This window comes from Streptomyces sp. NPDC005435 (assembly GCF_040703155.1).
Classification (GTDB): domain Bacteria; phylum Actinomycetota; class Actinomycetes; order Streptomycetales; family Streptomycetaceae; genus Streptomyces.
Genome location: NZ_JBEXEQ010000008.1, coordinates 114,953 through 170,715 on the forward strand (window position 1 = coordinate 114,953; position 55,763 = coordinate 170,715).

53 protein-coding genes (1 of these 53 cut by a window edge) are annotated in these 55,763 nt (G+C 72.6%); 14 read left to right on the top strand and 39 right to left on the bottom strand.

The features are described 5' to 3' along the window. Window positions 1-193, top strand: partial view of a hypothetical protein gene (locus AB0898_RS12225; protein WP_366802803.1) — the 3' portion only. Its footprint begins 563 nt before the window's first position; the window shows 193 of its 756 coding nt (coding positions 564-756); its start codon lies off the left edge, out of view; it ends in the stop codon at window positions 191-193. A gap of 132 nt (window positions 194-325) precedes the next feature. Beyond that, complete coding sequence (locus AB0898_RS12230) at window positions 326-1,894, top strand: alpha/beta fold hydrolase (RefSeq protein ID WP_366802804.1); 1,569 nt, start codon at window positions 326-328, stop codon at window positions 1,892-1,894. A gap of 48 nt (window positions 1,895-1,942) precedes the next feature. Here the strand turns inward: AB0898_RS12230 and AB0898_RS12235 are convergent, their stop codons facing one another. The 17 genes from AB0898_RS12235 to AB0898_RS12315 all read right to left on the bottom strand — a co-directional run bounded on the left by AB0898_RS12235 (window position 1,943) and on the right by AB0898_RS12315 (window position 20,839). Next, window positions 1,943-2,821: an amino acid ABC transporter permease gene (locus AB0898_RS12235; RefSeq protein WP_366802805.1), complete on the bottom strand. Its 879-nt coding sequence runs from the start codon at window positions 2,819-2,821 to the stop codon at window positions 1,943-1,945. Next, window positions 2,818-3,462 (bottom strand): amino acid ABC transporter permease, encoded by a 645-nt coding sequence (locus AB0898_RS12240; protein ID WP_366802806.1) that lies wholly within the window; start codon window positions 3,460-3,462, stop codon window positions 2,818-2,820. The genes AB0898_RS12235 and AB0898_RS12240 overlap by 4 nt, the downstream gene beginning before the upstream one ends. 11 nt (window positions 3,463-3,473) lie before the next feature. Further along, window positions 3,474-4,415, bottom strand: a complete 942-nt coding sequence (locus tag AB0898_RS12245; protein ID WP_366802807.1) for a glutamate ABC transporter substrate-binding protein — start codon at window positions 4,413-4,415, stop codon at window positions 3,474-3,476. Between the two features lie 17 nt (window positions 4,416-4,432). Beyond that, window positions 4,433-5,176, bottom strand: a complete 744-nt coding sequence (locus AB0898_RS12250; protein ID WP_366802808.1) for an amino acid ABC transporter ATP-binding protein — start codon at window positions 5,174-5,176, stop codon at window positions 4,433-4,435. A gap of 166 nt (window positions 5,177-5,342) precedes the next feature. Further along, on the bottom strand, window positions 5,343-5,762 hold the full coding sequence (locus AB0898_RS12255) for a DUF6278 family protein (protein ID WP_366802809.1): 420 nt from the start codon (window positions 5,760-5,762) through the stop codon (window positions 5,343-5,345). A gap of 15 nt (window positions 5,763-5,777) precedes the next feature. Next, entirely contained in the window at window positions 5,778-6,557 is a 780-nt protein-coding gene (locus tag AB0898_RS12260) for an exodeoxyribonuclease III (RefSeq protein WP_366802810.1), read from the bottom strand. Between the two features lie 119 nt (window positions 6,558-6,676). Further along, window positions 6,677-7,312 carry an MBL fold metallo-hydrolase gene (locus AB0898_RS12265; RefSeq protein WP_366802811.1) on the bottom strand — a complete coding sequence of 212 codons (636 nt, stop codon included), beginning with the start codon at window positions 7,310-7,312 and terminating at the stop codon, window positions 6,677-6,679. Window positions 7,313-7,344: 32 nt separating this feature from the next. Next, window positions 7,345-8,646, bottom strand: a complete 1,302-nt coding sequence (locus AB0898_RS12270; RefSeq protein ID WP_366802812.1) for an alpha/beta fold hydrolase — start codon at window positions 8,644-8,646, stop codon at window positions 7,345-7,347. A 96-nt stretch (window positions 8,647-8,742) separates the two neighbouring features. After that, window positions 8,743-9,336 carry a GNAT family N-acetyltransferase gene (locus AB0898_RS12275; RefSeq protein WP_366802813.1) on the bottom strand — a complete coding sequence of 198 codons (594 nt, stop codon included), beginning with the start codon at window positions 9,334-9,336 and terminating at the stop codon, window positions 8,743-8,745. A 45-nt stretch (window positions 9,337-9,381) separates the two neighbouring features. Next, window positions 9,382-11,169 carry an SWIM zinc finger family protein gene (locus AB0898_RS12280; protein WP_366802814.1) on the bottom strand — a complete coding sequence of 596 codons (1,788 nt, stop codon included), beginning with the start codon at window positions 11,167-11,169 and terminating at the stop codon, window positions 9,382-9,384. A gap of 1,040 nt (window positions 11,170-12,209) precedes the next feature. Beyond that, window positions 12,210-15,065: a DEAD/DEAH box helicase gene (locus AB0898_RS12285; RefSeq protein ID WP_366802815.1), complete on the bottom strand. Its 2,856-nt coding sequence runs from the start codon at window positions 15,063-15,065 to the stop codon at window positions 12,210-12,212. A 118-nt stretch (window positions 15,066-15,183) separates the two neighbouring features. Further along, on the bottom strand, window positions 15,184-15,765 hold the full coding sequence (locus AB0898_RS12290) for a sugar kinase (RefSeq protein ID WP_366802816.1): 582 nt from the start codon (window positions 15,763-15,765) through the stop codon (window positions 15,184-15,186). Further along, window positions 15,762-16,907 (bottom strand): ROK family glucokinase, encoded by a 1,146-nt coding sequence (locus AB0898_RS12295; RefSeq protein WP_199584556.1) that lies wholly within the window; start codon window positions 16,905-16,907, stop codon window positions 15,762-15,764. The genes AB0898_RS12290 and AB0898_RS12295 overlap by 4 nt, the downstream gene beginning before the upstream one ends. 99 nt (window positions 16,908-17,006) lie before the next feature. Then, a complete protein-coding gene (locus AB0898_RS12300) occupies window positions 17,007-17,798 on the bottom strand; it encodes an ATP-binding cassette domain-containing protein (protein WP_366802817.1) in 792 nt (263 codons plus the stop codon). Then, window positions 17,795-18,862 carry an ABC transporter permease gene (locus AB0898_RS12305; RefSeq protein ID WP_366802818.1) on the bottom strand — a complete coding sequence of 356 codons (1,068 nt, stop codon included), beginning with the start codon at window positions 18,860-18,862 and terminating at the stop codon, window positions 17,795-17,797. Before AB0898_RS12305 ends, AB0898_RS12300 begins: the two co-directional genes overlap by 4 nt. Continuing rightward, window positions 18,859-19,875: a sugar ABC transporter substrate-binding protein gene (locus AB0898_RS12310; RefSeq protein WP_366802819.1), complete on the bottom strand. Its 1,017-nt coding sequence runs from the start codon at window positions 19,873-19,875 to the stop codon at window positions 18,859-18,861. Before AB0898_RS12310 ends, AB0898_RS12305 begins: the two co-directional genes overlap by 4 nt. Before the next feature lie 214 nt (window positions 19,876-20,089). Beyond that, window positions 20,090-20,839: a GntR family transcriptional regulator gene (locus AB0898_RS12315; RefSeq protein WP_366802956.1), complete on the bottom strand. Its 750-nt coding sequence runs from the start codon at window positions 20,837-20,839 to the stop codon at window positions 20,090-20,092. 117 nt (window positions 20,840-20,956) lie between these two features. Here AB0898_RS12315 and AB0898_RS12320 point away from each other — a divergent pair, with 117 nt between their 5' ends. Then, window positions 20,957-21,997, top strand: coding sequence for a Gfo/Idh/MocA family oxidoreductase (locus AB0898_RS12320; protein ID WP_366802820.1), 1,041 nt, complete (start codon window positions 20,957-20,959; stop codon window positions 21,995-21,997). A 77-nt stretch (window positions 21,998-22,074) separates the two neighbouring features. Here the strand turns inward: AB0898_RS12320 and AB0898_RS12325 are convergent, their stop codons facing one another. The 3 genes from AB0898_RS12325 to AB0898_RS12335 form a co-directional block, all read right to left on the bottom strand. After that, on the bottom strand, window positions 22,075-22,560 hold the full coding sequence (locus AB0898_RS12325; protein WP_366802821.1) for a hypothetical protein: 486 nt from the start codon (window positions 22,558-22,560) through the stop codon (window positions 22,075-22,077). A 114-nt stretch (window positions 22,561-22,674) separates the two neighbouring features. Next, window positions 22,675-23,070 (bottom strand): ribonuclease domain-containing protein, encoded by a 396-nt coding sequence (locus AB0898_RS12330; protein ID WP_366802822.1) that lies wholly within the window; start codon window positions 23,068-23,070, stop codon window positions 22,675-22,677. A 141-nt stretch (window positions 23,071-23,211) separates the two neighbouring features. Beyond that, window positions 23,212-23,838: a dihydrofolate reductase family protein gene (locus AB0898_RS12335; protein ID WP_366802823.1), complete on the bottom strand. Its 627-nt coding sequence runs from the start codon at window positions 23,836-23,838 to the stop codon at window positions 23,212-23,214. A gap of 192 nt (window positions 23,839-24,030) precedes the next feature. On the opposite strand from AB0898_RS12335, the gene AB0898_RS12340 reads away from it, so the two are divergent. After that, a complete protein-coding gene (locus AB0898_RS12340; protein ID WP_366802824.1) occupies window positions 24,031-24,516 on the top strand; it encodes a nuclear transport factor 2 family protein in 486 nt (161 codons plus the stop codon). A gap of 176 nt (window positions 24,517-24,692) precedes the next feature. Here the strand turns inward: AB0898_RS12340 and AB0898_RS12345 are convergent, their stop codons facing one another. Then, entirely contained in the window at window positions 24,693-26,168 is a 1,476-nt protein-coding gene (locus tag AB0898_RS12345) for a DHA2 family efflux MFS transporter permease subunit (RefSeq protein ID WP_366802825.1), read from the bottom strand. Between the two features lie 137 nt (window positions 26,169-26,305). On the opposite strand from AB0898_RS12345, the gene AB0898_RS12350 reads away from it, so the two are divergent. Next, on the top strand, window positions 26,306-26,953 hold the full coding sequence (locus tag AB0898_RS12350) for a TetR/AcrR family transcriptional regulator (RefSeq protein ID WP_366802826.1): 648 nt from the start codon (window positions 26,306-26,308) through the stop codon (window positions 26,951-26,953). 27 nt (window positions 26,954-26,980) lie between these two features. On the opposite strand, the gene alc is transcribed toward AB0898_RS12350, so the two are convergent. From alc to AB0898_RS12365, 3 genes are all read right to left on the bottom strand, one after another. Beyond that, window positions 26,981-28,093: an allantoicase gene (gene alc / locus AB0898_RS12355; protein WP_366802827.1), complete on the bottom strand. Its 1,113-nt coding sequence runs from the start codon at window positions 28,091-28,093 to the stop codon at window positions 26,981-26,983. Window positions 28,094-28,119: 26 nt separating this feature from the next. Beyond that, window positions 28,120-29,451, bottom strand: a complete 1,332-nt coding sequence (gene allB / locus AB0898_RS12360; protein ID WP_366802828.1) for an allantoinase AllB — start codon at window positions 29,449-29,451, stop codon at window positions 28,120-28,122. 71 nt (window positions 29,452-29,522) lie between these two features. Then, window positions 29,523-30,545 (bottom strand): DMT family transporter, encoded by a 1,023-nt coding sequence (locus tag AB0898_RS12365; RefSeq protein WP_366802829.1) that lies wholly within the window; start codon window positions 30,543-30,545, stop codon window positions 29,523-29,525. A gap of 179 nt (window positions 30,546-30,724) precedes the next feature. On the opposite strand from AB0898_RS12365, the gene AB0898_RS12370 reads away from it, so the two are divergent. After that, entirely contained in the window at window positions 30,725-31,336 is a 612-nt protein-coding gene (locus tag AB0898_RS12370) for a nucleotidyltransferase family protein (RefSeq protein ID WP_366802830.1), read from the top strand. Here the strand turns inward: AB0898_RS12370 and AB0898_RS12375 are convergent, their stop codons facing one another. Beyond that, on the bottom strand, window positions 31,337-31,714 hold the full coding sequence (locus AB0898_RS12375) for a hypothetical protein (RefSeq protein WP_366802831.1): 378 nt from the start codon (window positions 31,712-31,714) through the stop codon (window positions 31,337-31,339). Window positions 31,715-31,830: 116 nt separating this feature from the next. Here AB0898_RS12375 and aceB point away from each other — a divergent pair, with 116 nt between their 5' ends. Continuing rightward, window positions 31,831-33,456, top strand: coding sequence for a malate synthase A (aceB, locus tag AB0898_RS12380; protein WP_366802832.1), 1,626 nt, complete (start codon window positions 31,831-31,833; stop codon window positions 33,454-33,456). 15 nt (window positions 33,457-33,471) lie between these two features. On the opposite strand, the gene AB0898_RS12385 is transcribed toward aceB, so the two are convergent. The 3 genes from AB0898_RS12385 to AB0898_RS12395 form a co-directional block, all read right to left on the bottom strand. Beyond that, window positions 33,472-33,771, bottom strand: coding sequence for a SelT/SelW/SelH family protein (locus AB0898_RS12385; RefSeq protein WP_366802833.1), 300 nt, complete (start codon window positions 33,769-33,771; stop codon window positions 33,472-33,474). 64 nt (window positions 33,772-33,835) lie between these two features. Further along, complete coding sequence (locus AB0898_RS12390; RefSeq protein ID WP_366802834.1) at window positions 33,836-34,750, bottom strand: HipA family kinase; 915 nt, start codon at window positions 34,748-34,750, stop codon at window positions 33,836-33,838. Between the two features lie 15 nt (window positions 34,751-34,765). After that, complete coding sequence (locus AB0898_RS12395) at window positions 34,766-36,334, bottom strand: IucA/IucC family protein (protein ID WP_366802835.1); 1,569 nt, start codon at window positions 36,332-36,334, stop codon at window positions 34,766-34,768. A gap of 204 nt (window positions 36,335-36,538) precedes the next feature. On the opposite strand from AB0898_RS12395, the gene AB0898_RS12400 reads away from it, so the two are divergent. The 3 genes from AB0898_RS12400 to AB0898_RS12410 are packed head-to-tail and all read left to right on the top strand — an operon-like array spanning window position 36,539 to window position 40,137. After that, on the top strand, window positions 36,539-38,047 hold the full coding sequence (locus tag AB0898_RS12400) for an IucA/IucC family protein (RefSeq protein ID WP_366802836.1): 1,509 nt from the start codon (window positions 36,539-36,541) through the stop codon (window positions 38,045-38,047). A gap of 18 nt (window positions 38,048-38,065) precedes the next feature. Beyond that, window positions 38,066-39,337, top strand: a complete 1,272-nt coding sequence (locus AB0898_RS12405) for a VWA domain-containing protein (protein ID WP_366802837.1) — start codon at window positions 38,066-38,068, stop codon at window positions 39,335-39,337. Beyond that, entirely contained in the window at window positions 39,337-40,137 is an 801-nt protein-coding gene (locus AB0898_RS12410) for a hypothetical protein (RefSeq protein ID WP_366802838.1), read from the top strand. Before AB0898_RS12405 ends, AB0898_RS12410 begins: the two co-directional genes overlap by 1 nt. A 72-nt stretch (window positions 40,138-40,209) precedes the next feature. On the opposite strand, the gene AB0898_RS12415 is transcribed toward AB0898_RS12410, so the two are convergent. Beyond that, on the bottom strand, window positions 40,210-40,854 hold the full coding sequence (locus AB0898_RS12415) for a helix-turn-helix domain-containing protein (protein ID WP_366802839.1): 645 nt from the start codon (window positions 40,852-40,854) through the stop codon (window positions 40,210-40,212). 86 nt (window positions 40,855-40,940) lie between these two features. Here AB0898_RS12415 and AB0898_RS12420 point away from each other — a divergent pair, with 86 nt between their 5' ends. Further along, the gene (locus AB0898_RS12420; protein WP_366802840.1) at window positions 40,941-42,149 is read left to right on the top strand and encodes a pyridoxal phosphate-dependent aminotransferase; all 1,209 of its coding nucleotides are present in this window, start codon (window positions 40,941-40,943) and stop codon (window positions 42,147-42,149) included. 5 nt (window positions 42,150-42,154) lie between these two features. Here the strand turns inward: AB0898_RS12420 and AB0898_RS12425 are convergent, their stop codons facing one another. After that, window positions 42,155-43,033, bottom strand: a complete 879-nt coding sequence (locus tag AB0898_RS12425; protein WP_366802841.1) for a metallophosphoesterase — start codon at window positions 43,031-43,033, stop codon at window positions 42,155-42,157. 229 nt (window positions 43,034-43,262) lie between these two features. Here AB0898_RS12425 and AB0898_RS12430 point away from each other — a divergent pair, with 229 nt between their 5' ends. Together AB0898_RS12430 and AB0898_RS12435 are read left to right on the top strand one after the other, a co-directional pair. After that, window positions 43,263-43,889 carry a hypothetical protein gene (locus AB0898_RS12430; protein WP_366802842.1) on the top strand — a complete coding sequence of 209 codons (627 nt, stop codon included), beginning with the start codon at window positions 43,263-43,265 and terminating at the stop codon, window positions 43,887-43,889. 53 nt (window positions 43,890-43,942) lie between these two features. After that, the gene (locus tag AB0898_RS12435; RefSeq protein ID WP_366802843.1) at window positions 43,943-44,365 is read left to right on the top strand and encodes an acyl-CoA thioesterase; all 423 of its coding nucleotides are present in this window, start codon (window positions 43,943-43,945) and stop codon (window positions 44,363-44,365) included. 68 nt (window positions 44,366-44,433) lie between these two features. Here the strand turns inward: AB0898_RS12435 and AB0898_RS12440 are convergent, their stop codons facing one another. The 7 genes from AB0898_RS12440 to AB0898_RS12470 all read right to left on the bottom strand — a co-directional run bounded on the left by AB0898_RS12440 (window position 44,434) and on the right by AB0898_RS12470 (window position 51,031). Further along, entirely contained in the window at window positions 44,434-45,813 is a 1,380-nt protein-coding gene (locus AB0898_RS12440) for an 8-oxoguanine deaminase (RefSeq protein WP_366802844.1), read from the bottom strand. 66 nt (window positions 45,814-45,879) lie between these two features. Then, window positions 45,880-46,803 (bottom strand): factor-independent urate hydroxylase, encoded by a 924-nt coding sequence (gene pucL, locus AB0898_RS12445; protein WP_366802845.1) that lies wholly within the window; start codon window positions 46,801-46,803, stop codon window positions 45,880-45,882. 4 nt (window positions 46,804-46,807) lie between these two features. Next, window positions 46,808-47,152, bottom strand: coding sequence for a hydroxyisourate hydrolase (gene uraH, locus AB0898_RS12450; protein ID WP_366802846.1), 345 nt, complete (start codon window positions 47,150-47,152; stop codon window positions 46,808-46,810). A 3-nt stretch (window positions 47,153-47,155) separates the two neighbouring features. Next, window positions 47,156-47,668 carry a 2-oxo-4-hydroxy-4-carboxy-5-ureidoimidazoline decarboxylase gene (uraD, locus tag AB0898_RS12455; protein ID WP_366802847.1) on the bottom strand — a complete coding sequence of 171 codons (513 nt, stop codon included), beginning with the start codon at window positions 47,666-47,668 and terminating at the stop codon, window positions 47,156-47,158. 168 nt (window positions 47,669-47,836) lie between these two features. Then, window positions 47,837-48,205: a helix-turn-helix domain-containing protein gene (locus tag AB0898_RS12460; protein WP_366802848.1), complete on the bottom strand. Its 369-nt coding sequence runs from the start codon at window positions 48,203-48,205 to the stop codon at window positions 47,837-47,839. After that, the gene (locus AB0898_RS12465) at window positions 48,202-48,459 is read right to left on the bottom strand and encodes a hypothetical protein (protein ID WP_366802849.1); all 258 of its coding nucleotides are present in this window, start codon (window positions 48,457-48,459) and stop codon (window positions 48,202-48,204) included. Before AB0898_RS12465 ends, AB0898_RS12460 begins: the two co-directional genes overlap by 4 nt. A gap of 157 nt (window positions 48,460-48,616) precedes the next feature. After that, complete coding sequence (locus tag AB0898_RS12470; RefSeq protein ID WP_366802850.1) at window positions 48,617-51,031, bottom strand: GH92 family glycosyl hydrolase; 2,415 nt, start codon at window positions 51,029-51,031, stop codon at window positions 48,617-48,619. 211 nt (window positions 51,032-51,242) lie between these two features. Here AB0898_RS12470 and AB0898_RS12475 point away from each other — a divergent pair, with 211 nt between their 5' ends. Further along, window positions 51,243-51,473, top strand: a complete 231-nt coding sequence (locus AB0898_RS12475; RefSeq protein ID WP_366802851.1) for a hypothetical protein — start codon at window positions 51,243-51,245, stop codon at window positions 51,471-51,473. Between the two features lie 850 nt (window positions 51,474-52,323). On the opposite strand, the gene AB0898_RS12480 is transcribed toward AB0898_RS12475, so the two are convergent. Both AB0898_RS12480 and AB0898_RS12485 read right to left on the bottom strand, forming a co-directional pair. Beyond that, window positions 52,324-53,946, bottom strand: a complete 1,623-nt coding sequence (locus AB0898_RS12480) for an AMP-binding protein (RefSeq protein ID WP_366802852.1) — start codon at window positions 53,944-53,946, stop codon at window positions 52,324-52,326. After that, window positions 53,943-55,616: an AMP-binding protein gene (locus AB0898_RS12485; protein ID WP_366802853.1), complete on the bottom strand. Its 1,674-nt coding sequence runs from the start codon at window positions 55,614-55,616 to the stop codon at window positions 53,943-53,945. Before AB0898_RS12485 ends, AB0898_RS12480 begins: the two co-directional genes overlap by 4 nt. Between the last annotated feature and the right edge of the window lie 147 nt (window positions 55,617-55,763).

A 55,763-nucleotide genomic window follows, 5' to 3' on the forward strand; every position in this document is an offset into this window, starting at 1 on the left:
CTATCTGGCCCGCAATCACCCGCGGTTGGCGCGCAAGCACGGCAACGGCCCGTTCGTGCTGCTGCTGAAGGTGGTCAACTCCCAGGCGTACGGCCCGGATCTGGTGGAGCTGGTCGCCGATGTGACACGGGCCGCGCAGGCGCCGTTCCCGGTGACGGAGGAAGAGGCGCGGCCGGCACCGCAGGCGTCGTAGCGCTCACCGCCGGTATTCAACAGTCACGCCCGACAACCTTTACCCGTACGTAACTTACCGACGGGTTACTTGAGTTGACAACCGCCCACTACCCTCGGGTCACTTTGCACTGGCACGCGTCAGGAGTGACCCATGCAATCCCCCCACCGCACCCTGCGCACCTGCGCCGTCGGCACCGTATCGGCGGCACTGGCCGCCGGGGCCCTCGTCGGACTGGCCCCGGCGGCCCAGGCGGCCGCTCCCTCCGTACGTTTCGTCGACATTCCCGGCGACGGCGGCACCGTCCTCAAGGCGAACGTCGTCACACCCCCCGGCGCCACCGCCACCGGCCGCCACCCGCTCCTCGTGCTCCCCACCAGCTGGGGCCTGCCCCAGGTGCAGTACCTCGCCCAGGCCCGCAAGCTCGCCGAGTCCGGCTATGTGGTCCTCACCTACAACGTGCGCGGCTTCTGGCAGTCCGGCGGCGAGATCGAGGTGGCCGGGCCGCCCGACCTCGCGGACGCCTCCAAGGTGATCGACTGGGCGCTGGCCAACACCCCCGCCGACCCCGGCCGCGTCGGCATGGCGGGCGTCTCCTACGGCGCCGGCATCAGCCTGCTCGCCGCCGCCCACGACCCCCGCGTCAAGGCCGTCGCGGCGCTCAGCGGCTGGGCCGACCTCATCGGCTCGATCTACTCCGGCCGCACCCAGCACGTCCAGGCGGGCGCGCTGCTGGACGGCGCGGGCCTGGTCACCGGCCGCGAGGGCCCCGAGCTGCGCGGGATCTTCGACAGCTTCTACGCCTCCGACCTCGCCAAGGAGGACGAGCTGACCGCGTGGGGCGACCGGCGCTCGGCCGCCTCCTACCTGGACCGGCTCAACAAGAGCAAGCCCGCCGTCCTCCTCGCGGGCGCCTGGAACGACTCGGTCTTCCCGGTCAACCAGTACGCCGGCTTCTACGAGAAGCTGACCGGCCCCAAGCGCCTGGAGCTGCGCCCCGGCGACCACGCCACCCCGGAGCTGACCGGCCTGTTCGGGCTGCCCAACGACGTGTGGACGGACACCGCGCGCTGGTTCGACCACTATCTGCGCGGTGTGGACAACGGCATCGACCGCGAGCAGCCCGTCCAGCTGGAGTCCCGCGACGCGGCCGGCTACGAGGGCTACCCGGACTGGAAGTCGGTCGCCGCCACCGAACGCAAGCTCGCCCTCACCGGCACCACGACCATCCACGCGAACGTCGACTCCGGCGCGGACGGCGGTGTCGTGCTGCTCTCCGGCGCCCTGGACCAGTTCGCCAAGCTGCCCCCGATGGCCTCCATCCCGCTGCTGCCGCGCCGCTGGGCGGCCGTGTGGCAGTCGGAGCGCTACGCGGCCCCACAGCGCGTACGCGGCACCGCCAGGCTGCACACCACGCTGACCCCGACCGCCGAGAGCGGCACCCTGGTGGCCTACCTGTACGACGTGGGCCCGCTCGGCATCGGCAAGCTGGTCACGCACGCCCCGCTGACCTGGCACGGGCAGACACCGGGCAAGCCGTTCGGCGTGGACCTGGAGCTGTTCTCGACGGCGTACGACGTGCCGTCCGGGCACCGGCTCGCGCTGGTCGTGGACACGGTCGACCCGCTCTACATCGAGCACAACCCGTCCGGCGCGCAGCTGACCTTCTCCTCGCCGGCGGCCGACCCGTCGTACGTGTCGGTGCCCCTGCGCGAGCAGTGATCTCCGGCTGCCGCCGGACGAGCATGGCCCGTTGTCCTGCCGCCCCCTTCACGGCTTCGGCGCCGTGGGTGGCTCCCCACCGGGCAGCAGTGTCCCAGGACCGGCCTCGGCGACCGCCACGGCCTCGGTCTTGGGACTGCGCTGCTCCCGGCGGGCCACCCAGCCGGCGAACCACGAGAGCAACATGCACATCCCGATGTAGATAGGCGAGATCACCATCACCACGGGGATGAACGGCAAATCGTAGTCGAGGTTCGAGGCGATGAGCTTCCCGGCGTGGAGGAACTCCTCGTAGGTGATGAGGAAGCCGAGCGAGGTGTCCTTCAGCGCGACCACCAACTGGCTGATGATCGCTGGCAACATGGCCCGCACCGCCTGCGGTACGAGGACGTAGGTCATGACCTGGGTTTTCCGCATGCCGAGCGCGAACGCGGCCTCGCGCTGGCCGCGTTCGACGGCGTTGACGCCGGAGCGGAAGACCTCGGCGAGCACCGAGCCGTTGTAGAGGGTCAGTCCGGCGACGAGCGCGGGCAGCGCCTGCACCTTGAGCGCCACGAAGATGAAGAAGATCATGACCAGGACGGGCATCGCGCGGAAGAACTCCACGACGAGCGTCGCCAGCCAGCGCACCGGGCGGTGATCGGAGAGCCGTCCGACGGCCAGCACCCCGCCGAGCGCGAGGGAGAGCACGGCCGCCATGGCGAACGCCTTGAGGGTGTTGCCGAGGCCGCGCAGCAGCAGTTCCTGGATGCCCTTGTACTCGAAGGGCATCCACTTGGTGTAGGTGAACTGGTCGGTGGCGAACAGGAGATACAGCACCCAGGCGACCAGGCCGAGCAGCACGGCCGTGGAGAGGACGGCGTAGAGGGCGTGGCGGCGCCGGGTGCCGGGGCCGGGGACGTCGTACAGGGCGGTGGTGCCGGTCATCGGGCGACCCCCCACTTGCGCTCCAGGAAGTGGAACAGGGCGCTGATCGCGAGGGTGATGATGAGATAGCCCACCGCGATCCAGACGAAGATCCAGACGATGTTGTAGCCCAGCTCGCTCAGTGTCTTGTAGGTGCCGAGGAGTTCGGTGACGCTGAAGGCGCCCGCGATGGCCGAGTTCTTGGCGAGCGCGATCAGGGTCGAGCCGACGGGCGGGATCACCGAGCGGAAGGCCTGCGGCAGCACGACCACGCTCAGGGTCTGCGAGAACGTCATGCCGAGGCTGCGGGCGGCCTCCCCCTGCCCCCGGGGCACGGTGTTGATGCCGGAGCGCAGCGCCTCGCAGATGAACGCCGAGGTGTAGCAGCCGAGCGCGATGACCGCGAACGCCTGGAAGGGCAGCACGAGTCCGAAGCGGGGCAGTCCGAGCAGCACCGCGAAGAACAGCAGGGTGAGCGGGGTGTTGCGCAGCACGGTAACCCACGCGGTGCCGAAGACCCGCAGCGAGGCCACCGGCGCGACCCGGAAGGACGCCATCAGGAAGCCCAGCGCGAGCGCCAGCAAGGAGGCGTAGACGGTCAGTTCGACCGTGCCGAGGAAACCCTCGCCGTAGACGGCGAAGTTGTCTGTCAGTACGTTCATGCCGTCCTCGGTCAGCTCGCCGGATAGCGGTCGATCGGCGGAGGTTTCGGTGCGGGCACGCCGGACAGGCCGAGTGTCGCGTCGTACGCCCTCTTCCAGTCGCCGTTCTTCTCCCGGGCGGCGAGGGCGTCGTCGAGGGCGAAGCGCAGGGCGTTGTCGCCGTGCGGGACGCCGATGCCGTAGGGCTCCTTGGAGAACGGCCTTCCCACGACCTTGAGTTCATCGGGGGCCTTGGCCGCGTACCCGATGAGGATCGCGTCGTCGGTGGTGACCGCGTCGACCTGATAGGTGAGCAGGTTGTCGACGCACACCGAGTAGGTGTCGTAGGCGACGAGGATCGCCTTCGGGTAGTCGTCCTTGATGCGCTGGTACGGCGTCGAACCGGCCGCCGAGCACACGCGTTTGCCGTCGAGGTCCTGCGGCCCGTGGATGTCGTCGGTGTCCTTGCGGACCAGCAGGGACTGGCCCGCCATGTAGTACGGGCCCGCGAAGCCCACCAGCTTCTTGCGGTTGGCGTTGATGGTGTAGGTGCCGACGTAGAAATCGATCTGGCCGTTCTGCAGGGCCGTCTCGCGGTTGGCGGAGGCGATGGTGCGGAAGCGGACGCTGTCGCCGGGGAAGCCCAGGGAGGCGGAGAGCATCTTGGCGATCTCGATGTCGAAGCCCGAGTAGACGCCGGTGGCCGGGTCCTTCTCGCCGAGGTAGGGCTGGTCCTCCTTGGCGCCGACGACGAAGTGGCCGCGCTTCTTGGCCCGCCGCCAGGTCGGGGAGCCGGGCAGGGTGAAGTTGTGGTCGACCGCGTAGTGCGGGAGCCGCTCGGGGGCGGGGCCCTTGGCCGGCGGGCTGCCGTCCTTGCCGCAGCCGGCGAGCGGGGCCAGCAGGGCGAGCAGCGCGGGCAGGACGGACAGCAGCCGGGCGCGGGGCGCGCGGGCGGCACGGGTGGCGCGGGACATGGGACGCACTCCCCCGGTCAGTGTTTGAGGATCTTGGACAGGAAGTCCTTGGCGCGCTCGCTGCGCGGGGCGGTGAAGAACTCCTCCGGGGTGCGGTCCTCCACGATCCGGCCGTCGGCCATGAAGACGACCCGGTTGGCGGCGGAGCGGGCGAAGCCCATCTCGTGGGTGACGACGATCATGGTCATGCCCTCGCGGGCCAGCTGCTGCATGACCTCCAGCACCTCGTTGATCATCTCGGGGTCGAGGGCGGAGGTGGGCTCGTCGAAGAGCAGGGCCTTGGGGTCCATGGCGAGGGCGCGGGCGATGGCCACGCGCTGCTGCTGGCCGCCGGAGAGCTGCGCCGGGAACTTGTCGGCGTGGGCCAGCAGGCCGACCCGGTCCAGGAGTTCGCGCGAGCGGCGCTCGGCGTCACCCTTCTTGCGGCCGCGCACCTTGATCTGCGCGAGGGAGACGTTCTCCAGGACGGTCTTGTGCGCGAAGAGGTTGAACGACTGGAAGACCATGCCGACCTCGGCCCGCAGCCGGGCCAGCGCCCGGCCCTCCTGCGGCAGCGGCTCACCGTCCAGGGTGATGGTCCCGGACTCGACGGTCTCCAGCCGGTTGATCGTGCGGCACAGCGTCGACTTGCCCGACCCCGAGGGGCCGATGACCACGACCACCTCCCCCTTGCCCACCGTGAGGTCGATGTCCTGGAGGACGTGCAGATCCCCGTAGTACTTGTTGACGTCGCGCAGTTCGATCAACGGATCGACGGCCATCCGCAGCCCTACTCACTCTCAGCCGTGTCGTACTCAGCCGTGGTCGTGCTGGCCGCAAACTATCCAGCTAGCCGCTACACGGATGGACGACACGCGCCTTTCGGGCATTAGCCGTATTTACTCCCCCGGCTGAGGGGTGCTTCGCGGCCGGCGGCCGGGGCGGGGTTCAGGTCTCCGACAGCTCCGCGTACAGCTGGGACAGCTCGGGGACGCCGCCGGCGGCCCACTCGCGGCCGCACTCCACGACCTCCGCCTCCCGTCCGGAGGCGAGCCGCAGCACGGGCTCGCCGTCCTCACGGAGGTGCCAGGCCGCGCCGGGTACGGTGCGCAGGACGACGGTGCCCAGATAGAGCCCGGCGTCGTTGCCCAGCCAGGGCAGCAGCTCGGCGTCGTCGCGCCAGCGCGGGAGCAGCTGGTCCAGGGCCTCCAGGGAGGCCGGGGTGTCGTCGAGGCGGACGCCCGCCTCCTCCGCCTGGGAGCGCAGCAGCTCGCACTCGGAGAGCAGCGCGGCGATGGCCTCGGGGTCGGCCGGCGGCGCCACGTCACCGCTGCCGCGGTGCCGGGCCCCCAGGAACGGAATGTTCATCTCCCCAGCGTGGCATCACACGTCGAGGTCGACCACCACGGGCGCGTGATCCGACGCGCCCTTTCCCTTGCGCTCCTCGCGGTCCACGTAGGCGTCCTTGACGGCTCCGGCGAAGGGTTCGTTGCCGTAGACCAGGTCGATGCGCATGCCGCGGTTCTTCGGGAAGCAGAGCTGGCGGTAGTCCCAGTACGTGAAGGGCTTGTCGTACTTCAGCGGGCGCGGGACCACGTCCGTCAGGCCGGTCTCGCGCAGGGAGGCGAGGGCGGCGCGCTCGGCGGGGGTGACATGGGTGGCGCCCTCGAAGGCGGCGCGGTCGTAGACGTCGTCGTCCGTCGGCGCCACGTTGTAGTCCCCGAGGACCGCGAAGGGGCGGCCGCCCGCCGCGTCCCCGGCGACGGCCGCCTTCAGGGCCTCGAACCACTGGAGCTTGTACGCGTAGTGCGGGTGGTCCACCTCGCGGCCGTTGGGCACGTACACCGACCAGACGCGGACCGGGCCGCAGGTGGCCGACAGGGCGCGGGGCTCCACCGCGCCGTCGTACCCCGGGTCGCCGGGCAGGCCCTTGACCACGTCCTCGATGCCGACGCGGGAGAGCACCGCCACGCCGTTCCACCGGCCTGTGGCGTGCACCGCCGCCTCGTAGCCCAGCTCGCGCAACGCCTCGAACGGGAACTGCTCCTCGGCGATCTTGGCCTCCTGGAGGCAGAGCACGTCGGTGCCGCTGCTCTCCAGCCAGGCCAGCAGCCGGGGCAGACGGGCGGTGATCGAGTTCACGTTCCAGGTGGCGATGCGCATGTTCCACAACCTACCCGCCGGGTGTGACAACGGGCCTTCGGGCGAGGGGCGCGGGCGAGCGTGGGCGAGCGGACGCGGGCGGACGTGGGCGAGCGGGCGTGGGCGGGCGTGGGCGGACTTCAGAGGCGGGTGTCGTCCCCGGGGGCCAGGCGCAGGTGCTCGGCACCGGCGAGGGAGCCGATCTGGCGGTCGTAGATCGGGCGGGCGAGGTCGGTGAGCAGGGCGTCGTGGATGTCGTAGGCGCGCCGGGGCTTGACCTCGCGGACGTAGTCGATGACTTCGGCGATCTTGTTCCAGGGGGCCATGACCGGCACCAGCAGGGTCTCCACCGGCTGCTCGGGGACGGCCAGGGCGTCGCCGGGGTGGAAGATCTTGCCGTCGTCGATCAGATAGCCGACGTTGGTGATGCGCGGGATGTCCGGGTGGATGACCGCGTGGAGTTCGCCGTGGACCTGGACGTCGAAGCCCTCGGCCGTGAAGGTGTCGCCGTGGCCGACTGTGTGGACGCGGCCGGGGAAGGCGGCGGCGATCTGGTCCGCCACGGACTTCAGCGTCCAGATCTCGGCCTGCGGGTTGGCCTCCATGGCGGTGCGCAGGCGGCCCTCGTCGAAGTGGTCCGGGTGCTCGTGCGTGATCAGGATCGCGTCGGCGCCGAGCGCGGCGTCGCTCTCGCTGAAGCCGCCGGGGTCGATGACGAGCGTCCGCCCGTCCTTCTCCAGGCGTACGCACGCGTGGGACTTCTTGGTGAACCTCATGGTGTCCATCCTGTCGTCTCGGGCCGCCCCGCTCACTCGGCGGGCGTGGTCTCCTCGCGGATGACGCGCTGGGCCACCCGGAAGGCGCCGGCGGCGGCAGGGACACCGCAGTACACGGCCGCCTGGAGCAGCACCTCCCGGATCTCGGCCGGGGTCAGGCCGTTGCGCAGCGCCGCGCGGGTGTGGACGGCCAGCTCGTCCAGGTGGCCGCCCGCGACCAGCGCGGTGAGCGTGACACAGCTGCGGGACCTGCGGTCGAGGCCGGGGCGGTCCCAGATCTCGCCCCAGGCGTAGCGGGTGACGAACTCCTGGAAGTCCCCGGAGAAGGCGTCGGCCTCCGCGAGCACCCCCTCCACGTGCGCGTCGCCCAGCACCTCGCGGCGGATCTTGAGCCCGGTCTCGTACCGGTCGGCGACGCCGGACGCCTCCTGCGGTACGGCGACGGGCGCGGGGGCGATCTCGGCGAGCGGCGCGACCGGCACGGGCTGCGGCGGGGCGAGCGCCGGAATGGCGGGCGCGGCCGGCAGCGCCGTCTGGCCGGTCTCGTACGGCTGCTGCCAGGCGGTGGAGAAGTGGCGTACGAGCAGGTCGGTGACGGCGGCGGGCTGCTCGACCGGCACCAGGTGGGAGGCGCCGGGGACGACCGCGAGCCGGGCGTCCGGGACCCCGGCCACCAGCGTGCGCGCCTCGGCGGGGCCGGTCACCTGGTCCTCGGAGCCGACCAGGACGAGGGTCGGCACGCCGACCCGGCCCAGTTCGGGGCGTACGTCGAAAGCGGCCAGCGCCTCGCAGGCGGCGATGTAGCAGCCGGGGTCGGTGGTGCGCACCATCTGCACGGCCCACTCGGTGATGGCGGGCTGCGCGGCGGCGAACCCGCCGGTGAACCAGCGCTCGGGCGCGCTGCGGGCGATCGGGTCGAGCCCGTTGGTCCGTACGATCACCCCGCGCTGGCGGAACTCGTCGGGGGTGCCGAAGCGGGGCGAGGCGGCGATCAGCGCGAGCGAGGCGAGCCGTTCGGGGCGGCGCAGGGCCAGTTCGAGGCCGACGGCACCGCCGAGCGCGCAGCCCGCGTAGCCGAAGCGCTGGACGCCGAGCGCGTCGAGCGTGGCCAGCAGCCGGTCGGCCAACTCGCCGACGGAACCGGCCGGGTGGGCGGGGGCGCCGCCGTGTCCGGGCAGGTCGAACCGGAAGACCCGCCACTGCTTGACCAGTTCCGGCACCTGACGGTCGAACATGTGCCAGGTCGTCCCGAGGGACGGCCCGAGCACGAGCACGGGGGCGTCTTCGGGGCCGTCGAACCGGTACTGGAGGGCAGGGGTCTTCTTCTCACTCACCGCACCACGCTAACCGCCGGCCGGGTGTGCCCGTTTCGTGGGGGGCGGTGCGGGGGGCGCGTCCCCTGGGATCGGCGGGGAATCCTCACACGGTCTTCACGGGAGGGGCGCCCGGCGGGGGTCCACGGTCCAGTGGTTGACGCGCAGGGTCCGTCCGGCGAAGTCCACCTCGGTCTCCGCGACGAACCGGAAGCCGAGGGAGCGGCAGATGCCGTTGGACGGCGCGTTCGCCGTCGCGGGGAAGGCGTGTACGGTGCCCCAGCGGTCCTGCTCGCGGGCCTGTGCGAGCAGGGCGCGGACCGCGCGTTTGGCCAGTCCCTGCCCCTGGAACTCGGGCAGCACCATCCACCCGATCTCGGACATCGGTCCGTGGGGGGTGTCGTGCGACCAGAGGGTGACGGTGCCGGCGACGGTTCCGGGGTGGGCGGGGTCGGTGGGGTGGGGGGCGCCGGCCCGGCGGGCGGGGCCTGTGGGGTCGTTGGGGTCAGCGGGGTCGGTGGGGTTGTCGGGGTCCGGGACGATCATCTTTATCCAGGCACGGTCGGCGGCGGCCTGCTCGACGTCCCGGCGGACCTTGTCGGCCATGCCCTCGCGGGGCAGCGGGCCGCCGAGGTGGGCCATCATGACGGGGTCGCAGCGCATCCGCAGATAGGCGTCGAGGTCGTGCGGGGTGACATCGCGCAGGTGCAACGGGGGCCTCCTGTAGGGGCGTTCGCCGTGTGCCGGCCGGCCGGGTCAGAGGCCGGCCAGGGCGTCCAGGCCGGTGAGGGCGTCCACCGGGTCGAGGGCGGGGGTGCCCCGGGGCCACCAGTCGGCGCGGTCCGGCTCGGACTCGTAGGCGTACCAGAGGCCGTCCTGGCCGAAGCGGAGCTGGACATGGCCGAGCGGGTGCGTGAGGTGGTTGTGCCAGGGGCGGAACGGGGGCAGTCCGGCGGCGATCAGCAGCGGGCGCGCGCGGTCGAAGCGGCCCGCCGGCGGGTTCCACGGCTCCTCCAGGACGTCCAGTCCCGCGAGGCCGCCCTGCCGCCAGGCGGCCACCGCACGGGCCAGGTCGGCGGGGGTACGGCCGGCCGCCGAGGCCAGCGTGGCGTACAGCGCGCGGGTCGCGGCGGTCAGACCGGAGCCGGGGCGGGCGGCGGCGAGGCGCACCGCGTCCTGCCACAGGGTCAGACCGCCCACCGGGTCGCGGCCGGTGGTGAGCAGGGCGTGCGCGCGGGCGGCGGCGTCGGTGGCCAGCTGGTCCAGCGCGAAGGGGTCGGGGCCGCCGGGGGCCGCCGGGTACACCGGGGGCTGCTCCGGGTGCGCGGGCGCGGGCAACGGCGGGGGCGGGGGCGGCAGTCGCCGCTCGGCGAGCGCCTCCGTGGCCCGTACGCCGGGCAGGTCCGTGGCCCGGCCCTCCCGGGCGGTGCGGGCCGCGTGGGCGGCGCTGCGGCGGGACAGCGTGTCCAGCAGCTCGCGCTCACCCCGGCCGCGCAGCAGGAGCAGTACGAAGGGGTCGGCGTCCAGCAGACGTGCCGTCTGGTAGCAGAGCGCGGCCGCGTGCTTGCAGGGGTGGCCCGAGTCGGGGCAGTTGCACCGGGGCCTCAGCTCGGCGGGGCCCGGCAGCAGGGGTGCGCCGCAGTCCGCCAGGGTGTGGGGCAGCTCCTTGTCGAGCAGCGCGGCGATGTGGCCCGGGCTCTCCACGGCGGCGTTCAGGAACCGCTCCCAGTCCGCGTCCTGGAGCGTGGGCAGGGTGATGTGCACGCGGTAGGGCCGGGGGCGGCTTCCCCTCACGTACGCCAGCACCTGACCCGGTGTCACGGTGATCGCGTCCACGTGGCCCGCGTCCGCGTAACCCCGGCCGCGCGCCAGCCGCTTGGCGTCCAGCGCGCCCCGCTCCAGCGCCTCCACCCAGGCGTTGCCCCACCAGGTGTCGGCGAACCCGTCGGTCTCCCCGCGAGGCGCGAACGCGGGGAAGGTGCGGCGGAGTTCGTTGTCGCGGTGGGGGGTCGCCATGGTGGCGGGGACATGCGGGGTCGCGTGCGCGGGCTCCGGCCGGACGGGCTCGGGGCGCGCGAACTCCGGCTCCGGGGCGGGGGTTTCGGCCTCCGTGGCCTCCTCGGCCTCTTCCGGGGTGTCCTCCCAAGTGGGCATGCGGAAGGCGGTCGCGAGGAAGTCCCTTACCTCACGGACCACTTGAGCCCGAGCGGCTGCGGGCGTCCCCTCGGCGGGAGCGACCGGCGCCTTGCGCACCGGCTTCCGCGCCGGCCGCCGCTTCTCCTCCTCCACCTGAACACGAAGCGCCTCCGCCCGCGCGGCACGCAACGCCTCGCGGGCTGCGTCGCCGGGGCGGCGGGTGGTGGAGAGCGGGGTGGTGGTTGGGTGGGCTGCGGGAGCAGGGGCTTCCCCGGCGGGGTCGCCTTCGGCGGTCGGCTGGGCGGTGGTGGCGTGCCCGGCCTCCGAGTCCGTCGCTCCATCAGCCCCTCGGCCGGTGGGTACGGCGTCCGCCGGCGGACGGGAGGTGGGGTCGGGGCCTTCCGGCACCGGTCCAGGTACGGGGTCGGCCGTACGCGGGCCGGGGGCAGCCCCATCAGCGCCGGGTACGCGGGCAGCGCCTTCGCCCCCCGAAGTGCCGGGTCCACCGACCACACGGCCGGTGCCGACGCTTTCAGCCCCTGCTACGGGGGCAGCATCTTCGGCCCCCGCACCAGGGGCGCCATCGACCACTCGACCGGGACCGACACCGTCCGGCCTCTGGCCAGGAGCAGCGCCAGCCACATCCGGACTGGAACCGATGCCTTCAGCCCCCAGCACGGGGGCTACGCCTTCAGACCCCGCACCAGCGGAGCCATCAACAGCTGGGCCGGGACCGACACCATCCGCCCTCAGCCCAGGAGCGGCACCGACCGCGCCCGAACTGGAACCGCCGCCTTCAGCCCCCGGCACGGGGGCAACATCTTCGGACCCCGCACCAGCGGAGCCATCGACCGCTCGGCCGGTGCCGACGCCGTCCGGCCTCGGGCCGGGGCCGGCGCCTTCGGGCTCGGGGCCAGCGGCCGCCCCGCCAGCCTCTGGGCCAGGGGCCGTACTCGCTGCCGAACCGACGGCAGCGTCCCCCGCTTCGGCCACCGGCCGCTCCGCCGCGCGGGCGTTCCCGCTCAGCCGCTGGGTGACGGCGGCACGGAGGGCCGCTCGCGCGATGTCCCCGGCCCGGACGGGCTCACCGCGCTCCCCCGCCGGAGACGGTTCACCAGACGGGGAGGACTCACCCGTCCGGACGGGCTCGTCGCCTCGGGTGGACTCACCGGTCCGGAACGACCCACCGGCTCGGGGCGACTCACCGGTCCGGAACGACCCACCACCTCGGGTCGACCCACCAGTCCGAGACGACCCACCGGCTCGGGAGGACTCACCGGTCCGGGACGACTCACCAGCCCGGGACGACCCACCGGGCTCCTCGGCGCGCGAAGGCTCCGAGGGCCGGGAAGCCGATGCCCGCGTGCCCTCCTCCCCCGCACCCGACGCCTTCTTCTCCCGGGCCTCCCGCAACGCCCTCCGCGCAGCCTCCGCAGGACTCTGTTCCGTCATGACGGCCTCCGCAGCGAGACCAGGTCGGACAGTTCGCGGTCGGTGAGTTCGGTGAGGGCGGCCTCGCCGGAGCCGAGGATGGCGTCGGCGAGGGCCCGCTTGGCGGTGAGCATCTCGGCGATGCGGTCCTCCACCGTGCCCTCGGTGACCAGGCGGTGGACCTGGACGGGCTGGGTCTGGCCGATGCGGTAGGCGCGGTCGGTGGCCTGGTCCTCGACGGCGGGGTTCCACCAGCGGTCGAAGTGGACGACATGGCCCGCGCGGGTGAGGTTGAGGCCGGTGCCGGCGGCCTTGAGGGAGAGGACCAGGACCGGGGTCTCGCCGGCCTGGAAGCGGTCGACCATGCGCTCGCGCTCGGGCACGGGGGTGCCGCCGTGCAGCAGGTCCACGGGGACCGCGCGGGCGCCGAGGTGGGCGGTGATCAGCTGGGCCATGCCGACGTACTGGGTGAAGACGAGCACCGAGCCGTCCTCGGCGAGCACGGTGTCGAGCAGTTCGTCGAGGAGGGCGAGTTTGCCGGAGCGGGCGGCGAGGCCGTCCGGGCGGGACGTGCCCTCCTTGAGGTACAGCGCGGGGTGGTCGCAGATCTGCTTCAGCGCGCCGAGCAGCTTGAGGACCAGTCCGCGCCGGGCGATGCCGTCGGCGGACTCGATGGCCGCCATGGACTCGCGGACCACCGCCTCGTACAGCGCGGCCTGTTCGCGGCCGAGCGGCACCGGGTGGTCGGTCTCGGTCTTGGGCGGCAGTTCGGGGACGATGCCGGGGTCGGACTTCTTGCGGCGCAGCAGGAACGGCCGCACCAGGCGGGCCAGGCGCTCGGCGGCCTCCTGGTCCTCGCCGTTCTCCACCGCGCGCGCGTGCCGGGCGCGGAACGACTGGAGGGGGCCGAGGAGTCCGGGGGTGGTCCAGTCGAGCAGGGCCCACAGCTCGGAGAGGTTGTTCTCGACGGGGGTGCCGGTGAGCGCCACGCGCGCGGGGGCGCCGATGGTGCGCAGCGCCTTGGCGGTCGCGGAGTACGGGTTCTTCACGTGCTGGGCCTCGTCGGCGACGACCATGCCCCAGGAGCGGTCCGCGAGCTGTTCGGCGGCCGAGCGCATCGTGCCGTAGGTGGTGAGGACGAAGCCGCCGGTCAGGCCCTCCAGCGTGCGGTCGGCGCCGTGGAAGCGGCGGACGGGGACGCCGGGGGCGAAGCGGTTGATCTCGCGCTGCCAGTTGCCGAGGAGGGAGGCGGGGCAGACCACGAGGGTGGGTTCCGGGCGGGCGCGCTTGAGGTGCAGGGCGATGAGGGTGACGGTCTTGCCGAGGCCCATGTCGTCGGCGAGGCAGCCGCCGAGGCCGAGCGAGGTCATGAGGTCGAGCCAGGCCAGCCCGCGCAGCTGGTAGTCGCGGAGGGTGGCGTCCAGGCCTGGCGGCGGCTCGGCGGGGGCGAGTCCGGCGGTGAGGCGGTCGCGCAGGGCGGCGAGGGCGCCGGTGGGGACGGCCTCCACGGTCTCGCCGTCCACCTCGGCGGTGCCGGTGAGGGCGACGGAGAGCGCGTCGACCGGGTCGAGCAGCCCGAGTTCGCGCTTGCGGGCCTTGCGGACCAGCGCGGGGTCGACCAGCACCCAGCGGTCCCGGAGCCGTACGACGGGACGGTGGGCCTCCGCGAGGGCGTCCATCTCGGCCTCGCTGAGCGGGTCGCCGCCGAGCGCGAGCTGCCAGCGGAACTGGAGCAGGTCCTCGCTGTCGAAGAAGCCGGTGCCGTCGGTGGCCGAGCCGGGCGCGGGGCGGACGACGGCGGAGGCGCTGAGGTCGTGGGCGAGGTCACGCGGCCAGTGCACGGCGACCCCGGCGGCGGAGAGCCGGCCGGCCGCGGTCCCGAGCAGGTCGCTCACCTCCTCCTCCGTCAGCGCGAGCACGTCAGGGGTGTCGCGCTCGGCCAGCCGTTCCAGGGGCGCCCACACGCGGGCCGCGCGCCGTACGGCGAGGGCGGCGTCCACACGCGCGCGGGGTCCGAAGGCATCGTCCGCCTCCCCCGCCCACAGGGCCGCCGCGTCCGCGACCAGGGTGGGGTCGGCCAGGCTGTGGACCTGGACGACGGCCGCGCCCGCCGCGCGCGATCCGTCGTCCCCGGCGTCGAAGACGGCGTACGCCGACAGGTCCAGGCGCAGCGAGATGCGGACGCCCGCGTCCATGCCCGCGGCGACCTCGGCCGCCCAGTCGTGGGCGCCGGGCAGGGGCTGGGGTTCGCGGGCGGCGAAGGGGCGGCCGCCGGTGTGCGGGGCGGCGGGGGTGCGGGGCAGGGTGTCGGCGACCGCGTCCAGGAAGGAGCGGACCAGGGCCTCGGGTGCGGGCAGCCGGAGCGGGCCCTCGCCGGGCAGCGGCACCGCGTGGCCCTCGGCGGGCAGCGCGGCGGCGATGGCGCGCAGGTGCGCGATGTCGTCGGGCTCCAGCGGGCCCGCGCGCCAGGCGTCGTACCCGCCCGGGGTGAGGCCGGGCAGCAGCCGGCCCCGGGCGGCCAGGCGCAGGGCGTGCAGCGCGGCGGCGCCCCAGCAGACGGTGGCGGGGTGGGCGGCGGTGTCATGCCGGGCGCCTGCCAGCAGGGGCAGGGCGTCCATGAGCGGCAGGGTCAGCGCGGGTACCTGGCGGCGCCGTACGGTCGCGCCCTGGCGGCGTACGACGGTCAGCTCGGTGACCGTGCCCCCGGAGCCCTCCGGCTCGGGCAGCGGGGTGCCGTCGGGCGACCAGAGGGCGATCCGGCCCTCGCGGGGCAGGGGTGCGGGCAGGTAGAGGGTGGCGAGGTACGCCGGAATCCGGCCCCCGATCGCCTCGGAGTACGCGCGCTCGCTCAGCACGGCCGTGCCGCCGTCCATACGTCCTGTCACCTCCCGCCCGTGTGTCGGACCAGTTGTCTCCGACTGTACGGGCGGGGTCTGACAATCGGCCCCGGAGGCCACAGAAGCCCAGGTCACCGTGCCGGCCGGGCCCGGGTCACGGCACCGTGCGCGAGACCGCGTAGACCATCGGGTACTGCGGGTTGGACATGTTCACGACCACGTCCCGGGTGGGGGCGGGGTTCTTCTGCGTGCGGGCCAGGCCGACCCAGGGGCCGGGGCCGGCGAAGTTCCAGCCGGAGACCTTGCGGTCGCGGGCGCCGATGGTGAGGGCGCCCTTCTTCAGCGCGTCGCGGCGTACGCCCATGGTGGCGAGGAAGGTGTCCAGGCCGGCTTCGTTGGTCTGGAACTGCACGTAGAGCCGGCTGGTCTTCCAGTTGTTGGTCTCGTAGTAGGCGATGTAGTCGGCGGGGCGCGGGACGGCCATCTGGTAGAGGCGGCGCTGCACCTTGGAGGGCCAGCCCGGGGTGAGGCCGGTGGCCGAGTACTTCGCCTCCTTGTCCTTGCCGCTGTCGCGGCTCTGGTTGGCGGAGATCACCAGATAGCCCGCCGGTACGCCGATGAGCAGCACGATGATCAGCAGCGTGAGGGCGCGGCGCCGGACGCGGTGGCCGGGGTCCTCGGCGGGGGCGTGCGCGGTGTCCGGGGACGCCGCCTGGTGCGGCAGCGAGGTGGTCATGCGGTGTCCCGGTCGCGGCGGCCCTGGACGTACCGCTCGTAGCGTTCGTGGCGCTCGACCCGGCGGCGCTTGGCGCGGCGGAAGCGGCGGGCGACCAGGCGGGCGAGGTCGGCGGCGCCGACCATGCCGGCCTCGGGGCCGAGCTGGGCGCGGGCGATGCGGGCCTCGGGGCGGTAGCCGCGCCCGGTGAGCTGGCGCTTGAAGGCGTCGCGGGCGGGGCCGATGAGCAGGTCGTCGGCGGCGCTGACGCCGCCGCCGATGACGAAGCAGGAGGGGTCGAGGGCGGCGGCGAGGTTGGCGATGCCGACGCCGAGCCACTGGCCGATGTCCTGGAGCAGCTCGATGCACATCGCGTCGCCCTCGCGGGCCAGCTCCGTGATCATGGGCCCGGAGATGTCGCCGATCTGGCCCTTGACGTGCTCGATGATGCCGTAGGCGACCGGCGAGTCGGCGGCGGCCAGCTCCTTGGCCTCGCGGACGAGCGCGTTGCCCGAGCTGTACTGCTCCCAGCAGCCGCGGTTGCCGCACGGGCAGCGGTGTCCGCCGGGCACGACCTGCATATGGCCGAACTCGCCCGCGACGCCGAACTTGCCCCGCTTGACCTGGCCGTCCTCCAGGATGGCGCCGCCGATGCCGGTGCCGAGGGTGATCATGACGAGGTGGTCCTCGCCGCGTCCGGCGCCGAAGCGCCACTCGGCCCAGGCGGCGGTGTTGGCGTCGTTGTCGACCAGGACCGGCACCGAGAGGCGGCCGGAGAGGCGGTCGCGCAGCGGTTCGTTGCGCCAGGACAGGTGGGGGGCGAAGAGCACCCGGTTGCGGTCGGCGTCGACCCAGCCGGCCGCGCCGATGCCGACGGCGTGCACGTCGTGCCGGTCGGAGAGGTCCAGGACCAGTTCGACGATGGTGTCCTCGACGACCTTGGGGCTCTTGGACTTGTCCGGGGTCTCCGTGCGGAGCTTCTCCAGGATGTTGCCGTCGGCGTCCACGACGCCCGCCATGACCTTGGTGCCGCCGATGTCGATGCCGACGGTGGGCACGCGGGGAGCCGTGAGATGCGAACGGCGTTCCCGGGTGCCGACGGTCCGCAGTACGGGCGCTCGGCGGGAACCGATGGGGGCCGTGAGGTCGCGGTAGGTGCTCATCGTCGTCGATTCTGCCTCAACGGGCGAGGTACGTGGTGTCAAGGCGGGATAAGGGAGCGCGCGCGACCATGGAGGCCGCGCGCGTGCTCCCCGCCCCCGTCAGTCGCGCTGGAGTTCGTGCACCAGGGCGTCGAGGTCGGCGCCGCCCGCCATCTGCTTGGTCAGCTCGTCCAGGGTGATCTCGTCGCGTGTGTGATTGCCCACCATGGTGCCGCGCCGCAGCAGCACGAACCGGTCGCCGACCAGGTACGCGTGGTGCGGGTTGTGGGTGATCAGCACGACGCCGAGGCCCTCGTCGCGTGCGGCGGCCACATATTTGAGGACCACACCGGACTGCTTGACGCCCAGTGCGGCGGTCGGCTCGTCCAGGACGAGGACCTTGGCGCCGAAGTGGACGGCACGGGCGATGGCGACGCACTGGCGCTCGCCGCCGGAGAGGGTGCCGATGGGCTGGTCCACGTCGCGCAGGTCGATGCCCATGCGGAGCAGTTCGGCGCGGGTGGTGCGGCGCATGTGCTCGATGTCCAGGCGGCGGAAGGGGCCCTTGCCCTTGTGCGGCTCGGAGCCGAGGAAGAAGTTCCGCCAGACCGGCATCAGGGAGACGACGGCGAGGTCCTGGTAGACGGTGGCGATGCCCCGGTCCAGGGCGTCGCGCGGGGAGGCGAGCCGGGTCTCCTCGCCCTCGACGCGCAGGGTGCCGCCGTCGTGGCGGTGCAGTCCCGCGATCATCTTGATGAGGGTGGACTTGCCCGCGCCGTTGTCGCCGAGGACGCAGGTGATCTCCCCGGCGTGGACCTCCAGGGAGACGCCCTCCAAGGCGCGGACGTTGCCGTAGTGCTTGCTGACGTCGGTCAGCTCGACGAGCGGCACGCGCTCTTCGGTCACGGTCATTTCGTGGCCTCCGCACGCTTGCGGACCCAGGTGTTGAGCAGGGTCGCGAGGAGGAGCATCGCTCCGAGGAAGAACTTGAACCAGTCGGGGTTCCACTCGGCGAAGACGATGCCCTTGCTGGTCATGCCGAACAGGAGCGCGCCGACCGCCGAGCCGACGGCGCTGCCGTAGCCGCCGGTGATCAGGCAGCCGCCGATGACGGCCGCGATGATGTAGATCAGCTCGTTGCCGACGCCCTCGCCGGACTGGACGGCGTCGAAGGAGAAGAGCAGGTGCTGGCCGGAGACCCAGGCGCCGAAGGCGACGCCCATGTACAGGCCGATCTTGGTCTTGGCGACGGGCACACCGACCGCGCGTGCCGCGTCCGCGTTGCCGCCGACGGCGAAGATCCAGTTGCCGACGCGGGTGCGCAGCAGCACCCAGGAGGCGACGGCGACGAGGGCGAGCCACCACAGGATGGTCACCTTGAAGTCGACGCCCCCGACGGTGAGCGTCGAGGCGAAGACGGCGCGGGCGCTGGGGAAGCCCTCCATGTCGGCGATGGTCTTGGTGGAGACCGTGCCGTCGATCAGCTTGGTGAAGCCGAGGTTCATGCCGGTCAGCATCAGGAAGGTGCCGAGCGTGACGATGAAGCTGGGCAGTTTGGTGCGGGTCAGCATGAAGCCGTTGAAGGCGCCGACCGCGAGCGTGACCAGCAGCGACACGCCCGCGCCGACCCAGACGTTCGCCGTCATCTGATAGCTGAACATCGAGGAGATCAGCGCGGAGGACGTCACCATGACGCCCGCCGACAGGTCGAACTCGCCGCCGATCATCAGCAGGGCCACGGGCACCGCCATGATGCCGATGGTCGAGGAGGCGTAGAGGACCGTGCTCAGGCTCGACGCGTGCAGGAAGCCGTCGGCGACGCATGCGAAGAACACGAAGACGGCGAGCGCGCCGACGACCGAGCCCAGCTCGGGCCGGGCGAGCAGCTTGCGCAGCGGGGAGGTCCGCAGCAGGCGTTCGTCGGCGGACGGGCCGTCGGGTCCGGCCGGAGCCGCGGCCTCGGTGTTCACGCTCATCGGGTGCCCCGCTGGGTGTACTCGGCGAGCGCGCCGGCCTGGTCCTTGGTGATGATCTGCGGACCGGTCAGGACGGGCTTGCCGCCGCCGAGCATGTCGCCGTTGTACTTGTACAGCCACAGCAGGTCGATCGCCTCGTAGCCCTGGAGGTAGGGCTGCTGGTCGACGGCGAAGCCGAGGGTGCCGTCCTTCAGCTCGGCGGCGACCTTGGCGTTGAGGTCGAAGGTGTCGATCTCGGCCTTGCTGCCCGCGTCCTGCCTGGCCTTGGCGGCGGTGTCGGCGTAGGGCGCGCCCAGGGTGACGACGGCGTCCACGGAGCGGTCGGCCTGGAGCTTGGCCTCGATCGCGGACTGCACGTCGGGCATGTTCGTGCCGTTGACGTAGAGCTTCCGCACGGTGCCGTGGAAGGTCTTGGCGACGCCGTCGCAGCGCTGTTCATGGCCGACGTTGCCCTGTTCGTGCAGGACGCACAGGGCCTTCTCGCGGCCGCGCTTGTTCAGCTCGTCGCCGACGGCCTCGCCGGCGATGGTCTCGTCCTGGCCGACGTGGGTGAGGGCGCCGAACTTCTTGGAGTCGGCGGACCCGGAGTTCACCGTGATCACCGGGATGCCGGCCTTCTCGGCGCGGGCGACCGCCGCCTTGAGCGCGTCGGGCTTGGCGAGGGTGACGATGATGCCGTCGACCTTCTTGTCCACGGCGGCGTCGACCAGCTGCGCCTGCTGCTGGGCCTCGTCGTCGTGCGAGTACAGGAAATTGACGTTGTCCTTGATCGCGGCCTGCTTGGCGCCGCTCTGCACGATGTCCCAGAAGGTGTCGCCGTCTCCGGAGTGGGTGATCATCGCGAAGGTCCAGCGGGGGGTGTTCACCGCCGACCTGCCCTGGGCCACCGCCGCCTTGCGGGCGTCCTCGGCCCGCTTGCCGCCGGTGCTGCTGCAAGCGGCGAGCGACAGACAGGCGATCACACCGAGTGCCCCTGCCATCGCCGTGCCCACCCGGGTCCGAAACCGTGCCACGAGGCCGTGCTCCTTCTTGCGTGCGTAACTGGACCGTGCTCCAACATGCGAGAGGGGCGGGCGAGCACTCCGTCGGTTCGTCCCGGCGGCGCCGTCACCTGCCCCAAACACTTCAGTATCGAACATACGGAACACTCGTTACATGCCCGGGGCACCCATTACGGTCACTTTGTCCGGACATCCAGACACATGCAAGGGCCGGAATCCGGGCCGGTCAGGACCGCACGAGGAGCTGGAATTCGAAGGAGTAGCGGGCCGGACGGTACACATGGTCGCCGTACTCGACGGCGCGTCCGGTGTCGTCGTACGTGGCGCGTCTCATGGTGAGCAGGGGGGCGCCCTCGGCCTCGGTGAGCCGTTCCGCCTCGCCCGGGGTGGCGCCGCGCGCGCCGATGGACTGGCGGGCGCTGTGCAGGGTGATCCCGGCCGCGCGCATCATCCGGTAGAGGCCGGTGGCCTCCAGGCGGGCGGTGTCGAGATCGAGGAGACCGGGCGGCAGATGGTTGACGAGGTACGCCATCGGCTCGCCGTGCGCGAGGCGCAGCCGCTCGACGCGGTGGACGTCGGTGCCCTCGGGCAGTCCGAGCGCGGCGGCGATCTCGGTGGACGCGGGCACCATGGTGTTGACGAGCACCTTGGTGGCGGGGCGCTGCCCGGCCGCCTCCAGGTCGTCGTAGAGGCTGCTCAGCTCCAGCGGGCGCTTGACCTGGCTGTGCACGACCTGGGTGCCGACGCCCCGGCGGCGCACCAGGAGCCCCTTGTCGACCAGGGACTGGATGGCCTGGCGGACGGTGGGGCGGGACAGGCCGAGCCGCGCGGCCAGCTCGATCTCGTTGCCCAGCAGGCTGCCCGGGGTGAGCGCGCCGCGCTCGATGGCGGCCTCCAGCTGCTGCGAGAGCTGGAAGTACAGCGGCACCGGGGAGCCGCGGTCCACACGGAGGTCGAGCGCGACGGTCGGGTCCACATCTGGTTTCGGCACGGGCTTGAGCGTAGTCCGGTGCCCGGTTGACGGGAAGTCGTGAAGTCAGATTGTCCGGACATACTGATTGACAAGTACAGGACGGCCCTCCACTTTGTTTCCATGCGCATCGGGGTCATCGGTACGGGCCGCATCGGCACCATCCACGCGAACACGCTCAGCCGCCACAGGGAGGTCGGATCGCTCATCCTGACGGACTCGAATCCGTTACGGGCACAGGAGTTGGCGCACCGTCTGGGCGAGACGGCGGCGCCCGGGGTGGACGAGGTCTTCCAGTGGGGCGTGGACGCGGTGGTGATCACCACGGCGACGTCCGCGCACGCGGAGCTGATCGGGCGGGCGGCCCGCTCGGGTCTTCCGGTGTTCTGCGAGAAGCCGATCGCGCTCGACCTGCCCGGCACCCTGAACGCCCTCGCGGAGGTCGAGGCCGCCGGCACGGTGCTCCAGATGGGCTTCCAGCGGCGCTTCGACGCCGGCTACGTGGGCGCGCGCGAGGCGGTGCGCTCCGGCAGACTCGGGCGCCTGCACACGGTGCGGGCGCTGACCTCGGACCAGTCCCCGCCCCCGCCGGAGTGGCTGCCGCTGTCCGGCGGACTGTTCCGGGACACCCTGATCCACGACTTCGACGTCCTGCGCTGGGTGACGGGGCGCGAGGTGACCGACGTCTACGCCAGCGGTTCGGACGCCGGGCCGCCGATGTTCCGCGCGGCTGGTGACGTGGACACCGGGGCGGCGGTCCTCACCCTGGACGACGGCACCCTCGCGACCGCGACCGCGACCCGGCTGAACGGCGCGGGCTACGACGTCCGCATGGAACTGGCCGGGGAACGGGACACCGTCGTGGTCGGCCTGGACGACCGCACCCCGGTCGCCTCCACCGAACCGACCGGACCTCCCCCCTGCGACAAGCCGTGGGGCGGCTTCTTCGAGCGCTTCGGCTCCGCCTACGAGGCCGAACTGCGCGCCTTCGTGGAGGTGGTCCGGGGCGAACTCCCCAACCCCTGCGACGGCCGCGAGGCCCTCCACGCCCTGCGCATCGCGGAGGCGTGCGAGACGTCGCGCCGCGAGCGGCGTGCGGTGGCCCTGGCGGAGGTCCCGGACCGGCTCGGGACGCCCTACGAAGGGGACGCGCTCAGGGTGTAGGGGCGGCCCCTTCCCGTCGTCGGCGCGGCGATTCCGGTCGCCGCACCGACGGCCGCGGGGCTCCCGCCACGCCCCCCTCACCACCCGGCGAGGAGCACACGCCAGACCGCCGGCAGCGACATCGACGCCACGACGGGAATGACCCACCGCCGGGCGATCGGGCGGTACGTGAGGTTCTCGCGGCTGCGCCTCGCCCTCACCGCGTCGGCCGCGGAGAGCAGGCAGAACGCGGGGAACACGGAGAGCGTGACGGCGAGTACGGCCGCGAACGAGACGCCGAAGAGGTGATCGAGGAACATCCCCGACACGATCCCGAGCGCCGCCAGGAAGGCCCAGTGGGCAGCCGCGAGGGAGAACATGTCGTACGCCTCCCCGGCAGCACACTCACCCCGCTGGGACCGCCGCAGCCAGGACGTCAGATCCGCCTGGAAGTCCGCCGACCGCCTCCCCTTGGCGGAGTTCCTGAGAACGAACCGGTACAGCACCTGGCCGAGGGCGACGGGTGCGGCTTCCACCGCTCCGGCACATCGGTCGAACACGCCTCTGGCGTCCTTGTCGGGCATCGGCCGGCTCTCCTCTCGCGGCGAGGTTCCCTACGGCAGGCGAGCGGCCACGGACCCGCCCGGCGACCCCTGGTGTGGGGGGAAGGGTCGCCGGGCGGGTCGTGTGGGGGTGGGTCAGCAGCCGAAGTCGATCAGGTCGAACGTGGCGTAGTGGTCGGAGGTGTAGTAGTCCTCCTCGTACGCCTTGCCGGTGACGATGCGCCGGGCGCCGCGCGTGGACTCGCCCGGCGTCTTGACGGTGTATTCGTGGTAGTAGCCGGACGACTGGCCGGGCAGGACGCCTTCCCGGTTCTGGAAGACGACGCCGTCCTGCGAGTACGGGAACGGGCCGCCCTGGTCGATGAGTTCCAGGGTGTCGTAGGCCTGCGAGGGCAGGTCGCCGTAGCAGATGCTGCCGGTGGACGCGGTGGCCGCTTCCGCCGTGCCGGTGGCGACCGTACCGCCGACGAGGAGTGCCGAGAGCAGCGCGGCGGCGGCGCCGAGGCGAGACGTTCGTGGGGGGAATCTCATGCCCTCATGATGACGCGCGTAGACGTGGGCATGTCAATGACAAAGATGTGGATTTTCCCGTCAGGTCCCATGAGTTCTCGGGAAGTTAACCTCCCCCGAGGGGACCTTCCGGCCCCCTCTCGCACGGCGCGGGGCAGCGCCTCACGCCTCGTCGGACAGCTCGAAACTCCCGTACTCGGGGTCGCCCGCCAGGTCGTACGTCTGGAGGGAGACGCCCGTACTCGTGACGCGCCCCGCGGTGTGGCGGAAGCGGGTGGGTACGGCGCCCTCCGCGAAGAGGCGGCGGCCCGCGCCGAGGACGACGGGGAAGGTCGCGAGGTGGAGGGTGTCGAGCAGGCGGAGGTTGACCAGGGCGCGGACCAGGGCGCCGCTGCCGTGGATCTGGAGCTCCCCCTCGGTGCTCTCCTTCAGCGCGCGGACCTCCTTGGCCAGGTCGCCGGAGAGCACGGTGGTCCGGTTCCAGGCGGGGTCCCGGAGGGTGGCGGAGACGACGTACTTGGGGAGGCCGTTGAGCTTCGCCGCGATCAGGTGGTCGGGGTCGGTCACCTGCGGCCAGTACGCGGCGAAGATGTCGTAGGTGTGCCGGCCGAGCAGGAAGGCGCCGGGGTTCTCGAAGACCCCGGTGATGAACTCGCCGAAGTCCGGGTCGGAGAACGGGACGGTCCAGCCGCCCTGGCCGAAGCCGCCGCTGGTGTCCTCCTGCGGGCCGCCGGGCCCCTGGTACACGCCGTCCAGGCTGACGAAGACGGTGGAGACGAGCTGGGCCATGAGGTGCCTTCTTCCGGTGCCGGGTCCGCCGGCGGCGAGGGGCCGCCGTTGTCAACGGTGCAGACCGCCGCCCGGCCCGCAACTCATCGGTCCGGAACGGAAGGTCCGGAAATCGCTGACTTCTATTCCACGGTCCGGGAATTCCGTGGCATCATGAACGGAAACTCGTCCGGCGGCCCAGAAAGGACCGACATGGCCTCCACGAACGACGATCTTCTCGCCACCATCGCGGCGGAGCGGGAAATCTACCGGACCTTTTATAAATTCTTCCGGCTGGTGGACACGGGCCGGTACGGACAGCTCGTCGACTGCTTCACCAAGGACGCCCTGATCGAGTACGACGTGATGCCGGGGCCCACCCAGCGCTTCCACGGCCGCGACGAATTCACCGCCTTCATGTCGGCGGGCAGCCGTTGGCGGCGCGAGCCCACGGTCGCCCACGTCCTCGGCCAGACCCTCATCGAATGGCCCGACGGCCGCCCCCACCTGCAGGCCTACGCCACGGTCTGGCACTGGAGCACCACCCGCACCCCCGACGGCCGCCCCCGCCCCGCCGACTGGACCGTGGTCGGCCTCGTGGAGGACGACTTCGAACAGGAGGACGGCCGCTGGCTCATCAGCCGCCGTCATGTGGCACCGGTGGCGGGGCTGGTCGCGGCAGGGACGGGGCCGGTGTAGGGCTTTTTCCGGGCACCGCGTTTTCCCGGAGACGGTGACATTCGAAAACCGTCACCGAGGTATCCGAATTTCCTTCTCCGATGTTTCCGAACAATTGTCACCGGTGGTCCGGAACGAATATCTGCTCCCAGAGGTCCAGCCCCGCACGGAGAGGTTCACGCACGGCCGCAGTCTCTTTATCCGAGGCGATCTGTTTCCACCGGCCGCGCGCCCCCACCGCTGACGTTCTCCTGGTGTCCGGCAGGCGCCCGCTCGGGTGCCGCCACCGCGCGTCCCGGGATGAAGAGGGCGGCGGCGATCATCACGGCCAGCGCCGACCCGACCGCCAGGTACGCGTGGTGGAACCCGGACCGGGGATCGTCCGCGCCCGCGTCCTGCATGAGCAGCGCGACCACGGCGATGCCGATCGAGGCGCCGAGCTGATTGAGCATGTAGAGCACGGAACTGCCCTGCGGAACGAGCCTCGGCGGCAGGGTCCGGTACACCGAGCCGATCACCGGGGCGCCCGCCGAACCCGTGCCGATGCCGAGGGTGAACGCGGCCAGGAGCGGCCACAGTTGGGCGGTGTGCGCGTCGAACCGGCTGAACGCCAGCGAGCTGAGCAGGGCGACCGCCGCGCCGGCCAGGGCGAGGTTGCGCGAGCCCCAGCGGTCGGACAGCCGTCCCGCGAGCGGCATCACCAGCGCGGAGCCGGCACCGAAGGGCGCCAGCCGCAGCCCGGACTCGAACACGCCGTATCCGCGCACCTGTTGGTAGTACAGCGGGATCACGAAGATGCTCGCGAACGTGGCGAGCCCCAGCACGCCGGCCGCGACGACGCTCGCGGTGAAGCCGCCCCGGGTGAAGAGCCGGAGGTCGATCAGCGGTGGCGCCGTACGGGCGGTCAGCGCGTGGACCGCGTACCCGGCGAGCAGTACGACGGCGACGGCCAGCGGGAGCAGCACCTGCCAGGTGGTGAACGAGCCGCGCCGGGCGAGCTCCGACAGCGCGAGCACGCCGGTCGCGACGCCGGGGCCGATCAGGGCCACGCCCAGGACGTCCAGGCGTCCGGCCGCCGCGTGCCCCTCGGGCGGGTCGGCGGGCAGGGTGCGCCGCGCCAGGGCGAAGGCGACGATCACGATCGGCACGTTGACGAAGAACATCCAGCGCCAGTCGAGGCCTTGCAGGATGACCCCGCCGACGATCGGCCCGAGCACCGGTCCGGTCGAGCCGACGATCCCCATCACGCCCATCACCCGGCCGACCCGGGCGGGTCCGGCGGCGCGGGCCAGCAGGGTGAGCATCAGCGGGTCGAGAATCCCGGCGCCTACGCCCTGCACCACCCGGAAGACGATGAGGCTGCCGATGTTCCAGGCGAGGCCCGAGGCGACCGATCCGGCCATGAACAGCACGAGGCCGGACAGCCACAGGCGTCTGCCGCCGACCCGGTCCACCGCCCACGCGGTGACGGGGATGGTCACGGTCAGCGCCAGGAGGTAGCCGGTCGACACCCAGCCGGTCGTGCTGAGCGAGGCGCCGAAGCGGGTGGACAGGGTGTCCACGGCCACGGCGGTCATCGACCCGTCGAGGATGCCCATGATCCCGCCGATGAGGATGACACCGATCATCCGCCGTAAGGCCGGGTCGAGCCTGTCGTCCAAGGGGGTGGTCATCGTCGTCTCCCGACTCGGTCGCCTGTGAAAATGAACCTGCGGGTTCAATTTACCAACCTCGCGAGTAGGAAAACACGTGAGTTCGGAAGACTGCACCGACGGGTAGGGCCCGAGCCGTCGGCGGCTACCCTGGACCCATGGCATCAGCAGCGGCGACGCAAGCGCGGACGGCCCCACGCGGCCGCATCGACAAGCGGCGGGCGATCCTCGGCGCGGCCTTCGACGTCTTCGCGGAACACGGGTACGCGAACGCGCTGGTGCAGGAGATCGCCGAGCGGGCGAAGGTCGCCAAGCCGACCGTGTACAACCACTTCGCGGACAAGGAGACCCTGTTCCGGGAGACCCTCACGGACGCGGCGCGGACGGTGATGGAGCGCAACATCGCGGTGCTCGACCGGATGCGCTCCCCGGGCGACGACCTGCGCGCGACGCTGAACGAGGTCGCGTACCAGCTGGTGCGCTCCTGCTGCGACGCCCGCTCCCGCTCCCTGCGCCGGCTGACCTACGCGCAGGTGACCCGCTTCCCCGACCTGATCGAGGCCGTCCAGGACCTCACCTCGGTGCGCATCGCCGAGGCCATGGCGGACCGGCTCGCCCGGCTCACCCTCTCCGGACGGCTGCGGCCCTGCGAACCCGCCCTGGCCGCCGAGCAGTTGCTCGCCCTGATCACCGGACCGCTGGAGACCCGCTCCCGCCTCGGCACGCGCAAGCCGGGCACGGCGGAGATGCGGGCGCTGGCGGAGGCGGCCGTGGACACGTTCCTGCGGGCCTACGCGGCGGAGTGACGCGCCCAGCCGTTACGGCTGGGCGGCTCAGCCACCCAGCTCCCGGTACCGCGCGGCGAGTTGGGCGGCCCCCGCCTCCGTGAGCGAGCCGTGGAGGCGCAGCCGGGAGATCCCGCCGTCCGGATAGATGTCCACCCGCGCGTGCGTCCCGACCGCCGGGGCCGGCAGGACGAAGCGGTGGAGGGTGTCCGGCTGGAGCCGTATACGGGGCAGGAGTTCGGCCCAGTCGGCGTCCTCGCCGTCCCGCACCGAAACCGACGCCCACCCCGCGCTGTTGCCCTTCAGATACGCCGTGTCGATCTCCACCGCGCGGATCTCCGCCTGGGCGGCGAGGCGGTAGGTGATCCAGTCGTGGCCCCGGTCGCGGCGGCGGCGGGTCTCCCAGCCCTCGTCCATCCGGCGGGAGCGGCCCGGCAGGACGGTGTGGGCGGCCGGGGAGTAGAAGAGGTCGGAGGCGTCCTCGACGCGCCCGCCGTTCTCCAGAGCGACCACGTCGAAGGTGCCGAGCGCCGCGAGCCAGGACGGGTCCGGTACGACCTCGCCGTACACGCGCAGCCGGGCGATTCCGCCGTCGGGGTGCTGGTTGAGGCGCAGATGGGTGAAGCACTGCCGTGCGGACACCGCGAAACCGTTGGCCGCGTGGCCGCCGACGGGGGTGCGCGGGACGAGCGTCGTCCACTTCACGTCGTCGCCGAGGAGCTGCTCCGGCGACGGAGTGCCGGGCACGGAGGCGGCCTCGACGGAGACGGCCTCGGGGTGGTTGCCCCGGAAGTGGGCGGTGTCGACGACGACTCCCCGGATCACCCCGGGCGCGCCGAGGCGGATCAGCGCCCAGTCGTGGTCCTCGGCGGCGGGCCAGGGGTGCCCGGCGTCCGTGCCGCGCCGCCGCCGGGTCTCCCAGCCGTCCATGACCTTGCCCTTGTGGCCGAACCGCTCGGGGTCGAAGGCGGCCCGGCCGGGCGTGAGCAGGTTCTCCCGATCGGCGAAGAACTCGTCGTTCGCCGCGACGACCCCCGCGCCGAGCCGCCGGTCGGCGAGGTCGGTGTACGCCGTGAAGGGGAAGTCGGCGGTGCGGTAGTCGGCGTAGGGGTCGCCGCCGCCGAACGGGGCCGCGGGGCCGGTGAATCGGGGCGCCGTCACTGGATTCCTTTCGCTGACACGGGAGTTCATCGGGTACGGGTGAGCAGGCGGCCGCTCGGCTCGGTGAACTCCCCTTCCGCGTAAACCCGTTCACCGCGCAGCCAGGTCGACCTGACCACGCCGTGCAGCGTCCGGCCCGCGTACGCGGTGACCGGGTTGCGGTGCTGGAGCCGGGCCGGGTCCACGGTGAAGGTCTCCTCGGGGGCGAGGACGGTGAAGTCGGCGTCGCGGCCGGGCGCGATGGCGCCCTTGCGGTCGAGGCCAGCCAGGGCGGCGGTGCGCGCGGACATCCAGCGGACCACGTCGGCGAGGCCGTGGCCCCGGCGGCGCGCCTCGGTCCACACCGCCGGAAGGCTCAGCTGGAGGCCGGAGATGCCGCCCCAGGCGGTGGCGAAGTCCGTCGTCTTGAGGTCGGCGGTGGACGGGGAGTGGTCGGTGACCACGCAGTCGATCGTGCCGTCCGCGAGCGCCTGCCAGAGCAGGTCCTGGTTGGCGGCCTCGCGGATGGGCGGGCAGCACTTGAACTCGCTGGCGCCGTCCGGGACTTCCTCGGCGGTGAGGGTGAGGTAGTGCGGGCAGGTCTCCACGGTGAGCCGGACGCCCTCGGCCCTGGCTGCGGTGATCAGCGGGAGCGCGGCGGCGGAGGAGAGGTGGAGGACGTGGACGCGGGCGTTCAACCGTCGTGCCTGCTCGATCAGTCGGGCGATGGCCTCGGTCTCGGCGGCGTGCGGACGGGAGGCGAGGAAGCCCGCGTAGGCCGTCCCGGCTGGGGTGTCGGCGAGCCGGGCCGGGTCCTCGGCGTGCACGATCAGCAGACCGTCGAATCCGGCGATCTCCGCGAGCGTACGGGCCAGTTGCTCCTTGTCCAGGTGCGGGAACTCCTCCACGCCGGACGGTGACAGGAACGCCTTGAAGCCGAACACCCCCGCCTCGTGCAGCGGACGCAGATCCTTGACGTTGCCGGGCAGCGCGCCGCCCCAGAAGCCGACGTCGATGTGTGTACGGCCCTGTGCGGCCGCCCTCTTGGTGTCCAGGTGGGCCGTAGTGGTGGTCGGCGGAAGGGAGTTGAGCGGCATGTCCACGAGGGTGGTGATCCCCCCGGCCGCCGCCGCCCGGGTGGCGGTGCGGAAACCTTCCCACTCCGCCCGGCCGGGGTCGTTGACGTGCACATGGGTGTCGACCAGGCCGGGGAGCAGCGCGTGGTCGCCCAGCTCCTCCAGCCGGGTCGCGCCCGGGAGCCGTGCGTCGTAGGGCAGCACGGCGGTGACGGTCCCGGCGGCGACGGTGACCGTGGCGGCCCGTGTCCCCTCCGGCGTGACGACGCGCGTCGAACGCAGCGCCAGCTCGGCGTCGGACACCCGGACCCCTCTCGGTCGTCGACCAGGCGGTTCACATTCCGGAAACGGGATGTACGCCCATGTAACGGAATTCAACGTTCTGTTGAAGGAGTCTTCATGGCGGGCGGTGCGGCGTCAAGGGTGCGGGGGTGTGGCGGCCGCGCGTCGGTCGCGGGGCGGTGTTCGGGCGCGAGGTGGTGTTCGGGCGCGGGACGGTGTTCGGCCGCGCGGCGGCCCCAGGTCGTTCCGGCGAGTACAAGGACGGCGCCCAGATAGCCGAGGGCGCCGGGGTGGTCGCCGCCGAGCGCGACGCCGATGACGGCGGCCCACAGGGGTTCGGTGCCCTGGAGGAGGCTCACGCGGGAGGGGGAGCTTCGCCGTACGGCCCACAGCTGGACGAAGAAGGCGAACAGGGTGCACATGACGGACAGGTAGAGCAGGTTGACCCACTGGGCGCCGGTGAAGGACGCCGCCAGCTGCCACGGCCCGGTTCCGCCCATCGGGGTCAGGAGCGCGAACACGGCGACGGCGGTGGCCAGTTGGACGAACGTGAGCGCCGCGTCGTCGGTGTTCCGTACGGCGGGGAGCCGGTGGATCAGCAGAACGTTGACCGTACGGGTGACGGCCGCCAGCAGCATGAGCAGGTCGCCGAGGGAGGGCGCGGTGAAGCCGGTGCCCTGGGTGAGCAGGGCGACGCCGAGCAGGGAGAGCGCGGCCGCGGCCAGGAAGGACCGGCTGGGCGGGGTGCGGTTGAGGGCGGCCTCGGCGAGCGGGGTGAAGACCATGGTCAGGCTGATGATCAGCCCGGCGTTGGTCGCCGAGGTGTGGACGACGCCGTAGGTCTCCAGCAGGAAGACGGCGGCGAGGATCAGCCCCAGGGCGCCTCCGCCGCCCAGCTCACGCGCCGTCAGCCGCCGCAGCGCGCGCCGCGCCACGAGGCCGAGGAGCGGGACGGCGATGAGGAAGCGCAGCAGGAGCAGGGTGATGACGGTGTCTTCACGCGTGATGTTCTTGGTGGCCAGATAGCTGGAGCCCCAGACGACGGCGACCAGCAGTACGGGACCGTCGGTCAGCCAGGCTCTGCGGGAGCCGGGGGCGGCGGGGGCGGTGGGCATGAGCTTCTCCGGGGTGTGGGCGGCCCATAAAGATCGACTTCGGAAGGGCGGCGCCACAAGGAGCCGGCGGCGCGCGCCCCGGTGACAAAGATCACTCGGCGGACGCGGGGGCGGTGACCTGAGGGGACATCCGCTCCCCGGGCGGGACATGGGCTCCGTTCGCCGGGTATGCAGGACGCATGACCCCGACCCCGCAGGCCCCCCACCCCGGCATCGCCGGTCTGCTCCTCGCCGCCGGCGGGGGCAGCCGGCTCGGCGGCCGCCCCAAGGCGCTGCTGCCGTACCGGGGGCGCCCCCTGGTCGAGCACGCGGCCGGGGCGCTGCGCGCGGCCGGATGCGCACGGGTCCACGTGGTGCTGGGCGCGCGGGCGGCCGAGGTCCGCGAGCGTGCCCGTCTCGACGGCTGCGTCCTCGTGGAGAACCCCGACTGGCCCGAGGGCATGGGCTCCTCCCTGCGCGCCGGCCTCCGCTCCCTCGCGGGAACGGGGGCGCGCGGGGCTCTGGTGGGCCTGGTCGACCAGCCGGGCATCGGCCCGGCGGCGGCCGCCCGGGTGCTGGCCGCCTTCGAGGACGAGCACTCCCTCGCGTCGGCGGCCTACGACGGTCTGCGCGGCCACCCGGTGCTCCTCGGCGCCGCCCACTGGCCGGGCGTCGCGGCGACCGCCACCGGCGACCGGGGCGCGCGGGCCTATCTGCGGGAGCACGCGGCGGAAATCCGGCTCGTGGAGTGCGGGGACGTGGCGGAGGCGTACGACATCGACACCGAGGCGGACCTGGACCGGCTGCGGTGATCAGCGATCGGAGACCCGGTGCGCGCCCGGGGGCCACGTCCCGTGGCGGACGATGTGCTCCACGATGTCCAACGCCTCCCCGAGGGGCACGGTGTCCTCGTCCGGGTACGTGTCGTGCTGCCCGTTGGCCGACACGAACCCGGCACTCGACCCCGGGGCTTCCGGGTCCACGGCGTGCTCGCCGGGGTCACCCTCCTCCGCGAGCAGCATGACCATGGCCCGCTCGGTGTTCGTCAGCACCGCCAAGAAGCGGCCGGACGAAGCGACCAGCCATGTCTCAAGCCGCCCGCGGCCGATCCGCGCCCGGAGAGCCTCCCGAACCGTCTCGGCCGCCACCGGAGCGGTGCCGTCGTCGGCGATCACCCAGGACTCGATCATGGTCACGACGATCTCACGCCCCGCCGAGAATCCCCCACCCGTTGAGGTTCCCCCGGGAAAAACCTACGATCCGCATCTCAGAAGCGACCGTCCGTGAGTTGAGGAAGTGACCGCTCATGTCCGCACCCGCGTCGTCCCCGCCCACGGTCGTGGACGCTCCGCCGCTGCCCCGGCAGGAGGAGGTGCTGACCGGGGAGGCGCTGGCGTTTCTCGGGGAGCTGCACCGGCGCTTCACTCCCCGGCGGGACGAGCTGCTGGCGCGGCGGGCCCGGCGGCGGGAGGAGATCGCGCGGACCGGCACGCTGGACTTCCCGCCGGAGACGGCGGACGTGCGCGCGGACGAGTCCTGGCGGGTGGCCCCGGCGCCGCCCGCGCTGGAGGACCGCCGGGTGGAGATCACCGGCCCCACCGACCGCCGGATGACGGTGAACGCGCTGAACTCCGGCGCCCGGATCTGGCTGGCCGACTTCGAGGACGCCTCGGCGCCCACCTGGGAGAACGTGGTCCTCGGCCAGCTCAACCTGAAGGACGCCTACGCCCGCCGCGTGGACTTCACGGACGAGCGCACCGGCAAGTCGTACGCGCTGCGCCCCGACGGGGAGTTGGCGACCGTCGTGATGCGGCCGCGCGGCTGGCATCTGGACGAGCGGCATCTCGTCGGCGCCGACGGCACCCCGCTGCCCGGCGCGCTCGTGGACTTCGGGCTGTACTTCTTCCACAACACACGGCGGCTGCTCGACCTCGGCAAGGGGCCGTACTTCTACCTGCCGAAGACCGAGTCGCACCTCGAAGCCCGGCTGTGGAACGACGTGTTCGTGTGCGCGCAGGAGTATCTGGGCGTGCCGCGCGGCACCGTACGCGCCACCGTGCTGATCGAGACCATCACCGCGGCCTTCGAGATGGAGGAGATCCTCTACGAACTCCGCGAGCACGCCTCGGGGTTGAACGCGGGCCGCTGGGACTACCTCTTCTCGATCATCAAGAACTTCCGTGACGCGGGGCCCGAGTTCGTGCTCCCGGACCGCAACGCCGTCACGATGACCGCGCCGTTCATGCGGGCGTACACCGAACTCCTCGTCCGCACCTGCCACAAGCGGGGCGCGCACGCGATCGGCGGCATGGCGGCGTTCATCCCGTCCCGCAAGGACGCGGAGGTCAACCGGGTCGCCTTCGAGAAGGTGCGCGCGGACAAGGACCGTGAGGCGGGGGACGGTTTCGACGGTTCGTGGGTGGCGCATCCGGACCTGGTGCCGATCGCCCTGGAGTCCTTCGACAAGGTGCTCGGGGAGCGCCCGCACCAGAAGGACCGGCTGCGTGAGGATGTCCGGGTGACGGGGGCCGATCTGCTGGCGGTCGGGACGCTGGAGGCGCGGCCGACGTACGGCGGGCTCGTCAACGCCGTTCAGGTGGGCGTCCGTTACATCGAGGCGTGGCTGCGGGGGCTCGGCGCGGTGGCCATCTTCCACCTGATGGAGGACGCGGCCACGGCGGAGATCTCGCGCTCGCAGATCTGGCAGTGGATCAACGCGGGCGTGGAGTTCGAGAACGGCGAGCGGGCGACGGCCGAGCTGGTGCGCTCGGTCGCGGCCGGTGAACTGAACGCCATCCGGGAGGAGTTGGGCGAGGAGACCTTCGCTGCGGGACGCTGGCAGGAGGCGCACGATCTCTTCCTCCAGGTGGCCCTGGACGCGGAGTACGCCGACTTTCTGACGCTGCCGGCCTATCGGCACCTCAGGGGCTGAAATCAGGGGCTGAGCTCAGGAACTGGCCTCGGGGGCCGGATCGCCGCCCTTGTCCGAGTGGCCGAGGGAGCGCCCCGGGGCCACCCGGTCGCGGACCAGCCGCTTGACCGCCGTGGGTTCGGGGAAGCCCTGCTCGCGGCGGTCCCAGACCACCTCGTCGTCCACCCGGACGACGAAGACGCCGCCGGTGCCGGGCTTGAGCGAGAGCTCGGTCAGCTCGCTCTCGAAGGTGGTGAGCAGCTCCTGTGCCAGCCAGGCCGCGCGGGGCAGCCAGCGGCACTGGGTGCAGTACTCGATCACGACACGATGGCTCATCGCGGTCCCTTCATCGCGCATACGCCGGACACTGCGGACGCGCCGATCACCGTAAACGCGCCGGTCATTGGAGATGCACCGACCAATCCTGTTCCGCCGCCGGTCTGCCGTGCAGATCGGGCACCGCCTTGAGCCAGTCCGGACGCCCCCGCTGGGTGCGCTCCGCGCGGGCGGCGTTCTCGGCCGCGATCTCCTCGCGGCTGGGGAACTCGGTGGGGAGCCACTGCGCGGACAGCCGGACCCGGTCGAGCAGGTAGTCGACATAGGCGGCGCGCACGTCGTCCGGCGTCGCGAAGCCCGCGTCCTCGGCGAGCCAGGCGTCCGGCACCTCGGCGACGACGCGGCGCAGCAGCTCCTCGGTCACCAGCGGGGCCAGTTCGGCGTCGGCGGCCCGTACGTCGGGGCCGTAGACGCCGAGGGCGTGGTGGCGGAAGTCGTACTTCTTGCCGGGTGCGGTGGTGTCCCAGCGGTGGTGGAAGACGAGGGCGGCGCCGTGGTCGATGAGCCACAGGCGCGGGGGCACGGTGCCGCGCGTGGGCCAGAGCATCAGGTTGGAGCTGTGGACGGTGCGGTCCACGTTGGCGGTGAGCGCGTCCAGCCAGACGATCCGGCCCGCCTCCAGCGGGTCCACGGGGAAGTCCCGGGCCAGCTCGGGGGTGAGGTCGACGGCGCCGGAGAGATAGTCCATGCCGAGGTTCACACCCGCGCTGGCGCCGTGCAGCTCGCGTACCTCCTGGTGCGGCTCGTCGGCGGCGATCGCCGGGTCGAAGTGCACCAGGACCAGTTCGGGGAAGCGCAGCCCGAGCGCGCGGGCCAGCTCCCCGACGATCACCTCGGCGACCAGGGCCTTGTGTCCCTGGGCGGAGCCGGTGAATTTCACGACATAGGTACCCAGGTCGTCGGCCTCGACGACTCCGGGTACGGAGCCGCCGGACCGCAACGGGGTCACGTATCGGACGGCGGTCACCTCGCGCAGCACACCGGCCAGCCTAGATCAAGCGTCCGGGTGCCCGTCGGCCGGTGGCGTGTGACCTTCGGCCGGTGGCGTGTGCCCGTCGGCCAGTGGGTTGGGCAGCGGCAGATAGCGGGCGTCCGCGCCGTCCGCGCCGGTCCAGCGCAGCAGCAGGTTGGTCTTGCCCGGCAGGCTGGGCGCGGTGAGCAGGGCCGGGATCTCAGGCAGGCCGTCCGGCAGCCCGTGGCGGGCCAGTTCGCGGCGGGCGGCGGGCCAGGGGTCGAAGCCGGGGTGGTGTTCGGCGATGGCGGCGGCGATCTCGGTGAGGTGGTTGACGACCAGGCAGTACACCAGCCGCTCCCAGCCCGCCTCGCGCGAGACCTCCGGCAGGAGCTTGGCCCCCTCGGCGTCGCGGAACAGCGCCTGGACGGGGATGCCGGTGCCGTCCACGGCGACCAGGGTGTTCTGGAGGTGGGCCTCCAGGACGACGCCGTGGGTGCCGAACGCGGTGAGCGCGGGCGGGACGACCGCGCGCAGATACGCCGACCACCAGGCGTCGGGGTCGGGCGCGGCGGTCAGCGGGCTGCCGTCGAAGCCCTCGGCGAGTCCGGCGGCGAGCAGCGGGGTGGCGCCGGGCAGCAGGTGCGCGCGCAGGCCGTCGCGGACGAGGACGGCCAGCTCCTCGAAGGCGAAGGCGGCGGTGCGGTAGCCCCGGTCGCTCAGCCAGGCGGCGGGGCCGCCCATGGCGGCGAAGGCGTCGGTGGCGGCCGCGTCGGTACGGCGGAGTTTGGCCAGGTCGTGGCGCCACAGACGGCGGATGTCGTTGGTGATGCGGACGTCGAGGCTGAACTTCAGGAAGAGGTCGCGCCCGGGCTCGTACACCGTGCGCACGGCGGCCGTCGGCCACACCGCGAACGGCGTCTCGCCGAGCCGGACCAGCCGCCCGTCCTCGAAGGCGGGGGCCAGTTCACGGGCGAGGAGGTCGAGCTGCCAGGGGTGGGCGGGCAGCAGCCGGTAGCCGGGCGGGGCGGTGCCGAGGGCGTCCAGGGCACTGGTGTCGCCCTCCTCGGCCACCTGGTCCTCGCGCACGCCGAGCAGCGTCAGCGGGAAGCGGCCGTGGGCCTCGGGGGCGTACCGCAGCCAGGCGGCGGCCGGACCGCCGCCACGCGCCTTGGGGGCGGGGTGGTGCGGATGGCCGGTGATCAGGGACTGCTCGGAGCGCAGATACGGGTCCTCGGGCGCGACGGTACGGGCGCGGGCGGCCAGCAGCGCGGCGACCGTGTCCCGGCTGTCGATCATCTCGGCGGGCAGGTCGCCGCCGGTCAGGCCGGTGTGCCGGCGCAGCTCCTCCGCGACGAGTTTCACCAGTTCGGTGTGGCCGATGCGCTGCCACCCCTCTGCGGTGCGCACCTCGGGCTCCGCCGGGCGGCGGCCGGGGCGCACACGCAGCAGCCGGCCGGTGCCGGGCAGCCGGTGGACGGGCCGCTCGCCGGGGTCCGGGAGCGGCGTGGCGACCTCGCGCAGCAGGCAGTTGAGCAGGGGCGCCGCCGCGTAGGCGTCGGCGCGCCGGCCGGCGTCGTCGGTGTGAGGCTGGAGGTCCACGCGATCCATTCGTTCGTGCTCGTCGGGCGCTACGACCGTACGCGCCGGGCTCGTCGACCGTACTCGTCCGTACTCGCCGGGCTTTTCGGCACCGGTGCCCTCGCCGGGGCGGACCGCGCCGTCCGCCGGTTCGCGTGCGGGGGCCGGTCGCGTTCAGTATGGCTCGCGTAGCCGACAATCGTGCTCTGAGCTGCCCGTCCCCGAGGAGCCGACGTGTACCACTCTCCCACTGCCGAGGCCGAGATCGCCGAGGAGCTGGCCGCCGTACGGCCCGCAATGCTCGGGCGGTACGCGGCCGCGCTGCCGGGAGCCCGGGCGGCGGTGCTGACCCGGCTGTGGCGGGCGCTGGTCCACGAACCGCTGCCCTGGATCACCGGCCGCGCCACGGACACCGAGGGGCACACCCTGCGCCTGGCCGACGGCCGGACGCTGCGCGGCCCCCGGTCCGACCCGTACGCGACCGGCGACCACGTCCGCGCGATACGGCTGGACCGCGAGCGCTACGACGACCCCGCGCGCCTGATGACCGACCTCGCGGTGCCGCACGCGGCCGCCTTCGCCGGTGAACTCGCGGGCAGCGTGGCCTCGCTGGCGCTCTCGCGGGCGAACGCCGAGGTGTCCGACGGAAAGTGGCCCGCGCACGACTGGGAGTGGGAGCAGCGCGTGGTGGACGGGCACCCGTACCACCCCAACTGCCGTTCCCGGCCCGGTTTCTCGGTGGCGGACCAGCTGGCGTACGGCCCGGAGCACCGGCCGTTGGTGTGGCTGGGCACGGTGGCCGTACCGGCGCCGGAGTGCCTGGTGTCGGGCGAGTGGCCCGAGGAACTGCGGGCCGGGAGCGATCTGTTGCTGCCTGTGCACCCCTGGCAGGCGGCGCATGTGCTGAAGCGGGCGGCCGAACCCTGGCGCGCGGCGCACCCGTTGATGGCGCTGCGCACCCTGGCCATACCCGGCGGCCCGCAGGTGAAGACCGCGCTCAGCGCCCGGCTGACCTCCTCGGTGCGGGACATCTCGGTGTACTCGGTGCGGGCGTCGGCCACGCTCTCCTCGTTCGCGGCGGAACTGGCCGGGCACACCGACGGTCTGCTGCACGTCACCCGCGCGCTGGGCGCGGCCACCGCCCACTCTCCCGATCTGGCCGCGCAGTTGCGGGAGTCGCCGGAGGTGTACGCGGGTCCGGGCGAGCGGGTGGTGCCGGTGGCGGCGCTGGCCTCGACGGAACTGCCCGGCTCCGCCGAGTGGATGACCGCGTTCACCCGGCTCGCGCTGACCACCGGGCTGCGGCTGCTGGACCTCGGCGTCGCGCTGGAGGCGCACGGGCAGAACCTGCTCGTGGTGCTCGGGGCGGACGGCGCCCCGCTGCGGCTCGTCTACCGGGATCTGGCGGACATCCGGATCAGCCCCGAGCGGCTGGCCCGGCACGGGATCACACCGCCCGCGCTGACCGGGCGTCTGATTTCGGACGATGTCACGGTGTTGCGGCGCAAGCTGTTCGGCTCGCTGGTGGCGGGGGCGCTGGCCGCGACGGCCGGTTCGGGGCCCGCGCTGGCCGCCGCGCTGCGGTCCGCGCTGCCCGGACTGCCCCGTACGCCGGATCTGGCGGCGCTGTGCGACGAGCCGCTGCCTGCCAAGGCGTTGACGCTGATGCGGCTCTCGCCCGAGACGCCGGGTGACCAATGGGCGGCCCTGCCGCACCCGTTCGTTTTGGAGCGCGGCGCATAGGGTCAATAGGATCCGCCGATGATCAGAAGACATCGGCTGGCGACGGGCGTCTGTGCCCTGCTCGCGGCCCTGGGAGCCGGGATCGCGTTTCCCGGCGGAGCTGTGGCGGACGAGACGGAGCCGCGGGCGGCGGCCCCGAAGGTCGAACTCGTCCTGGACGTCAGCGGGTCCATGCGGGCCCGGGACATCGACGGCGGCTCCCGGATGGCGGCGGCGAAGCAGGCGTTCAACGAGGTTCTCGACGCGACGCCCAAGGAGGTGGAACTCGGCATCCGCACCCTGGGCGCCAACTACCCGGGCGACGACCGCAAGACCGGCTGCAAGGACACCGCGCAGCTCTACCCCGTGGGCCCGCTCGACCGGACCGACGCCAAGACCGCGGTGGCGACGCTCTCGCCGACCGGCTGGACCCCGATCGGCCCCGCCCTGCTGAAGGCCGCCGACGACCTCCAGGGCGGCGACGGCACCCGCCGCATCGTCCTGATCAGCGACGGCGAGGACACCTGCCAGCCGCTCGACCCGTGCGAGGTGGCCCGCGAGATAGCCGCCAAGGGCATCGGGCTCACCATCGACACCCTGGGCCTGGTGCCGGACGCCAAGACCCGTGACCAGCTCAGCTGCATCGCGGACGCCACCGGCGGCACCTACACCTCCATCCGGCACAAGGAAGAACTGACCGACCGTGTCGGCCAGTTGGTGGACCGGGCGGCCGACCCGGTGGTGACCCCGGTGGCCACCGCCGGCGCCGGCTCCTGCTCCGCCGCCCCGACGCTGAAGTCCGGACTCTTCACCGACCGCGAGGAGTTCGGCCGGCAGCGCTGGTACAAGGTCGACGTGCGGCCCGGTCAGGAGCTGCGCGCCTCGGTGAGCGTCGCGGACGACCGCGCCGTCTCCCCCGACTACGGCGTGCTGCTGCGCGCGGTGACCGCGAGCGGCCGCGAGATCGTGCGCGGCGAGGCGGCCGGCACCGGCCGCACGGACGTGATCTCCACGGGCCTTCGCTACCCCAAGCCGGAGAGCGACGACGACGACACCGCGAGCACGGAGTCGGTGTGCCTCCAGGTCACCAACTCCTTCTCGGCGGCGCCGGGTGTGAAGACCACGCCGGGTCTGCCGCTGGAGCTGACGGTGGACGTGGTGGACGGTCCGTCCGCGGCGCACGATGTCGCCGCCTTCGGTCTCGGGCGCGGCTGGTGGCTGCTGGGCGCGCTGGTGCTGACCGGTTTCGTGGCCGGTCTGCTGTGGGGCTGGCTGTCGCGCTGGCGGGTCGCGGTCTGGAGGACCAACTGATGCGTTTCACCCAAGTGTTGAGTGTCGCCGCGCTGGCGCTCGGACTCGCCGCCGCCCCGGCCGCAGCCGACTCCTCCCCCTCGCCGAGCGCGTCGTCCGACGCCAAGGCGCCCACCCAGGCGGGTACGTCGTTCCGTACGGCGGCGGAGATGGACCAGGGGCAGACGGCCACCGCGTCCGGCTCCACCGGCGACTACTTCTACTGGTCGTTCGCGGCGGACGCGGGGCAGCGCCCCACCGTGCGGGCGACGGTGAAGCTGCCGCAGGCCCATGACTCCCAGGCCTGGCAGATCGACGTCTACGACGGCCTGCGCCGCCGCCAGGCGTGCCAGTACGGCACCGCGTCGCACACCGCGGCGCAGGGCGAGTCCAAGGTCGAACTGGCCTGTGTGCTGCGCACGGTGCGGGCCTGGTCCGAGCCGTGGGCCAACGACCCGCTGCCGGGCACGTACTATGTCCGGCTGACGGTGCTGAACCTCTCCTCCGCCGACCTCGGCAAGCCGGTGAGCACCGAAGTGCGCGTCGGCTCCAAGGACATCGGCGGGGCGGCGGCGGTCGACGGTTCGCTGGCGAAGCCGCTCGTGCCGGGCATCGCGGTCACATCGCAGGCGGAGGACGACGATTCGAAGTCCGCCGTGCTCTCCGGCATCGAGCCGGACGACGGCTGGTCCTCCAACTGGTGGTCCGACCGCTGGGTGTGGACGGCGATCGGCGGCGTGCTGGCCGCGCTCGCCGGCATCGGCGGGTACGCGCTGACGCGCGGCTCGGGACGGCCGTACCGGGTGCCGCCGGGCGCCTGAAGTCAGCAGTAGCAACCCGTTGTTGGAGCCGAAGGCCCGCCCCCGTGGCGGGCCTTCGGTCGTTTCCGGGGCTCACTCCTGCCGGAGCGCCTTGCCCAGCGGGCTGTCGCCGGTCACGGTGATCCGGCCGGCCCGTATCCCCTCGGGAACCGTCAACTCCCCCCGGACGACGGCCGTGCACGTCCCCTCGTCCATCACGAGCCGTGCGCCGCCGCCGGCGGGCGCGGGCCCGTCGCCGTACACCGGGCCGTCCTCGGTACCGAGGTACAGATGGAACTCGCCTTCCTCCAGGCCGACTTCCAGGACGCCGGGCCCGGTGTCGGTGTCCACCCCGCGCAGCGCGGTCAGCAGGGGCAGCGCGAACCAGTGCGCGCGGACGGCGTCGGTGGGGCGCCGTTCCTCCAGCCCGTCCCGGCCCCACTCCCCCAGCGCCTGGAGTACGGGCAGCAACCCCCGTCCGCGCGGGGTGAGTTCGTAGACGTAGGCCGCGCCGGGCGGCGGGAGGCGGCGGCGGGTGGTGAGGCCGTCGCGCTCCATGTCCTTGAGCCGGGAGGCGAGTACGTCGGTGCTCACCCCGGGGAGGTCGGCGTGCAGATCGGTGTAGCGGCGCGGACCGGCCAGCAGTTCCCGGACGATCAGCAGGGCCCAGCGGTCCCCGACGAGGTCGAGGGCGCGGGCCGCGGAGCAGTACTGGTCGTAGCGTCGGCGAGGTGGCATGGGACGCAGTCTAGACAGTTCGTTGGACTTTCCAAGCTGCTACTTGGTAAAACCAAGTGTCACCAGACGGCGAAGGGGTGCGGCGCATGGAGTTCCGGCAGTCGAACAAGCTCAGTGAGGTCTGCTACGAGATCCGCGGCCCGGTGATAGAGCACGCCGACGCGCTGGAGGAGGCGGGGCACAGCGTGCTGCGCCTGAACACCGGCAACCCGGCCGTGTTCGGGTTCGAGGCGCCGGAGGAGATCCTCCAGGACATGATCCGGATGCTCCCCCAGGCGCACGGCTACACGGACTCGCGCGGCATCCTCTCCGCCCGCCGCGCGGTCGCCCAGCGCTACCAGGCCCTCGGTCTGGAGGTGGACGTGGACGACGTGTTCCTCGGCAACGGCGTCTCGGAACTGGTCTCCATGGCCGTCCAGGCCCTGGTCGAGGACGGCGACGAGATCCTGATCCCGGCCCCGGACTTCCCGCTGTGGACGGCGGTGACGACGCTGGCCGGCGGCAAGGCGGTCCACTACCTCTGCGACGAGCAGGCCGACTGGACCCCCGACCTGGCCGACATGGAGTCCAAGATCACGGACCGCACCAAGGCCGTGGTCCTCATCAACCCGAACAACCCGACCGGCGCGGTGTACCCCAAGGAGATCGTCGAGGGCATCCTCGACGTCGCCCGCCGCCACGGCCTGATGGTCTTCGCCGACGAGATCTACGACCAGATCCTCTACGACGACGCCGTGCACCACTCGGCCGCCGCCCTCGCCCCCGACCTGGTCGTCCTCACCTTCTGCGGCCTCTCCAAGACCTACCGGGTGGCGGGCTTCCGCTCCGGCTGGCTGGTGGTCACCGGACCCAGGCAGCACGCGAAGAACTATCTGGAGGGCCTGACCATGCTGGCCTCCATGCGGCTGTGCGCCAACGCGCCCGCGCAGTACGCCATCCAGGCCGCGCTCGGCGGCCGCCAGTCCATCCGCGACCTCACCGCCCCCGGCGGGCGCCTCCACGAACAGCGCAACGTCGCCTGGGAGAAGCTGAACGAGATCCCGGGCGTCTCCTGCGTCAAGCCCAAGGGCGCCCTGTACGCCTTCCCGCGCCTGGACCCCAAGGTCCACAAGATCCACGACGACGAACGCTTCGTCCTCGACCTCCTCCTCCGCGAGAAGATCCAGGTCGTCCAGGGCACCGGCTTCAACTGGCCCACCCCCGACCACTTCCGCATCCTCACCCTCCCCCACGCGGACGACCTGGAGGCGGCCATCGGAAGGATCGGCCGGTTCCTGAGCGGGTACCGGCAGTAGCCCCGTCACGCATGGGCGCCCGCTCCCGGGCCGAGCCTCTCGACGACCTCCCGCATCTCCTTCTCGTCGGCCTCGTAGACCGTCTCGCCCATGCGCGGGTCCCGTGCGTGGAGCGTGTGGATGAGCGGTCCGTGGGGCACTCCGAGATGGACGAGGGAGGCCGACGGGCCGTGCACGGCGCGTTCGGTGCCGGGGCGGGCGGTCAGGTCGACACGGCTGACCACCCCGGGCGTGACCCAGACGGCCGCCTGCTCCAGGCGCCCCAGGAGTTGCAGGTGGAAGTGCCCGCACAGGATGAGCCGGACGTCGGTCCCACGGATGGCCCCGGCAAGCTCCGCGCTGTTCTGGAGTCCGAGCGCCCGCTGCACGTCGACGTCCAGGGCGACCGGCGGATGATGGAAGGCCAGGACGGTTCCCGACGGCGCCGGGGCGGCCAACACCTCGCGGAGCCAGTCGAGTTGGCCCCCGTCGATGCGGCCGTAGCCCTTGCCGGGCACGAGTGAGTCCAGCGTGACCAGTCTCCATCCGCCGACGGTGGTCGCGGCCGCACGCTCATCCGAGGCCCCCTCGTACACCGCGTCGGGCCGGGCGTGTCCGCTGCCGAGCACATGGGCGAACGCGGCGCGGTCGTCGTGGTTGCCGGTCGCGTAGAAGACCTTCGCCCCTCGCGCGCCGCCGTAGCCGGACAGCAGCGCGTGTGCCCGCGTGTACGCCTCCTGCGAGCCGTCGTCCGCGATGTCCCCGGTGACGACCACCGCGTCGATGTCGTCCAGCTGCTCCAGTCCGGCCAGCAGGAGACCGAGGGCCGCGGTGCCGTCGGCTCCGTCGGCGTCGGGCCCGCCGGCGCGGTCGAGGTGGGTGTCCGAGAGATGCAGAATCCGCATGGCCCGGAAACTAGCCCCCGGCACCCGCGTCCGGCCATACCCCGTCGCCGGAGATCCCCCGGGTGCGGAACGGCGGTGTGGTGGCGGAGCAGTGGAACCGGGCCCCGGGCGATCCCGCCCGCGTCCGCACTGTCAGACCCCCGCCGTACGCTTCGGAAATGGGTCCGCCGTGCGGGCGGATTCTGTACGGGGTGGGTCCTGTACGGGTGCGGAGCGGAGGGAGCCGGTTGTGGGAGGACCGCCGAGTGCCGCGCAGCGGCGGGTCGTCGAGGGGGCCGATCCGGAGACGGGGCGGCTGCGGGGTACGGAGGCGCAGCTCGCGGCGCTGGTGAAGCGGGGGCTGGCCTTCCGGCATCCGAGGCCGCCGCACGATCACTTCCTGACTCCGGCGGGGCAGCGGATACGGGAGGGGGAGCCGGACGCACCGGCCGCCGCGCCCCAGCCCGCTCCCGGCGGGGTCTTCGCGGCCCGGGTCGGGGGCGGGGAGGAGTCGGGGACCTCCGGTCCCGCGCGGCTGCGCGAAGTGCGCGGGGCCTGGCAGGGGCTCCTGGAGATGCGCCGGATGACCAACCGGGACGGCGCCACGGACCGTCCCTGCGACTGGGAGCGGAGCCATCTCGTACGGGCCGCCGCGCTCGCCCTGGAGGCGGCCGGGCACGAGCCGGAGGGCCCGGGGATACCGGGTTACCGGGTGCGCGCCACCCCGCAGCCGGAGGCGGTCGCCGTGTACGCCCCGGACGAGGCGACCCTGCGCGCCTGCGCGGCCACCCTGGAAGGGGCGGGCTGGCAGCCCGGCGTGTGCACCGAGCCCCGTACCCGCGTGCGCTATCTGCTGGCATCCCCGCGCCGGGTGTGAGCGGCGTGCCAAGATCGGGTGACCGGAGAAGTCCGACGTGAGAAGGGGAAGCAGTGCCCGAACCGTTTTCCGTCCGTGTGACCGTCCGCGGCTACGAGACCGACACCCAGGGCCACCTCAACCAGGCGGTCTACCTCAACTACGCCGAGCACGCCCGCTGGTCCCTGCTCCACGCCGCCGGCATCAGCCAGGCGCGCCTGGTCGGCCGGGGCGTGGGACCGGTCGCCCTGGAGACCACGATCCGTTTCCGGCGCGAACTGCTCGCCGGTGAGGAGGTGGACGTGACCTGCGCGTTCGAGTGGACCGACGGCAAGACCTTCCGCATCCGCCAGGAGATACGCAAGGCCGACGGCACCCTCGCCGCCGAAGTCACCGCCGTGGGCGGCCTGCTGGACCTGGAGCAGCGGAAGCTGGTCCCGGACCCGCGCGAGGTGTTCAAGGAACTGGCGGCGGACCCGGTCCTGTTCGGGCTCTAGCCGGGCGGACCGGCCGGCGCCCGCACCTCACGCATGCCCGGCGCCCCCGCCTGCCCGGCGCCTCCGCCTCACCCCTGCCCGGCGATCCGCGCCAGCCGCTGTGCCTCGGCCCGGGTCGCGCGGGCGATCTTCTCCTCGTCCACGTGGAGCAGCCGTCCGTCCGCCACGATCTGCCGGCCGCCCACGAACGACGCCGTGACCGGGGCCGCCGCGCCGAGGACCAGGGCGGCGACCGGGTCGGCGATGGAGGCGTGGGCCAGGGTGTCCATGCGCCACAGCACCAGGTCGGCGAGCTTGCCGGGCTCCAGGGAGCCGGTCTCCCGGGCGCGGCCCAGGACCTGGGCGCCGCCGTAGGTGCCCAGGCGCAGGGCCTGGCGGGCGGTGAGGGCGTGCTCGCGGTGGGGGCCGAGGCGGTTGACGAGGAGGGCGTTGCGCAGTTCGGTGTGGAGTTCGCCGGACTCGTTCGACGCCGTGCCGTCCACCCCGAGGCCGACCGGGACGCCCGAGCGGAGCAGGTCGGGGACGCGCGCGATACCGGCCGCGAGACGGGCGTTGGAGGAGGGACAGTGGGCGACGCCCGTGCCGGTGCGGGCGAAGGCGGCGATGTCGGAGTCGTTCATGTGGACGCAGTGCGCCATCCACACGTCCTCGCCGAGCCAGCCGGTGGACTCGAAGTAGTCGGTCGGGCCCATGCCGAACAGCTCGTGGCAGAACTTCTCCTCCTCCACCGTCTCCGAGCCGTGGGTGTGCAGCCGCACCCCGAGAGAGCGGGCCAACTCCGCGCCCTGACGCATCAGTTCGGTGGATACGGAGAAGGGTGAGCAGGGGGCGACCGCGATCTGGGTCATGGCGCCGGAGGAGGAGTCGTGGTGCTCGCGTACCGTCGCCTCCGTGGCGGCCAGCGCGTCGTCCAGGGACTCCACCGCGAAGTCCGGGGGCAGCCCGCCGTCCGACTCGCCCCGGTCCATCGAACCCCGGGCCAGGGTGAAGCGCACGCCGGTCTCCCGGGCGGCGCGGATGATCGCCCCGGAGAGGTCGCCGGTGCCGCGCGGGTACACGTAGTGGTGGTCCATCGCGGTGGTGACACCCCCGCGCGCCATCATCGCGAGGGAGCCCCGCGCGGCCGCGCTGACCATGTCCTCGTCCAGGCGGGCCCAGGTCGGGTAGAGCGCGACCAGCCAGTCGAAGAGGTTGTGGTCGGTGGCCAGGCCCCGGGTGAGCCACTGGTAGAAGTGGTGGTGGGTGTTGACCAGGCCGGGGGTGGCTAGGTGCCCGGTGGCGTCGATGCGGCGCGTGACGTCCGTCAGCCCCTCGGGCGCCGGGCCCGCGCCGAGCGACTCGATCCGGTCGCCCGCGAGGACCAGGTGACCCGAGGCGTACTCGGTGCCGTCCGCGTCGACGGTCGCGATCGCGCAGTTCTCGATGACGATGCGCTCGGTTGCTGCCACGGTGCGTCCTTTGCGCTCGGAGAGCTTGAAGAGCGGGGAGTGGGGCTCGGAGGTTTCGGTGCGGGCTCAGAGGTTGGTGAGGTCCACCGGGATCGCGGCCTCGCGCCCCTCCCGCAGGACGGTCGCCTCGATGAGCCCGTAGGGCCGGTCGGCGGCGAGGTACACCTCGTTGTCGTTGGTCAGCCCGAAGGGGGCGAGGTCGACCAGGAAGTGGTGCTTGTTCGGCAGGGAGAGCCGGATCTCGTCCACCTCGTCGCGCGCCTCCAGCACCCGGGAGCCCATCGCGTACAGGGTCTGCTGGAGGGAGTACGAGTACGTCCCGGCGAAGGCCTCCAGCAGCCGGCGCCTGGACTCCTCGTACGACACGTCCCAGTCGGGGGCCTTGCCCTCGCCGGTCCAGCCGTACCGCCAGCGGGCGGTGACCTCGGTGGCCAGCACGCGGTCGTGGGCCTCGGGCAGGGTGGTGTACTCGTCCTTGGCGTACCCCCAGAACTCGGAGTCGGTCGAGTTCAGCACCACCAGGTCCGCCAGGCCCGAGACGACCTCCCACGCCGAGCCGTCGTACGTGATCTGGGCGAGCCGGGTCTCCTGCCCCTTGCGGACGAAGGAGTGGCCGCCCTCGGGGGCGCCGGGCAGCGCGATCCGCTCCCAGGCGTACTCCTCGATACGGATACGGGCGCGCGCGATCGCCTCCTGCGAGGTGACGAAGTGCCGGGCGAGGAGGATGCCGAACGCCTCGGCGGACTCGATGCCGTGCTGCTGGGCGAAGGCGTACACCGTGTTCTTGGTGGTGTCGGTCGGCAGGACGTTCGCGTTGGAGCCGGAGTAGTGGACCTCGTCCATCGCGCCGCTGAGCGTGACGGAGACGTTGAGGTCCTTGATGTGGTGGGTGTCGCCGTCGCGGGTGATCCGTACGACCCGGTTCTCGGCCTTGCCGTACTGGTTCTGGCCCAGCAGCGCGGGGCCGGCGGGGCGGGACGTGTCTGCCATGGTGCTAACTCCCTCGGTATACGGAGTAGCCGAACGGGCTGAGCAGCAGCGGTACGTGGTAGTGCTCGCCGGGGCGTACGGCGAAGGTGACGGTGACCTCGGGGAAGAAGGCGGACACGCCGGATGCGGCGAGGTAGGGCTCCACGGCGAAGTCCAGCCGCACCGCGGTCGTGCCCTCCGGCGGGTCGGTCAGGTCGCGGCAGCGGCCGTCGGCGTCGGTGGTCCCGGTGCCGGCCTCCCGCCAGTCGGTGCCGGGCGCGGCGCGGGCGAGGAGCCGTACGGCGATGCCCTCGGCGGGACGGCCCGCGGCGGTGTCGAGGACGTGGGTGGAGACGGAGGTGGTGGGCATGGGTCACGCGTCCTTGGCGACGAGGCGGGTCAGCCGGATGCGGTTGATCCTGCCCAGTTCGGCGCGGGCGGTCTCCCTCTCGCGCTCCGGCGTGTCGCCGAGCCGCTCCTTGAGGGCGTCGCGCATCCGCTCGGCGGTCAGTCCGGTGGCGCAGATGAGGAAGACGTGGCCGAACCGTTCCTGGTAGGCGAGGTTCAGCTCCAGCATCTCCGCGCGCAGGGCGTCGGAGGCGTCCGTCATGCCGCGCTGTTCGCGGGCGGAGGCGGGGTCGCCGGGCTTGGGGCGGCCGATGGGCGGGTGGCCCGCGATCGCCTCCGTGAGGCCGGGCTCGTCCAGCTCCGCGAGGGCGGTGTCGGCGGCGGCGTACAGGTCGTCGGGCGTGGCGTACGGCCGGGCGGCGAGCAGGCGGTCGGCCCAGGCGGTGGCGGCGCAGACCTCGTGGAGGGCGGCGCGGGCAGCGGGTTCCTCCAGGGCGTTGAACCGGGCCAGACCCGGGGGTGTCGCTGGCGAAGTCACGGGCGCCTCCGTGGCCGCGGGGGCCGTCGTGCCGGACGGGGTGCGGTCAGCTAACGCCTGACGGCGACGATGCGTCAACACTTTGTTGAAAATTCCGGGTTAACAGGCCCCGGAAGGCCGCCCGGGCCCCTCGGCCGAGCCCCTCAGTCGATCCCCTCGGCCAAACCCTCAGCGGCCCTTCTCCCGGTTGAGGTAGTTGTAGATGGTGAAGCGGCTGACGCCGAGCGCCCCGGCGACGGTCTCCACCCCGTGCCGTACGGCGAAGGCGCCCCGCGCCTCCAGGGTGCGTACGACCTCCTGCTTGGCCTTGCGGTCCAGGTCGGCCAGCGGGCGGCCCTGTGCGCGCTCCATGGCGGCGAGGATGTGGTCCAGGGAGTCCGCGAGCTGGGGCAGCCGTACGGCGACGGCGTCGGCGCCCGCCCAGGCGAGGACCACGTCGTCGGGGCCCGCCTCGTCCGGCGGGAGGAGCCGGCCGCCCATGGCGTCGACCAGCGGTTTCACGGCCGCGATGAAGGATTCGTCCGGGGCGGAGGTCATCTGCCCTCCTCCTCGGCGCCGATCACGTTGACCTGGAGGGATATCCGGGTGGCGCCCGCGCCGAGGGTGCGGCGCAGCACCTGGTCCAGGGCGGCGAGCACGCTGTCGGCGCCGCCCTCGACCGTGTTGCCGAACGGCCCCACGTCCACGGCGTCGAGTCCGGCGCCCTCGATGACCTCGCGGGCCACCACGGCGTGCGCGGGGGCCTCGTCCAGGTCGAAGGGTTCGGTGGTGAACTCCGCTCTCAGTCGCACGAATGCCCCCTGACGTCGTGGATCGCGCGGCGCGCCCCGGCCGGCGTGGCGTGCCCCTGCCGTTCGGACCCGACCTTAACGGAGGGCGCGGGAGCGAGGGTCGGCGGAGGCGGCTGGACCGCCGGCCCCGCGGAGTGCGGTCCGCGGGGCCGGTACGTCACTTGGGCAGCTCGCTCTCGTCGGTCGCCCAGGTGGTGTTGGCCGTCGCGGCCAGCCGGAAGTCCAGTCTGCCGCCGGAGCGGAGGACGTCCGGGCCGAGCCAGGAGCGGGTGAGCGGGTGGCCGTTTCGGCGTACGGCGTCGATGTAGAGGTGGGTCTCGTCGGCGTCGGGGGCGGTGATGACGAGGTCGCGGTGGTGCGGGCGGGCGACGGTCGCCTTCGGGAAGACGGGGGCGCCGAGCAGGAGGGTGGCGCGGCCCGGGGTCTCGGGGTAGACGCCGAGGGCGGAGAAGACGTACCAGGCGGACATGGTGCCGAGGTCGTCGTTGCCGGGGAGGCCGCCGGGGCCCGTGGTGTAGACGGTGTCGAGGATCTGGCGGACGGTGGCCTGGGTCTTCCAGGGGGCGCCGAGGGCGTTGTAGAGCCAAGGGGCGTGGATGCCGGGCTCGTTGGTGGGGTCGTAGCGCAGGGCGTCGCCGCCGCGCACCGACCAGGAGCCGTCCGGCTTGTGGAAGAAGCCGTCGAGCCGGGCCTCGGCCTGGCTCCGGCCGCCCATCGCCCCGGCGAGCCCCTGGACGTCCTGCGGGACCATCCAGGTGTACGTGGCGCTGGTGCCCTGCGCGAACCCGAGGTCGCTGCCCGGGCTGAACGGTGTGACCCAGGAGCCGTCGAGGCGGCGGGCCTGGATGTAGCCGGTGTCCGGGTTGAAGACGTTGCGCCAGTAACCGGCGCGCCCCGTGAAGGACTTGGCGTCCTCGGTGCGGCCGAGCAGCTTCGCCCACTGGGCGAGCCCGAAGTCCGCGACGGCGTCCTCCAGGGTCTCGGCGGCGCCGCCCCAGCAGTGGCACACGTCCTGGGCCGCGTAGTGCGAGGTCAAGTACTGGGCCAGATTGGGACGTTGGCCCTCGCACTGGCCGGGGCAGCCCGCGTCCGAGAGGTCGGCCGGGGTGGGAACGGTGGCCTGACGGACGAGGGAGGCGTAGGCACCCTGGTAGTCGAAGTTGCGCACTCCCATGGCGTAGAAGGTCGCCAGGGTCGCGGCGGAGGGGTCGCCGGTCATGACGTGGGTGGCGCCGCTGATGTGGACCCAGCGGTCCCACACTCCCCCGTTCTGCCGGGCGAAGTTGTACAGCGACTGCGCGAAGTCGCCCGCGACGGTGGGCCGTAGCAGCGCGAGCAACTGGATCTGGGCGCGGTACTGGTCCCAGCCGGAGAAGTTGCTGTACTGCGCCCGTTGTCCGCGCGCGAGCCGGTGCACCGCCTGGTCCATGCCCCGGTAGCGGCCGTCGGTGTCGCTGATCAGGTTGGGCTGCATGAGGGAGTGGTAGAGCGCGGTGTAGAAGGCGGTACGGCGGGCCGCGCTGCCACCCTCGACGCGTACGGTGCTCAGCTCGCGGTCCCAGGCGCGTGCCCCGGCGGCGGCCACGTCGGCGACGCTCGCGTGCGGGGCGATCTCGTGGCGGAGGTTGGCCTCGGCGCCCGCGAGGCTGACGTAGGAGATGCCGATCCGCATGTGGACATCGTTGTCAGCACGGGTGTCGAAGCCGACCCAGCCGCCGGAGCCGCGTCCGGCCCGGTCGTTGCCGGTGGCGTACCCCTCGCCGCCGTCCGCCGAGGTGCCGCCCGGGGTGAGGGTGCCGTCGTGCCAGGTGCCGGTGGTGGCGAAGTCGCGGTCGAAGGTGGCGCTGAAGTGGAGGCGGTAGTAGCTCTTGCGGTTGTTGGTCCCGCCGTTGGCCCGCCGTCCGCAGAACGCGCCGGTCAGCACCCAGCCGGTCACCTTGCGGTGGGCGGCGTCGATGTCGACGTGCGCGTCCTCGCTGCCGTTGAGGGAGTTGGAGACGCGGAACAGCAGGCTGGCCGGGCGGTCCGCCGGGAAGCGGAAGTCGGCGACGCCGGCGCGCTCGCTCACCGCCAGGTCCGCGGAGGCGCCGGAGGCGAGGCCGAGGGTGTAGCGCCCCGGCACGGCCTTCTCGTCGGCGTGGGAGAAGTCGGCGGCGTACACCGCGTCCCTGGTGTCGGCGCTCGGCGAGGAGGTCACGTCCCCGGTGAACGGCATGATCGGCACGTCCCCCGCCGCGCCGGGGTGGCATCCGGCGCCGTTGACGTGGGTGAGGCTCAGTCCGCGTATCCGGGTGGTGTTGTAGGAGTAGCCGTTCGCCGCCGCGGTGTTGGTCTGGTCGCCGGTGGTGCTGGTGGGCGACCAGGCGATCATGCCCTGGGGCAGGGTGGCGCCGGGGAAGGTGTTCCCGCCGTTCGCGGAGCCGAGGAGCGGGTCCACGAGCCGGGACAGCGGTTCGTGGCCGGTCGCCGCCATCGCCGGGAAGGGGGCCGCCGCGGCGAGGGCGGTGGTGACCGCCGCGACGGCCGTGCGCGTACCGAGCCGTCTCGCTGCGCGCGCTAACAGGTGACGCATCGTCAAGTCGCCTTTCCGGAAGGGACAGTGGGCGACGTGAGGCTAGAGGGGCGACGGGTGCGGGGGAAGGGGCCGGGGGCTGCGGATGATGAAGCCTGGGCGAACTCTCGCGGTGGCCGTGGCATGGGGTGCCCGGCAGGGGGTACTCCGAGGTGCGCGGTACGGACCGCTCCGACGTGCGCGCCCCCGCCGTCCGCAGGAGGCTGGACCCATGGCCGCACCGCACCACCCCCACATCGTCGTCCACGCCCCCGCGCTCGACGGCTCCCGCCGGGTCACCGAGGGCGACGTCACCCTCGGCCTCGCCTCCCACCTCGACGACGTGATCGAGATCCTCCGCCTGGCCGACCTGGACCGCGTCGAGGTCGAGGAGAGCGACCTGATCGACTGGCAGGGAGGCGGCCCGGACGACTGGCCGGGGCTGACGGAACCGGAGCCGTAGCCCTGGCGGGCGGCCTGGAGCGGCGGGGTGGCTTCGGGGAGCGACCGCGAGTGGAGGGGTGGCTTCGGGCGGGCGACGGCGCGTGGGGGCCCTGACCTGGCGGCCGGCGACGGGCCGCACGGTTCGTGGCGGAGGTCTGCGCCGGCCTGCGAGCGGGGCCGCCCTCCTACGGGCTGCCGCCCTTCGCGCACACGTCCTCGGACTGGGGCTCCGGCCGTCCCGAGCGTCTGCTAGCCGAGCCGTTTCCCCTCGCGGCGACGTGGATGTGGGAAAACGACGAGGGGGACGAGGAGGCACTGTCGGAGCAGGAGCTCGAAGCCCGGATGGACGCCGCGTTCGACCACCGCTCACTGCTGCTGGCACCGACGGCTGCGGCATCCCCGGCTTCACGGGCTGGGTGACCCATTGGGCCCAGGGCCGCTCCTGGTTCCCGGACGCGTAGGGGGACGCTCCACGGGAGGCGGCGCGGCGGCGGAATCCCGGGCCGACACGGCACCCGCCCAGCCGTCTCGGCCACCTCGTGCGGCAGGACCGGATCATCGAGGAATCCCGTGCGCGGAGCGGGCACAGGCCACCGGCCACGCCCGGCGCGACGACCGAGCCGGCCAACCTCAAATCAACCTCTGAACCCGCCCGGGAATGCTTCAACCGCCCTTCCCGCCGGGCAGATTACGACCACGCGGGGCCCGCCGGGACGGGGGCGGCGAGGTCCCGTACGGGGGACTCGTGGGGCGTGGCCCGGCCGGTCGGGCCACGGGGGTGGCCGCGCCCCACGGGATGCCGGGCCCACGGGATACCGCGCTTCACGGGACGCCGGGCCCCTATCGGCCCCGGCCGGGAAAACCCCCGTTCAGTCCTCGCGGAGCGCCCCGTACGTCTCCCGCAGCTCCACCTTCCGCACCTTGCCCGACACGGTCATCGGAAACGCCGCGAGGATCTGGAGCCGGCTCGGGATCTTGTAGTGGGCGAGCCGGTCGCGGCAGTACGTGTGCAGCTCCTCCAGGGTGAGCGGGTCGGCCGGGTCGTGCGGGACGACGCAGGCGAGGACCTCCTCGCCGTAGCGCTCGTGGGGGACGCCGACCACCTGGACGTCGCGGATCTTGGGGTGCCCGTAGAGGAACTCCTCGATCTCGCGCGGGTAGACGTTCTCCCCGCCCCGGATGATCATGTCCTTGATGCGGCCCACGATCTCGACGTACCCGTCCTCGCGCATGACCGCGAGGTCCCCGGTGTGCATCCAGCGCCCCGCGTCGATCGCCTCGGCGGTGCGCTCGGGCTCGTCCCAGTAGCCGAGCATCACGCTGTAGCCCCGGGTGCACAACTCGCCGGCCGCGCCCCGGGGTTGGGTGACGCCGGTGGCGGGGTCGACGACCTTGACCTCCAGGTGGGGCAGGACGCGGCCGACGGTGCCGCAGCGGTGCTCCAGGTCGTCGTCCACGCGGGTCTGGAGGGAGACGGGCGAGGTCTCGGTCATGCCGTAGCAGATGGAGACCTCGGCCATGTGCATCTCGGCGACGACCCGCTTCATCACCTCGACCGGGCAGGGGGAGCCCGCCATGATGCCGGTGCGCAGGGTGGAGAGGTCGTACTCCGCGAAGCCGGGGAGGTTCAACTCCGCGATGAACATGGTGGGTACGCCGTACAGCGAGGTGCAGCGCTCCCGCTGGACCGCCTCCAGGGTGGCCGTCGGCTCGAAGGAGGGGGCCGGGATCACGATGCAGGCGCCGTGCGAGGTGGCCGCCAGATTTCCCATCACCATGCCGAAACAGTGATAGAAGGGCACCGGCACACAGACCCGGTCCTGCTCCGTGTAGGAGACCAACTCCCCCACGAAGAAGCCGTTGTTGAGGATGTTGTGGTGGGAGAGCGTGGCCCCCTTCGGGAAGCCGGTCGTGCCCGAGGTGTACTGGATGTTGATCGGGTCGTCGCAGGACAACTCGGCGTCACGGGCGTCCAGTTCGGCCGCACCCAGCCGCTTGCCCCGGGTGGTGAACTCCTCCCAGCCCGCCGACCCGAAGTACACCGCCTCCCGCAACTCCGGGCACCTGCCGCGCACTTCCTCCACCATGGCGCGGTAGTCGCTGCTCTTGTGGGCCGGGGTCGCGAACAGCAGGGAGATGCCTGCCTGGTTGAGCACGTACTCGACCTCGTGGGTGCGGTACGCCGGGTTGATGTTGACCATCACGGCGCCGACGCGGGCGGTGGCGTACTGCACGAGCATCCACTCGGGGCAGTTGACCGCCCAGACGCCGACACGGTCGCCCTTGGCCACCCCGCTCGCGAGCAGCGCGCACGCCAGCCGGTCGACGTCGGCGGTGAACGCGCCGTAGGTCCAGCGCCGCCCGGAGGGCACGTCGACCAGGGCCTCACGCTCCGGCCAAGTGGCCGCAGTACGGCGGAGGTTCGCGCCGATGGTCTCGCCGAGCAGGGCGGTGTCGCCCGTGCCGTGCGTGTACGACAGGGCAGGGGTCACCGGAAGTCCTCCTCGCGGTACTCGTTCTCCGAGCCCTCGGCCGTGGCCTCGCGCAGCTCGATGCGGCGGATCTTGCCGGAGATGGTCTTGGGCAGCGGGCCGAACTCCAGCCTGCGCAGCCGCTTGTAGGGCGCGAGCACCTCACGGGAGTGCGCGAAGAGGGCCTTCGCGGTGCCGGGTCCGGGCTCCCAGCCGTCGGCGAGCACGATGTACGCCTTCGGTACGGCGAGCCGGAGTTCGTCCGGCGCGGGCACCACGGCGGCCTCGGCCACCGCCTCGTGCTCCAGGAGCGCGCTCTCCAGCTCGAAGGGGCTGATCTTGTAGTCGGAGCCCTTGAAGACATCGTCAGCCCTCCCGACATAGGTGAGATATCCGCTTTCGTCCCGCGAGCCGATGTCCCCCGTGCGGTAGTAGCCGCCGGCCATCGCCTCCTCCGTGCGCTCCGGGTCGCCGTGGTAGCCGGTCATCAGGCCCACCGGGCGCTCGGACAGGTCGAGCGCGATCTCGCCCTCGGCGGCGCCGGGCGCGCCGGTCACCGGGTCGAGGAGTTCGATGCGGTAACCGGGTCCCGGTCGGCCCATGGAGCCCGAACGCAGCTCCTGGCCGGGGCTGTTGGCGATCTGGACGGCGGTCTCGGTCTGGCCGAAGCCGTCCCGGACGGTGACGCCCCAGGCGCGGCGGACCTGCTCGATGACCTCGGGGTTGAGCGGTTCCCCGGCGGCGACCGCCTCCCGGGGCTTCGTGGCGAGCTGGGTCAGGTCGGCCTGGATGAGCATCCGCCACACGGTGGGCGGCGCGCAGAAGGTGGTGACCTGGGCCCGGTCCATCTCGGTCATCAGCCGAGCGGCGTCGAAGCGACTGTAGTTGACGACGAAGACGGTCGCCTCGGCGTTCCACGGCGCGAACAGGTTGGACCAGGCGTGCTTGGCCCAGCCGGGCGAGGAGATGTTGAGGTGCACGTCCCCGGGCTTCAGGCCGATCCAGTACATGGTCGCGAGGTGGCCGACCGGGTACGAGGTGTGGGTGTGCTCGACCAGCTTGGGCTGGGCGGTGGTGCCGGAGGTGAAGTAGAGCATCAGCGGGTCGCCGGCGAGGGTCGGCCCGTCCGGCACGAACTCGGGCGGGGCCGCGTACGCGTCCTCGTACGGCTCCCAGCCCTCCTCCGGCAGGCCGCCGACCGAGATCCGGGTGTAAGTCCCGGGCACCTCCTCGAACTTGGCGGTGTCGGCGGCGCGTACGACCACGTGCTTGACGTCGCCGCGTCCGACCCGGTCGCGCAGGTCGGCGGGGCCGAGCAGCGGGGTGGCCGGGATGACGACGGCGCGCAGCTTCATCGCGGCGAGCATGGTCTCCCACAGCTCCGCCTGGTTGCCGAGCATGACGAGAACGCGGTCGCCGGCGGCCACGCCCCGGGCGCGCAGGTGGTTCGCGACCCGGGACGAGCGGGTGGCCAGGTCCGCGAAGGAGAGCCGCGTCTCGCCGCCGTCCTCCTCGACGATGTGCAGGGCGGTGCGGTCGTTGCCGTCCGCGATCACGTCGAACCAGTCCAGGGCCCAGTTGAAGTGCTCGGGCCGGGGCCAGCGGAAGCCCTCGTAGGCGGCCTGGTAGTCCTCCCGGTTCTCCAGCAGGAAATCGCGGGCGCTGCGGAACAGCTCCGTCGGCGTCGTCATCCGTGTCCTCCTCGCGGCTGCGGTCGCCCGCCGAATCGGGCGGAACTCCCGCGTCCCGGGCCATTGCCGGGCGGCTCGTTGCCATCGTCTAATCCGTGATGCGGGTCCCGATACCCCCGAACGGGGGTGGACGGACGCGGAAGGCCG

Coding starts and splice junctions, on each gene's coding strand:
- AB0898_RS12230 (WP_366802804.1), top strand. CDS start 326: ATGCAATCCCCCCACCGCACCCTGCGCACCTGCGCCGTCGGCACCGTA.
- AB0898_RS12235 (WP_366802805.1), bottom strand. CDS start 2,821: ATGACCGGCACCACCGCCCTGTACGACGTCCCCGGCCCCGGCACCCGG.
- AB0898_RS12240 (WP_366802806.1), bottom strand. CDS start 3,462: ATGAACGTACTGACAGACAACTTCGCCGTCTACGGCGAGGGTTTCCTC.
- AB0898_RS12245 (WP_366802807.1), bottom strand. CDS start 4,415: ATGTCCCGCGCCACCCGTGCCGCCCGCGCGCCCCGCGCCCGGCTGCTG.
- AB0898_RS12250 (WP_366802808.1), bottom strand. CDS start 5,176: ATGGCCGTCGATCCGTTGATCGAACTGCGCGACGTCAACAAGTACTAC.
- AB0898_RS12255 (WP_366802809.1), bottom strand. CDS start 5,762: ATGAACATTCCGTTCCTGGGGGCCCGGCACCGCGGCAGCGGTGACGTG.
- AB0898_RS12260 (WP_366802810.1), bottom strand. CDS start 6,557: ATGCGCATCGCCACCTGGAACGTGAACTCGATCACCGCCCGTCTGCCC.
- AB0898_RS12265 (WP_366802811.1), bottom strand. CDS start 7,312: ATGAGGTTCACCAAGAAGTCCCACGCGTGCGTACGCCTGGAGAAGGAC.
- AB0898_RS12285 (WP_366802815.1), bottom strand. CDS start 15,065: ATGGACGGCGGCACGGCCGTGCTGAGCGAGCGCGCGTACTCCGAGGCG.
- AB0898_RS12290 (WP_366802816.1), bottom strand. CDS start 15,765: ATGACCACCTCGCTGCCGCACCAGGCGGCGTCCCCGGACACCGCGCAC.
- AB0898_RS12295 (WP_199584556.1), bottom strand. CDS start 16,907: ATGAGCACCTACCGCGACCTCACGGCCCCCATCGGTTCCCGCCGAGCG.
- AB0898_RS12300 (WP_366802817.1), bottom strand. CDS start 17,798: ATGACCGTGACCGAAGAGCGCGTGCCGCTCGTCGAGCTGACCGACGTC.
- AB0898_RS12305 (WP_366802818.1), bottom strand. CDS start 18,862: ATGAGCGTGAACACCGAGGCCGCGGCTCCGGCCGGACCCGACGGCCCG.
- AB0898_RS12320 (WP_366802820.1), top strand. CDS start 20,957: ATGCGCATCGGGGTCATCGGTACGGGCCGCATCGGCACCATCCACGCG.
- AB0898_RS12325 (WP_366802821.1), bottom strand. CDS start 22,560: ATGCCCGACAAGGACGCCAGAGGCGTGTTCGACCGATGTGCCGGAGCG.
- AB0898_RS12330 (WP_366802822.1), bottom strand. CDS start 23,070: ATGAGATTCCCCCCACGAACGTCTCGCCTCGGCGCCGCCGCCGCGCTG.
- AB0898_RS12335 (WP_366802823.1), bottom strand. CDS start 23,838: ATGGCCCAGCTCGTCTCCACCGTCTTCGTCAGCCTGGACGGCGTGTAC.
- AB0898_RS12340 (WP_366802824.1), top strand. CDS start 24,031: ATGGCCTCCACGAACGACGATCTTCTCGCCACCATCGCGGCGGAGCGG.
- AB0898_RS12345 (WP_366802825.1), bottom strand. CDS start 26,168: ATGACCACCCCCTTGGACGACAGGCTCGACCCGGCCTTACGGCGGATG.
- AB0898_RS12350 (WP_366802826.1), top strand. CDS start 26,306: ATGGCATCAGCAGCGGCGACGCAAGCGCGGACGGCCCCACGCGGCCGC.
- AB0898_RS12365 (WP_366802829.1), bottom strand. CDS start 30,545: ATGCCCACCGCCCCCGCCGCCCCCGGCTCCCGCAGAGCCTGGCTGACC.
- AB0898_RS12370 (WP_366802830.1), top strand. CDS start 30,725: ATGACCCCGACCCCGCAGGCCCCCCACCCCGGCATCGCCGGTCTGCTC.
- AB0898_RS12375 (WP_366802831.1), bottom strand. CDS start 31,714: ATGATCGAGTCCTGGGTGATCGCCGACGACGGCACCGCTCCGGTGGCG.
- aceB (WP_366802832.1), top strand. CDS start 31,831: ATGTCCGCACCCGCGTCGTCCCCGCCCACGGTCGTGGACGCTCCGCCG.
- AB0898_RS12385 (WP_366802833.1), bottom strand. CDS start 33,771: ATGAGCCATCGTGTCGTGATCGAGTACTGCACCCAGTGCCGCTGGCTG.
- AB0898_RS12395 (WP_366802835.1), bottom strand. CDS start 36,334: ATGGATCGCGTGGACCTCCAGCCTCACACCGACGACGCCGGCCGGCGC.
- AB0898_RS12405 (WP_366802837.1), top strand. CDS start 38,066: ATGATCAGAAGACATCGGCTGGCGACGGGCGTCTGTGCCCTGCTCGCG.
- AB0898_RS12410 (WP_366802838.1), top strand. CDS start 39,337: ATGCGTTTCACCCAAGTGTTGAGTGTCGCCGCGCTGGCGCTCGGACTC.
- AB0898_RS12415 (WP_366802839.1), bottom strand. CDS start 40,854: ATGCCACCTCGCCGACGCTACGACCAGTACTGCTCCGCGGCCCGCGCC.
- AB0898_RS12420 (WP_366802840.1), top strand. CDS start 40,941: ATGGAGTTCCGGCAGTCGAACAAGCTCAGTGAGGTCTGCTACGAGATC.
- AB0898_RS12425 (WP_366802841.1), bottom strand. CDS start 43,033: ATGCGGATTCTGCATCTCTCGGACACCCACCTCGACCGCGCCGGCGGG.
- pucL (WP_366802845.1), bottom strand. CDS start 46,803: ATGGCAGACACGTCCCGCCCCGCCGGCCCCGCGCTGCTGGGCCAGAAC.
- uraH (WP_366802846.1), bottom strand. CDS start 47,152: ATGCCCACCACCTCCGTCTCCACCCACGTCCTCGACACCGCCGCGGGC.
- AB0898_RS12460 (WP_366802848.1), bottom strand. CDS start 48,205: ATGACCTCCGCCCCGGACGAATCCTTCATCGCGGCCGTGAAACCGCTG.
- AB0898_RS12470 (WP_366802850.1), bottom strand. CDS start 51,031: ATGCGTCACCTGTTAGCGCGCGCAGCGAGACGGCTCGGTACGCGCACG.
- AB0898_RS12475 (WP_366802851.1), top strand. CDS start 51,243: ATGGCCGCACCGCACCACCCCCACATCGTCGTCCACGCCCCCGCGCTC.
- AB0898_RS12485 (WP_366802853.1), bottom strand. CDS start 55,616: ATGACGACGCCGACGGAGCTGTTCCGCAGCGCCCGCGATTTCCTGCTG.